Raw genomic sequence first — 57,671 nt, 5'->3', positions numbered from 1 at the left:
AATACGAACCCAACCGCCGAAGCACACTAATTCTTGACAGCCCCACCCGGCTGGCAGACGCCCCGCGTGACAATATTCGCCGACTGGCCGCTGAATCGCACATGACCAAATCGCCCAGTCGAGCGCTCCGTAATCCAACGCATCGCAGATGAGCGTCCGCTTCCCTTCGCCATCCTCTCGAGTTCTCCTGATACAACTACCGTCCCTTGGAGTCACCATGTTCAACCGAATTAACGCTACGCCGAAGACCTACGCTTGGGGGTCCACCACGGCTCTTCCGAGGCTTCTCGGCATCGCGCCCGACGGGTCATCGCAGGCGGAGCTCTGGATGGGGCCCACCCAGACAGCACCACCTACATCCTTGATTCTCATGCCGGCCAGCCGGCCACGCTGAACGAGTGGAGCGCAACACAGCCGGAGGCAGCACTGGGCGAAGGGACCCGGCTGCCGTTCCTGTTCAAAATTCTCGCCGCCGTAAAGCCGCTCTCCCTGCAGGCACACCCTTCCCTCGAACGCGCCCGAGAGGGCTACGCCGAAGAGAATCGACGAGGGGTACCGAGAGAAGCCCCAGATCGCAACTACAAAGATGAATGGCACAAGCCCGAGCTCATCGTGGCCTTAGCCGATGGGTTTCAAGCACTCTGCGGATTCCGCGCTATTGACCAGTCTTTGAAGCTCCTACAACACCTTGCAGCCCTCGCAGACGCGAGGCCGTCAATCCTCATTGAGGGGTTCCGGGACCAGCTCGAAAACGTCGGGATCGAAGTGACGGTCAGGGATGTCCTGACACGTCAGCCCGCTGCTCTAGTTAGGGCGCTCGTCGTCGCCTCACGATCGAACGATAGCCAAGTCTGGGCAGCCGAGGCCCAGCTCTTGCTAAACCTCGACAAGTACTATCCCGGGGACCAAGGGATCGCGATCGCGGCCCTACTCAATTTCGTGACCCTTCGAAAAAATGAGGCACTCTTCCTGCCCGCTGGAAACATCCTCGCCTACGTTGCAGGCCTGGGCGTTGAGATTATGGCCGCCAGCGATAACGTCGTTCGGGGTGGGCTCACGAGCAAGAATATCGATGTCCCAGAGCTCTTGCGGGTGCTGGATTTCCGGCCTACACGCGTCCTGTACGTCGAGCCGGTTACCCGTGCCGTAGAGACAAGGATTGGCAACGTAGACATCATGCGGATCACCTTACGCTCCGACCGACCGAGCGGATGTGTCGCGGCTTGATCCCTCAAAAGCGCTCTTGATCAGCATCAGGGCGACTGATGCGCTGCTGCCCGCTGGTCGCGAGCGGTCTCCGGAAAGTGACGGACGTCGGCCACCCGTCCGCTATCGTTGCGACATGCTCCCTATCTGTGATTGAAGACCGGGCTGACTTCTTCAGCTAGCAGGTCCTCATTCACTGCGCGCAAAAGCCGCGCCATTTCTCACGGAGCTCAACCATGCACGCAACGACTGTGTCCGCGACCTACGCGGATGTTCTCAGACTCAAACACGTCCCTTTTGTTTTCTCGAGCGCCCTGACCGGGCGCTTCGCTTATCCTCTGGTCGGTCTGCCTCTCCTCTTCGCTATAGAAGAAGCGACCCAGTCCTTTTCCGCTGCCGGTATCGCGGTCGGTGCCTACGGGGCTGGTGCCGGTTTCCTCGCACCAGCCAGAGCCCGCCTCATCGATCGACTCGGTCGCCGCCGAGTCCTCCTCCTGCTCAGCAGCGTCTTCGGGTTGAGCCTGATCGCTCTCGCACTGCTCACGAGGTCGGGTGCACCAGTCTGGTTATGCGTGACCGTGGCCGGCATTCTCGGCGCGTTCGCTCCACCCTTGGGCCCGACGATGCGCGTCGCCTGGGCGTCGTTGACCCCGACTACAGTCCTCCTGAAAAAGGCTTTGAGTCTGGACGCAGTCCTCGAGGAGTTGCTCTACCTCGCCGGCCCGGCCTTGTCCGGCCTGCTCTTGGTCATCATCCAGCCAAGTACCGCCCTACTCATCCCCGCCGCACTGATCCTGGTCGGGACAGCACTGATGATGTCTTCTCCCGCGATGGCCGCGACCCCGGTCGACGCGTTAAGCACGAACGCAGCCGGCACTGCGCCCCTGCTCACGGAGCCGCGGTTCATCGCGCTGCTCCTGCCCGTGCTGGCAGCCGGCCTTGTGGTCGGCACCGTCTATGTTGCGGTCCCGGCCATGATTGCCACCCTCGGTAATGCCGCAGCGGTGGGGGTTGTCCTCGCCCTGTTCGCGGCCGGCAGTGCCGTGGGAGGCCTTGCCTATGGCGCTCTTCAGATCACGGTGTCCTCGCAGCGCCAACTCGTGATCCTGGCGACGTTGTTGATCATGGCCTCCGCCGGTGCTGGCCTCGCGACGTCGACGATCTCCCTGGGACTGGTTATCGCGGCGGCTGGGCTCTTCCTTTCCCCGGTCATGATCGTGGCGTATTTTGCGGCCAATGATTTTGGTGGGGCGACCCGCCAGACCGAGTCAACAACGTGGGTGAACACCGCACACAACGTCGGTGCCGCGGCCGGGAGCGCGCTCAGCGGCTTCCTCGTCGAAAGCTGGAACGTGAGTTCGACCTTCCTCACCACAGCTGCGGCAGCCGCAGTCTTCGTCGCTCTCAGCGCCAGCATCTCTGCGAGATGCTGGCGACGTCCCTCCGCCTAATTGGCTGATTGCAGGACCCTTTCCGGGCGAAGGCGGATGCAGCGGCACTGTTCGGTGCGACGATGAATGCTTATTTCGGACGGTTCGAGCTCTGGTCGCGCCGTGGTACACAAAGGCCACTAAATGGCTCGACTGCGCACTTCTGGAACAATCATGAAATGACCGCCACCCTTCAGCGAATCCTCGCCAGCGAATTCCCATCATGGCTGGACCGCAGCTGCACCGAGTACATCGGAGACTTGGTTGTCCAGGGCGCATCGCCAGAACAAGCTCGGCTCATGGCCGTTGCGAGCATGCTTCGCTCATTTCCGGACGGTGCTCAGAGCCCTGGCAATGAGATCTTCCACGTCATGAGTGAGGCGGGCGAGCCTGTGGGATATCTCTGGATCGGCCAGGATGTCAGCGCCGACCCGGGTGCGTGGTGGGTCTGGGACATTGTCATCAATGCCGACCAACGCGGCCAGGGATTCGGGAGGGCCGCGATGCTCCTCGGCCAAGAGTATGCCCGCACACAAGGCGCGCATACTCTCGGCCTGAGCGTCTTCGCATTCAACACCGGCGCCCGCGGTCTCTACGAATCACTCGGCTACGAAACAACTTCGGTGAAGATGCTGAAGAAGCTCGACTGAGCCTTCCCAAAGCGCAACCTTCTCCGGGCGTGCGTTCTTGGGCTATTGCGGCATCGTGAGGCTGAGCCATCGTTCTTCGATGGCATAGCCGATATCTTCATTCATCCGGATGCTGCCGACGTTGATTTGAGCACCACCCGTGCCGAAGACCCTGACGCCGTCGTTGGCCAACGCCGTGATCGATGCGGCCTTGACGGCAACGGCGAGCCGTCTGCGGCGGCAGGAGCGGTGAACGGAAGTGAATTCGGTTTCTGCGCGCGCGGTAGTCAGCCGTATGGTGCTGACGGCCACGAGTTGCCCGTCGTTGATGGCGCCGAATAGGCGGCACCCGGATCTCCACAGTTCGCGTACGTCGGACTCGTCGCGATGCGGTGCAGCTGTCGCTGGCGTGTACGGGTAGTCGGCGTGGTTCAAGGCTTCGAGCGCTGTGACCTGAGTCGCCCAGCTGGCGTCGAGTTCCTCGATCAGGAATCCATGGTCCGTTGCCGCGACGAAGGCCGCGTTCAGCACCGTCAGGTCGGGTGGATCGCTCAGGCGCAGGCGGGCACCCCATGATTCGCCGACAACGACGTACCCCGCCTCGGTCAGGTGCTGCAGGCGTGGACCGTTGAATTGGACTACCTGGATATCCGCGTTCACGAGGCCCACGGGCGTGTGATCATTTCGACAAGTCGGTCGCGATCGCGTCGGTATTGAGCGGCATGCTTCAGGAAATCATTGCGACCCGTGTCGGTCGCACGTTGATCCGTGAAAACGGCAAGATCCTCCAGGCGGTCCGCTGCCGCCCGAAGAACGGCAGCCTGGTCGAACTTATAGCCGTAGGAGCGAATGAGCGCATCGAGTCGGCCAGGGCGAGCATCCCAGTCCGGAGCGTCAGGGTCTGTGTACTCGCCGAGCGGGACGAGCCGATATGCGAGGTACGCGAGATCCCAAATCCGAGGCCCGGGGGAGGCCATGTCGACGTCGATAAGTCCCGTGATGTGCCCGTTTTGGAAGACCAGGTTGTACGGTGCGACGTCATTCAGGCACACCACCTCGATTGGCTCGTGCGCAGGCAGCTGCCACGTTGCGGCCGTGTGCGCGAGTGGCGCGCTGGCGTCATGCACCCGTCGAAGCAAAGCGCCAGCCTCGTGCAAGATCGTCGGCGACCACATCCAGCTTGGCATTGGGTAGTTGCCGACCACTCCCGGAAGGTAAGAAAGCACTTCGCGGCCCTCGTCGTCCAGGCCAAGAGGCTCAGGCACTTCCGTCACGCCCGCCGCGCGGAGTGTGCTCAAAAGCTGATGTACCGCGGGAGTCCAAGGTCCGGCGGGGCGGTGAACAGTGTCGCCTACCCGCACGACCGTGCTCGAGTTTCCCCCGGCCAGAACCTCTTCATCCATCCCCCCAACCTAAGGGCTGAATGCGGAACCTTCGCCGGGACGTGTTTCCCTGGGGACGGTTCAGCTGGTGGGCTGTCCTGCTCGCCAGTTGCGTGCATGGGTCAGTATCTGCTGGATGACGGCACTCTTGGCATCGGCGTAGTGGTTCATGTCGCTCCATGTGTTCGCCGCGAGCATCCGCTTCGTGGATTCGTAGAGTGCATGGTCTGCCGCGCTGACCCGGAGCCAGTCGCGGAGGTCGAGGTAGTCGATCTGCTCAGCGGCCTCTGGCGGAAGAACGTGCACATGGAAGTCCAACTCCGCAGTGCGGAGCATCCGGTGACCGTATTCTCGGACACGGAGCCGCAACCCGATGGATTCCAATGGCACAAGGTAGGCCTCCTCGTCGTCAATGTCGGCCACGACAACCAGCATGTCGATCACCGGTTTCGCCGCCAGTCCAGAGACTGAGGTCGAACCAATGTGTTCGACCGACAGCGCAGCCGGGCCCAAGGAGTCCTGGATCTTTTGAGCCATGGAAGCTGCCTTCGAGGGCCATGTGTCGTCGTAATCGACGATGAGGATCGCGCGTTGCTCACGACCACCGATCAAGATGGTGTCTAGTTCCGTGTCTCTTGCCGCCTGGTCCATCCTGCGAGTCTGGCACGACAGACTCGGCCGTCGGGGCCTGACTGAAGTTCGTCAGCAGCGGAACCCTGAACGGTTGGTCTAACGGTTTCCCGTGCCGATTCGGGCAGAATGATCGCATGTCGAGAAACGAGCCTCCGTTGCGCTCGGTGACCCAGGATCCCGACGCGCCCTTTCTGCTTCGGGATGTGTGGCCCGCGACGCTGGCCCCGATCGCGCAGCTCCTCGATGATGGTCTCGAACTGGGTCTGGTAACCGTATTCGTCGGCGACAACGGGGTCGGCAAATCGACTCTCGTTGAGGCTATCGCGGGTGCCTACGGCATGGGACCGGAAGGAGGATCGACCGGCTCCAGACACACCACTCGCAGGTCGGAGTCCACCCTCGCCGACCACCTGCGGTTGAACCGGGGTCTCGGCGCTGGCCGGGGCGGCTTCTTTCTCCGCGCCGAAACGATGCACGGGTTCTTCACCTATCTGGAGGACAACCCCGGCGGAAACGACCCCGTATTCCACGAGCGCTCGCATGGCGAGTCGTTCCTCGACCTTGTGGCTGCCCGGTCTCGTTACCCGGGCTTGTGGATCCTTGATGAGCCGGAATCAGCGCTCTCGTTCACCGGATCGCTCGCTCTGCTCAGCGATCTCCGCGACATCGTTGCCGCAGGTGGATCTCAGGTGATTCTGTCCACTCATTCACCGATTCTGGCCTCAATCCCTGGTGCGGATATCTACGAGGTCGGGCCGTGGGGATACCGTCGCTGCGTCTGGGACGACCTCGACCTGGTTCGGAATTGGCGATCGTTCCTGGACGATCCAGAACGGTATTTCAGGCACCTTCACTGACCTCGACGCTTACGACACTCGTCGTCACGCCGCGGCTGGATTCACTGTCCTTACGCGGGACCGTACGGCGGACCTCCATGGATGCGCACCAATTCGCCGAGGTACCAAAGTTTCGGGGGAGTGGCAGTCGGGAACGCTCACCGGCACAGCAGGCTCGGGCGATCAGCCGATAGCGTCGGCTTCGCCCTTCGGAAGTAACGGCCAGGGGGACCACTGTCCTGCGGGCGGCAGCGCGGTTCGTGCGGACTTGACCCGGTCCTCGGGCAGGTCCGCGGTGCGGCTGCGCCCGGATCGCATCCCGACCCCTGGCTCCTCGAGCCGACATTCAATCCAGTCGCCCGCCCGGGACCGAATCGTTCNTCAGAATAACCGCCTGACACGACAGTGCGCACGGTCCATTCGAGCTCCTCCGCCAGACTCAGGACATCGTCGTCACAGGCATCACAGCCGCACGCGGGGAAGTGGAAGTCGTGGAGCAAACCCGCGTGAAGGTAGACGCCTGGGAACCGCGTGAGGACAAATGTCAGCGGGGCCGCTGTCGGGTCGCGAGGCACGACCCGCAGTGCGCGAACAACGTCATTTGGCAGGAGGAGAAGATCGTCAGCCACGTTCGGGGTTTGGTCCACGGCGACGTCGAAGGTGGTCTGCGGCCATTCGATGAGAGCGTCGGCGACTTTGTGCGTCGGCGCGAATCGCTGCGGATTACTAGCGCGGGAATACGAGTCTCCTGGTGGAGACGCTCCTCCCCATCGATTTCCATAATCAATCGGGTGGCCCTGCTCATTCCGGTAGATGTCCACCGGGAACGTGGGGCGTCGATACTCTGTCATGTTCACAAACTATCTGTCAGCGTTCTGTTCACCGAGTAATCCGTCGGCCCGCAGATCGGGCGTCTCTTGACGCACCGTTGTCGTGAACCGGGGACTGCCTTGGTGCTCGCGCCCAAGGCTGGCAGGGGAACGTTGGCCGCGAACGGTGAAGGCAATGTTGAACGGGGTCCGCGGTTGTTGCAGGCTCCAAGATGGACATTGCAGAGTTCACTATATGTCGACGCTAACGCGGTGAGTTTGTGTTACGTGGTGGAGGCGCCGACTCCGTCTACGAAGTAACTGACGGAAGCGCTCAGGAGCTCCGATTCCGCGAGATCGTTGCCCAGCACCGGGTGCACGGCAAGCCCGAACAACATCGCCAGCAGCGAGATCGCGGCGAGTGTCGGGTCACACTCGGCGCGAACCCGGCCAAGGTTCTGCTCCGCGGCGAGATACTGGGCGATATCGTTTGGCGGCCCTTCCAGTGGCATCTGTGCCCGTTCTCCGAGCGGCGGGGCGAGGGTCGGGTCGGCGATCATCGCCTGCTCCAGCGGCAGCAGGTCCTCCTGAAGCTGGGCAAGGTTTCGGATGACCTCGAGCAGGTTGCCCAGTACCGTGCCCTGTCCGGCGAGGGAGGGCAGCGTCTCCGTTGCGGCGACGATGGGTGCGTTGCGGTCCAGCACTGCGGCGTAGAAGAGTGACCGTTTGTCGGCGAAATGCCGATAGAGGGTGCCCTCGGCGACACCAGCCGCCACCGCTATCGAGCGAGTCCTGACGTTCGCGTAGCCGACCTCTCGAACGAGGGCCGTGGTCGCGTCGATGAGGCGTTTTCGGGTGCTGTCTCCGCGGATGGTCATAGGTCTATCCAATCGGACTATTCGGTTATCGGTCTGCGAATGAAGATCACAAGCCCGATGATGAGGCCGACCGCCGCGTAGATGCAGCCGATCAGAACGGCGCCCGCAAAAGACAGGTCATCGGTTCCACCCTGCGCCAGTGCGGTGAGAGTCGTTCCGGGCAGCCACTGGCCGGCGTCACTCGACGCGGTCTTGATGATCGTCTCGATGAGGAGAACCCACCCGACCCCCACCGAGATGGCGATCGCCGAGGAACGGCTCAGCAGGGCGAGCACGAGTCCGATGATTCCCCAGACCACGCTGGCGCTGAACGAAGTCAACCAGGCGCGTGCGATCTCGCTGGCCAGGTCATCCATCCAGAGTTCAGTCGAGATTTCCGCGGCTTCCGCCGAGGGGAGCGCGGCCGCCAGGTTGACGGCGACCGCCACCGTCGTTGCCAGGGCCGTCCAGATCAGCAGGGCGCCGATCTTTCCGAGCAGCAGCCTCCAGCGGTGTGGCTGGGCGGCGGCAAGCAGGCGGATCAGGCCCGTGCTGTAGTCCGAGGCCGTTGCAATGGCCCAGAACGACAGCGTGATCACTCCGAACATGCTGGCCGCCGAGGAGACTCCCGCGACGATTCCCGATGAACTCTCCAGAGTCGCCATGCTCGGGAAAGCGACTCCCGGACCTCCGCCGGGAGGTGCAGACCCGTTCGCTGCGATTGTGTAGATCACCGTGTTGATCAGCACGGCGAAGACCGCCATGAGGCCCAGCCACCCGAGCCAGATTCCCCGTCGGTTGAGGCGGGTGAGTTCGCTTCGTAGCTCACGCATTGGTGGCAGCTTTCTTTCGGGCGCCCTGAGAGGCAGCTACTGGGTTGCGGGTCGGTGCCGCCGTCATCTTGAGAAACACGTCCTCGAGGGATTCGTCGATCGGGGTCAGCCGGCTGAGCGTGATGCCGGCCTCGTGTGCAGCGCGGTTGAGCGCCGCCGCGTCGGCGGTGGAGCCGTGCACGACGAGCGAGTCATCCTCGAGCGACCACCCCGCCGCGGCGAGAGCAACGCGCAGCCGGTCGACATCAGCGGGATGCTCCGGGGCAACCTCGATGCGCGCGCCGGCCTTGTCGAGCAGCTCGCCCATCGGTCCCGAGAACATCAGCTCGCCGAAACGGATGATGACGAGATAATCGCATGCCGCCTGGATCTCGGCGAGCAGATGGGATGAGACCACCACCGTGCGTCCCTCAGCCGCCAGAGTCTTGAGCAACTGCCGAATCTCCACGATCCCAGCCGGGTCCAGGCCGTTGGTGGGCTCATCGAGGATCAGCAGGGCGGGGTCAGGCAGCAGCGCCGCGGCGATGCCGAGCCGCTGCTTCATCCCGAGGGAGAAGCGGCGAACGGATTCGTTTTCCCGACCCTCGAGACCCACGATGCGAGTGACCTCGGCGACCCGTGTCGCGGGCAAGCCGCGCAGACGAGCCAGCGACAGGAGATTCTTGCGAGCCGAGAGCCCCGGAACGAACGACGGTGCCTCGATGAGCGCTCCGACGTCGCCCGCGTAGCGGGCCGGTTTCGTGGTCGGGTGGCCGAGCACGGTGGCCCGGCCCGACGTGGGAGGAATGAGCCCAAGCAGGATGCGGATCAGAGTCGACTTGCCGGATCCGTTGGGGCCGAGGAGGCCGACCACACCGCCCCGGGGAAGAGTCACGGTGACCCGGTCAAGTGCAGTCAGGCTGCCGAACTGGCGCAGCAGGCCGTCGGTGGTGATGGAGGCTGCGGACGTATCCGTTTCAATAAGTGATGTGAGCACTCACTCACATTAGCCCGCACAATCGCAGAGGGCAACGCTCAGTGCCGCGCTTGTCTCGCGAAAGACGATCCGGCTGCGGGCCGCTTGCGCGCCGACGGGCCGAGCTCCGTCGGCGCTTACTCAGTCAGTAGCCGTTCCAAAGTTTGTAACGCTTGGCTAAAGAACACCGGATTGGTGTGTTCGTAGTAGTGCAGGCCACCAATCGCCATCTCGAAAGCCCAGCCGCGTCCGCGCTCCTGGGCCGCAACGTCGAGCCCCATTGCGGTGACGAATGTACTGCGTGCCGGTTCCTCGAAGAGAACCCACGCAGGTTGGAGATCTGCAGCCGGATCGCCAATTGCCGGCATTCCAACATCCACCATGCCCGTGAGCACACCGTTGTTCATGAGGAAATTGCCAGGCATCGGGTCGCCATGGATGCGCAGCGGAGGGTCGATATGTGGTCGGGCCGAAAGCGCCCGCTCCCACACGGCAGTCGCCCTCACCCGATCGATGAGATGGGCTGATCGGTCAATCGACTCCCGCACCCAGGTCGTGTCGGCGAGCGGGCTTCCCCCTCGACCCACGCCATTCCACGGCCGACCGTCCGACCGCACCGACTGAATCGAACCGATAACAGTTGCGAGGTCAGTCGCGAGACGAACATCCCGAGACACTGTTAATCGGTCGAGTGATCTTCCCGGCAACCATGTCCAGAGGGACCAGACACCCGCGTACCCTTCAAACGGTTCACCGACACCAATCAGCTGTGGCACGGCAATGTCGAGAAGGTCGGTGAGAATGACCGCGTGCTCCTGTTCACCGCGAGCATTCTCTCGTGCGACATCCGAATCGGTCGGCACAAGCGGCAGTCGGGCGACGACGTGCTCACCGACTCGAAACGGTGCGACAACGGTGCCGGCTGACTCGACACTCTCTACGGGCAACCCAGCAAAATCGCTGAACTGCGCCGCGATCGCAGAGGCCACTTCGTCCGCGGCAAGCTCCACTTGACCCTCATGCATCACATAGTCCATCCTCACATGCACGGCGCCCGTAGGCCGGACCCTCACGGGACAGACAATGAGCTGTGCATGCGAATGCGGAATTTGTGCAGCCGAGTATGGGAATCGACACAAAACGGCCAGGGAGCTTCTGCTGAAGGGACCGTCCCGTTTGCGCCGACCGGGAGAATTCGCAGTCAGGCGCGTCTAAAGGAGCGCCCGTCCCGTGAATAGCGTCGGGAACCTCACGCTCTCCGCCTCCACATCTGAATGACGTTGTCCGCAGCCTCTGCCTCGACCACCACCCGCTCCCGTTCTCGCTCCGCAGCCTGGCGGGCCCGGACTTTCCCTGCCACGTCTAGCAGGTCCCACATCTGTTCACCGGTCACTGAGACTCCGCGGGCGCCGGTGCGCCGGGTTCGGCCGCGGATGAGGGCGTAGTGGGTGCGGAACACGGGTGCCCCGATCGCTGCTTGGGCGTCGTGGAAGAACACCACGTTGGATACGGGGCCGCTGCCGTCGTCGAGGGAGAGGAAGACGACGCGTTTGCCGCTTCGCATTGGGGGTGTGTGGGTGGCGCGGCGGACCCCGGCGACGAGGACTTCGGTGCCGCCCGGCAGGTTGACGAGGTTCGAGGCAGGTGTGACTCCGAGTTCTTTGAAGAGGGGGTAGAACCGGGTCATCTGGTGGTGGCTGACGGCGAGGCCGAGGTCTCGGAGTTCTACATCAGTTTGGGTGCGCCCGCGGAGGTCGAGGGCGGTGACCGATCGGTAGAAGTCAGGGAGCGGCAGTTCGATGTCGAAGGCGAGCTGTTCGGGGCCGACGGGGAGGGCCTGACCGCCAGGCCTTGGATGTGGGCGAGCAGGTCGCCGCGGCGGGACCGGTCGTAGCCAATGAACAAGTCGAGGGCGCCCGGTACCGCTCGTGGTCGCCCGGTGATTCATCGTCGTTCGCCACGAAGGCACTAAGCTAACTGCGGTTTGAGTAGCAATGGGGATGCCTACATGTACACAGTTCACGCGGTTCGCTTGACGGCTGCGGTCGTTCTCGCACTTGGTCTCACGGGTTGTGGGTCCAGCGAGCAATCGGTCATGCCGGACGTCGTGGGTACACAGCTCGATGCCGCGAAGAGCGACATCGAGCGTGCGGGCTTTGGCGGTGAGGTCGAGGTTCTTGGAGGCGGCATATTCGGAATCGTCAACGAGCCGAACTGGCAAGTGTGCGAGCAGCTACCACCGGCGGGCGAGTCTGTAACTGACACTCCGAGACTAACGGTCGATCGTTCCTGCGAAACGGCCGCGGAGCCGACGGAAGCGCCGACGGAAGCGCCGACGGAAGGGGACGCGCCTTCGGCCGAGCCCGTGCCTGCCGACCCGATGGTCACAGATATCACCGTCGATGAGTTGCTCAATAAACTTAACTCCAGCGAGATGGGTGGAATCAAGGTCGGGGATCAGTTCCGGGTGACTGGCGAGTTGTTCATGTCCGACCTGTGGATGAGCTCCCCGGCCACAGGAGAGTACTTCGTCCTGCTGAAAGCCCAAGATGGAGCCGACGACCTGATGGTGTTCGTCAAGGAGTCCGATGCAGTCGGATGGCAGGACGGCACAAAGGTCGAGATGATCGTAGCGAATGTTGAGGTCACGATCAACGGCGAGACGACGGATGGCTGGCTGAGGGCCCAGTCCGCGAAGACAATCTCGTAGCTACCTTCTACCGTCGAGCGCGCGCCCTGGGACTACTCCCAGATCAGTCTGATGGCGGATCTCGAGGCCAAGCACGGGTGCGCGCGTAGTGTGGCCGTCATGGACGACGACCTGGGTGTGCCGAACTGCGAACGCTGCTTGGTGCCCATGGTGATCGAGGGCACCGATGACGGCCCGTACTGGTGCTGCCCCGAGTGCCGCATCGTTCGGCTTGCTTGACAACCCTCTCCCTGATGGCGCTCAGAAGGGAACAGGACGATTCCATTGCTGACAAGGCCGGGGAGAGCGAGTTTCAACTGCATGTGCGGCAGATACGTGGTCCTAATACGACAGACGAGCTGCTGAGCCTCTTCGACGCCACCGGTGACAGCGCCGCTGACTGGAAGCCCTCGTACAGTGTCGCGCCCACGGACTTGGCACCTATCGTGCGCGAATAGACCCGTGACGAATCAGTGAAGGGGGACGTCCGATGTGCCCGGCCCCTGGCTGCGCGGCCCCCAGGCGCGGCTGGGCGGCGCGGCCACGGCCATCCTCGACCGCGCCCTCGAACGCGGCGGCATCACCATGCGCGGCTACGACCGCGTGCTGCGTGTAGCCAGCCGATGACTCCCCGTGTCTCTCGGAACCGGGCCGGAGCAAGGTACTACGAGATTTGTTCCTGCGGCTATGTCTGGCTTGACTCTGCCTTCGCCTCTCTAGCTTTCCAAACCGAACCTTCGAGCGACTGACCCGTGTGTTGTCGCTTCGTCATCGACGTCCTCCACGCGCAGCATTAGAAGGAAGGCGTTCGATGCTCGGCGTTCTATGAGGGCGAGAATCTCACACAAATCGGGTACGCATACCTCGTGCTCAAGGAAGCTGAACACCTCCGTTTCAGGATTCCAAGACATGAAATTCCTGCCCTTACACGGCTCGGTCCGAGTCATCCACATGGAGAATCCCAGTTTCGGGTCCGCAAGATACGATTCCTCGATCCGCTCGTCGAGGTGCATCATGCTGTTGCGAATTCCCTTCAATGCGGCGAGCTTGTCTTCATTAAGGCCGAGCAGGAGTTGGAGATCCTCCCCACGTCGCGGGTACGCCTTGCGTATGGCCCTCCCTGTATCGACAGGCCAGACGAAGGCCGCAACTGTACCCGCTGTACTAACCATGAGTTGCGCGTTATCTCGTTGATGTCGGCCTCCGGCAAGGTAGGCCACCGCAGCTCGCCTGGCAATTTGAGCCTGTGTGCCGAGTGTGTGAAGCATGAGCGTTAGGAGCTCCGCGGGCGCGCCGATTTGAGCCAGGTCGACTTTATATTCCCCCATATTGACGATCACATCGAGAGCCTATCGGGCGAGGTAGTCGCCGAGAACACGCAGTCTGCTTGCGCTCTGACGTTACGTCTTAAGTGCGTGCAGCTGGTGCTGCGCGTGCGCTAGAACTCGTATTGGCCGAGGCTAAGTGGGGGATAGCATGGCCGCGTGCTGGACCCCCTCGAAACACCAAACTGCCCTGCTGGCCGGCGTCAGATGGAGGCGGTAGAACGCGGCAAGACTACGTTGTGGCAATGTCTAGAGTGCCGTCTGGTCAAGTTCTAGACCCTTCTTTCTAGGGGGCAGAAGTTGCACCGGGTCGGGGTTTTTCCACCAACGTGTGGGTTGCGTGGCGCTAGGCTTCCCGCATGGAGTTCATGCAAAGGCTGCTGAAAAGCGTCTGGAGGCATGAGGCCCGGCGCTTCGACTAATGGAGGAAGAATGAGCAATCCAGAAAACACGCCGAACGCTGGACCGAATGTGGTGCGGGCGGCTCCGCCGTATGACCCGGGCCGAAACCCGTATGAAGTCACCCTCGGTATCTCTTCAGGCCTTGCGTTCATCATCGGGCTAGTCATTTCTGGGGTGGCAGCAGGCAAATCCATCACATTCATGGGCGAAGTGAACACGACGGCGCTCGCTTGGGCAACTTTCGGCAACCAACTCTCGACGGTGGGCGTAGTCGTACTACTGGGCATGGCCTTCTACTTCATGACGCGCTGGAACAAAGAGCACGGAGTGTAGATGACACACGGACACGGGAGACTCGATGGGATTGTTCAGCAGGAAATTGTCTATTGCCACGTTGCCCGGGGGCACCGGGCTTGACGTTCAGATTTGGGATACGGACAACGTCCAACGTCTCCGAAGTGGGAACCAGTATTTATGGCTAGAACGCGAACCGGGCAATAAGGCCGACCGCCATGCGATACGCGTCAATGGGGATACGGGCTGGCTCGGCTACCTACACGCCGACGACGCGAAGAAATACGCGAAAATTCTTGACACCATTCCCGTCCCCATCCGAGTGACGGCGAAAGTGAAATCGGGTGAAGCCGCAATTGGCATACCCAGCCCCCGCGACCTCACGAAGTGGATCAACCAACAACGGTTTACCTGAATCGAAGGTTGGGACGGTCCCACCGGTCAGACCCCAGATTGCGGCAGCCTGACCGGTCGTGATGCTTTTACGCTGCCTGCACGAGCGGACGATGTTCTGGCGACAGTGGTGGATCGAATCAGGACAGACGACACCGTCGGGGCCATCAACTCAGAGATCGACTGGCTGAGCAACAACTGTTCCGCCGAATACGGCGTCTTCGCTGACTATGCGTCGATGCGGGGGAGTGCGGAGCAGTCCGGCCTAGACTCCTGCGACTCCTTGACCCAGTACATCGGACGAGAGGCCATCGCCCTTCTGAGCGAAGACGGCCTCTGCTCGGACGGCACTACCGGGTCGCCGGTCGAGGCCTCCGAGACGAGATTTTTCATCCGCGGGGGAGGGGTCCCGAGACGGTCCGGGGACCGGGCATCGACTACCGCGAGCACCGCTGTGGCCCGCGCGGCATCGCGCTCAGTCCGGGGCTGGTAAATGAGCTGGCGGGCGTTCATCATCCGACCGTTACCCCTGAACGAGGCCTTACAACGATCGTCGTCGCTGGATAGCCTTCGTGAGAAGTCATGAGCGTTTGGGCAGCCGAAAACTAGAGGCTCCGCCCGGACACGAATATTTGGGGGAATGATGACTGGTTCACAGGTAGATCGACGCTGGTCTCGCGGGAGGCGGCTCATCGCACTGGCCGCGGCTTTGGCTGTCATATCGACGGCTATTCCAGGGATTGTTGAGCCGGCTTTCGCGGCTGAATGCACGGTGACGGGAACAGACCGTGATGACATTCTTCAGGGTACCGAAGCTGACGACGTCATCTGTGGCGGCGGCGGAGCAGACACCATTTACGGTGGCGCGGGAAATGACCGGCTCTATGGCGGCAACGGCGCCGACATCATCTTCGGCGGCGATGGTGACGACTCCATCGACGGTGAGAACGAGAACGATTCCCTCTACGGGCAGGACGGCAACGACGTCATCACTGGCCGGAATGGAGCTGACAGGCTTGATGGCGGGAACGGCGATGACAGCATCGACGGCGGCAACGACTCCGATGTTCTCCAGGGTGGTGCTGGCAGCGACAGCGTCGTCGGTGGCTCGGGAACCGACGTCATAGACGGTGGTCCGGGCGCCGACAACCTTGCTGGCGGTGACGGAGCGGACACAACGTACGGCGGGTTTGAAAACGACACGGTCGTCGGCGGTCGTGGCGACGATGCGCTGTATGGCGGTCCGGGTGACGACACGTTGGATGGTGCGTCCGGCAAGAACACGTGCGACGGAGGGACCGGAGCAAACACCTTCGCGTCGTGCTCCAGGACCCTGGACCCGGCGGGACCAGACCCGGAAGGCGAGTGGTTCGATACCGACACCGACGGCCTAATCGACGCAATCGAACTCCGCGCGAATACGGACCCGCTGGTCGCTGACACAGATGGTGACGGCCTTGCGGATGGGGCAGAACTGATGACAGTCACCGATCCGCTGAAAGCGGACACTGACGGCAACGGTATCGCGGACCCGAACGATGACCCCGACGCCGATCAGCTCACCACCGCCGACGAAATCGCACGCGGCACCAAGCCGGGGGACCCGGACACAGATCGCGACACTCTCACCGACGGTCGAGAGGTCACTCTTGGCAGCGATCCGCTGAAGCCTGACAGCGACGACGATGGCCTCTCCGACTCCGACGAAATCGAGCTTGGCAGCGATTTGCTCGTCGCGGACAGTGACGGAGACGGCGTACTAGACGGCGACGACTCCTTCACCAAGGAGTTCGCGGTCCCTGACTCCTCTGCGGTATTTCAGGCGAACGGCCTGGGACAGGCTCTCCTCGCAGTCGCCCTGACTGTTCCTCGTGACGACCGGCTACTTGACGTACCCGGTCAACGTGCCCCACCCGTGGAAGTCAACGCCCCGTTGCCATTGGAATCGGGCACGCTGCGCATCCCGTTCGACAAATCGAAGGTAGGCGCCGAGGCTGACCTTGCGGTGCTCCACTTCGATGAGACTACGCAGACCTTCGACAAGCCAGCCAACCAATCGATCGACTTCGGAACTGGCGTGGCGACCGTCACTACGTCAGCATTCTCACCGTTTGTGCTCGTGGACGTTTCCGACTTCGAAGCGATCTGGGCCAACGAGATTACCACGCCGCGCGACGGCACTGCCCTGACCAACATTGACGTTGTTCTCACCCTCGACTCATCAGGGTCCATGACCTCTAACGACCCGCGTGGAGTTCGGAAAACGGCAGCCAAGCTGTTCGTCGACGCACTCATCGGCGGCGACCAGGCAGCCGTGGTCGACTTCGACAGCCGTGCCATCCTGCGACAGCCACTCACGACCGACTTCGCGGCCGTGAAATCCGCGATCGACCGTGTGGATTCCAGCGGCGGAACCAACCTCTCGGCCGGCATGAACGCGGCCTTGAACGAACTGGACGCTCGAGGCAACCCCGACCACGAACGCGTGATCGTCTTCCTCACTGACGGCGAAGGCAGTTACTCTGCCACGTACACGGCGCGGGCGGTAAGTAGCAGCACCGTCGTTTACACAGTCGGTTTGGGGTCGGGGACCAACACCGCACTGCTGGGCCAGATCGCATCTGCAACTGGCGGTGAGTTCTATCAGGTTGAGAACGCCAGCGACCTGCCTGAGGCCTTCGACCTTATTGGTGGGGATATCGGAGCACCCGATGCCGATTCAGATGGCCTAGCGGACACGACCGAGGTAGACGGCTGGCGTGATGGTAGCGGCCGGGTCTTCCGGACGGACCCCGCCATCGCGGACACCGATGCTGATGGCCTCAGCGACGGCGAGGAAGCAGGCACACTGCTCAGCGGCGGAGCCTTCGGCAAAGGCACCTACTACGGGGCCTTCTCGGATCCCACCAAGCAGGACACTGACGGAGACTCACTGGGGGACCTCGACGAGGTCGCCGAAGGGCTCTCCGCCTGGAAAGCCGATCTCGACAATGACAAGCTCAATGACGCGGAGGAAACCCAGGCGCACAATAGCGAGGCCTTCGCAGACGATACAGACGTCGACGGTTACTCAGACCCATGGGAGATTGCCCACCAGGACGAGGGATTTGATCCTCTACTCTTCGACCCGACCATCACCGTGCTGGACTATGTCAGTGATTTCACGCGCGGCGCTCTGTGCGGCGACATCGAGATTGGACCCTTCTGCACCGCCACAACGATCGCCTTCCTCGTCGGCAACATAGCGAGCGGCGTCATCGCCATCGGCGACGTCCGCGATGCCATAGCCGGAATAGTGAAGCTCGATTTCCTCTCGGCGGCATTTAGCGCCGCCGCGCTAATCCCGTTCGTCGGTGATGCGGCAGCCGGCATCAAGAAATACGACAACTTCATCAAGGCCGCCGACGAAATTCCCTCGGGCGCTGCTCTTCGGTCCGCAATGAAGGATGTGAGCACGCCCACCTCAGCCAAGATGGATTTGCTGCGGAAGGTGTCGCCGCGAGCGGTCGATCGACTGAAAGGCGCCGACATCCCCGATTTAACCATCGTCCGGTTCGCAACCCGAGCGATCAGTGCGAAACACTTCGACGACATGGTGTCGGCCGCAAGCGACATCAGGAAAGCACCGAGCACCTTCCGTTATGAGCGGGATGCCGAGAAGTTCCTGCGGGACCAAACGCCCGGCGCATTGCCGACACAAATCCTCAGCGAAGCCAACGACCGGAAGATCAAACGGTTCTACGATGTAGTCGTAGCGAACCTCGGTTTCGCCGATGAGATCAAGCACGGGCGCGCAAGTGGAATTGGACGCGCGGCGATTCAGGCCACCAAGGACGCGGCTATGGTTGCAGACCCCAATAGCCCGGTCAACAAAGTCACTTGGCAATTCTTCACCAGTTCTAACAACACGATCGGACCGGATCAGCGTCTCTTGGATCTGCTGGGAGAGCTCAACCTGCCGTTCGTCCTGTGGGTAGCCTGATTCTATGCTGATCCTAATGACCGCTTCAGGGGCGGAGATAGCGCATGCACACGATGCCTATGTGAACGGAGTGCGCGATGCCCAACTGCGCATTCGGGAGCATCTTCGCGAGACCGGCGGCCCGATTGCCGATGGGTCCTTGGACAGCCTGGTCGAAGTAGGCTCATGGTTCTTCGCGCAGTTGCCCGAGAGGAGTGAGACATCATCCTCGGAATGGATACCTCCATGGTGGAATCCCGCTGACCCGCCCGCTGAGGCAGAGGGTGGAAATGTGTCGCCTTTCACTCGGCAACAGCTACGGCTCATCGACGAGATGCATGCGTATGTCGCCGAAGTACTCATGAGACATGTTCCCGGGGCGGAATGGATTGTGTTCAAGGGGAGCAGGAAGAACATCCGGTACGGAACGACTGTCCTGAGAGTGAGCGGTCGCCGGCAGTTCTATCCGTTATCCCTTGTTTACAACTCGGCCATCAATGTTGTGCTGCTGGACAAGCCCGTGAGCTCGACGATTTTCTACGACGAGGTGAGACGAGCCATCGATGATGTGGAGTGACGGAACTGAGCCCGCGCTACAGATGGTGCGAAAGCCGTTGCTCAAAGAGCTCTTAGTGGTTGCTTGAAGGAATGAGCGCGGAGGTCTACTCCGATAGGGGGCATGGATTTCCACATGATGGGCGCGGAAGCCGCTGCGGCCCGTGCTTCGCTCTGCTGGATCATTTAGGCCAAGCCTGTGCACGCGTAGTGTGTCCGACATGGACGACGACCTGGGTGTGCCGAACTGCGAACGATGCCTGGTGCCTATGCCGATCGAGGGCACAGATGAAGGCCCCTACTGGTGCTGTCCCGAGTGCCGCATCGTTCGGCTCGCATGACGTCCCTTCAGCGATCGCGCTCAGAAGATGACGGGAAGATGCCGTTGCTGACGAGGCCGGGGGAGAGCTAGTTTCAACTGCATGTGCGGTAGATACGTGGTTCCCAATACGACAGAGGAGCTGCTGAGCCTTTTCGACGCCACCGGCGCCAATGCGGCTGACTGGCAGCCCTCGTACAGTGTCGCCCCCACGGACCCGGCACCCATCGTGCGCGAATGGATCCACGACGAAACACTGAACCGGGACGTGGACCTGGCATCGTGGGGATTGAAGCCGGGCTGGGCGAAGCCGGGTGGCCCGGCCCCCATCAACGCGCGCCTGGAATCGGTGGCCAGTAACGGCATGTTCCGCAGCGCGTTCGCAAGGCAACGGTGCCTGGTGCCCATGGCCGGCTACTACGAGTGGCAGCAGATGGACGACGGCAAGCAGCCCTACTTCCTCCACGGAGATGGCGATGTGCTGGCCGCGGCCGGCCTCTACGCGGCTCGCCAGGAGGACGAAGTGTGGAAGATCTCGTTTACGATCATCACGCGCGCAGCACGGGACGCGTCCGGAGAGATCCACGACCGCATGCCCGTTTTCTTGACCCCGGACGTGTGGGGCCAGTGGCTGAGCCCGGAGAAGATCAGCGACAAGGAAGAGGCGCTCTCAATGTTGGACCGCAGCTCCGTTGCGGTCGCCAAGACCGTGACGGCGTACCCGGTGTCCGGGGTGGTGAACAACGTCCGCACCCTAGATAGCGAGGATCCGCGATTGATCGAACCGATTACTCTGGCCTCGTAGGCAGCGGGCTCGCCCGTTTCGCGTGACGACATGTGTGTCGAGTCCCCTGCGACCTACCCATGCGTTGCGGGCGGCCGAGATGGCCTTCCGGCCCGATGCGTCCAGTGACTGAGCACGGAATCGCAATCTCTGTGCAACGTCGACGCCGAGTCTGAGTGCGCGAGAGCCGTCCAATCCCTTCAGGCACGGAGCGGGTGTTCGGCTCCCTGTATGCCTGAAAGAGGGTGTGACAGCTTGATCAGTTACTGGCGCCTGTCGCTTCAATTCGGGAGCGACCTCGCCTAGCTAGTCGATTGCTCGAATGGTCCAGGAAGCGCGTGTGGAGTCTGCTGGCTCAAGGACCTTCAGGTTCACTCCGGAGTTGAAGGCATCGGGCGGGCAGGTCATTGGTTCGACGGCTAGTCCAATCCTGTCAATCGAGGGTATGGGTTTGTCGGCTGTATGCATGTGCACCCAGGGGCATTCACTGCCCCAGCTCAGTGCCACTCCACTGCCCGCGTTCGTCGTCACTCGAACTGTCGCTGTGTTTTCCTCGTCCCGGTCGAGGCCTGTGAAGGCGTGGTCGATGAACGTGTCATCGATAGCCCGTGGCGTGCGGAAGTCAAAGGTTGCAAGATCGACGGCATCGACGGCACGAAGGCGCAGGGGAATGAGACGGTCTGGAGTCACTGTCAACACTTGCCGGGCCGGGAGTCCGAGCGTCCAGTCGTTGACGCGGCCCTCGCCGGCGACGAGGTAGGGGTGCGCGGCAACACCAAAAGGAGCGGCAGTCGGCCCGGTATTCACTGCTACCACTGTCGTTCGAAGGCCCCCGGCGTCAAGCGCAAACTCCACCTCCATCGTCACCTGGTGGGGGTACCCAAGTTGCGCCTCGACGGTTGCCTCTAGGACGAGCCGATCGGACGTCTGCCTGACCACAGTGAAGTTCAGCCAGGCCACGAGCCCATGGATCGCGTGTCTCCTCAATGGCTCGGTGATGCTGAGCTGTTGCTCGACGCCACCGAATGTGTACTTTCCATCCACGACTCGGTTCGGCCACGGTGCCAGGATGGCGCCGCGAAAGAAGGGTCGCACCTCATTGGCGTCGAACGGCACGATGAGGTTACGTCCGTGATATTGAAGCGATCGAAGGCTCGCGCCGATGCTCGCGATCGAGGCGGTGTAGCCGTGAGCCTCGAGAACGAATTGGGTTCCTGACAGTGGCCTCAGGGACATGGAGTGCGGCGGCCGCAAATGTCGGATACCCGACGAGCTGCCACCCCGGGGAGGATGCGAGCCAGCCTGTTCACGTGCTCTGAAGGTGTTTGGGAGGCTCGAATCGTCGATGTTGTCCCCTTTGTCGTGAAGTGTTGTCATTGGTTAGAGAGGACGTGCGCCCTCTCGAGCTCGAAGCCGGTTCGTGAACGGCGCCGTCGAAACTCAGCGGCGGCTCGGCCGCTGGCTCCCTGGTCTCGCTGCACCTCATCAGCACCGACGGCGCCCCCAAAGCTTCGTTTTGGTCAGCCCGGGGCGAGCCGGGGAGTGGGACGCCCTCGTACCGCTTACCTCGCGGCGCGATTCCCTCGAGCCACCCGCTGTGGGTCGAGTGGCTCAACGATTGCGGCGGCATCCAGTGAACCGTGGCCGGAGGCACTTGCAGTAGTGAATGCGGACAGGGAGGCCGCGGCCATGGGGGTTGGGACGTGCCACTCGGCGGCGGCGTTGACCGAGAGTCGCAAGTCTTTGGCAGCCATGTCGACTGCGAACCTTGGGGCGAGGTCGTCCTCGACCATCCAATCAAGACGGAGGTCTGCCTGAACAGACCAGCCCCCGGTCGTGCGCAGTGCCTCCGTGAACATGTCAGCGGGAATCCCTGCGCGTCGGGCGAGGACATACCCTTCCGCGAGGACTGCGAGGTTGCTCATCCCGACAAGGTTGGAGACGAGCTTGAAGATCGTAGCTCCTTCGACGGACCCCATGTCGTAGACATTGTTCGATAGCACCTTCAACAGTGGAGAGAGGCGCTCGATGTCCTCGGGAGTACCGCCAACGAAGGCGGGAATCTCGCCCTTCTCGGCATGGGCCGGCGTCTTGCCCACCGTGCAGGCAACGAAGGACGCGGACGTGGAGGATGCGATCATGTCGCTGATTCGACGAGAAGTCGTGGGGTCGATCGTTGAAAGATCGACCGCAATGGAACCGGCGGCGAGATTCGGGGCCTGCTCAACCCAAAACTTCTCCACCAGCTCGGGCGTTGGTAGCGATGTAAACACCACAGCGGACCCGGTGACAGCATCCGTCGCGGAGAGAGCAGCGACGGCACCGGCCCCGCGAGCACGGTCAATCGCCGGGCCGGACAGGTCGAACACGCGCATGGCCCATCCAGCCGTGGCGAGGTTTCGGGCGATGGCTCCACCCATGGCTCCCAGGCCCACGAAACCGATGCTGTCGCTGGGGACGATGGGGCTCATCGTTGTGGGCAACTGAATCTGACTGGGCATCCTTGCTCCTCCATAAAAGCAGCGCGAATACTGGGCTGCCACAAGATGCGGCACCGAGCTGCGCTGCCTGTTCGACTATAGCCCTTGTTTGGGACCGTGCGCACAACATTGTGTTGTTTATCTACCAGAAATTCGGTGGTGAGTCACGATTGCAATCAAGTTAACGAAGAAGTATCGCTTTGCCGCATTGGGACAACTGGAGCACTAGTTTGTGAGAAGATTGTGAAATTCCTCCGGTTTGATTTAAAGTTGTTAGTCCAATCGAAAGGAAGTCAGCGAAATGAGCGCTCAACCCATGCGCTATACGGGGGCACCCGAGCGCCGTGCGGCAATCGTTGAAGGCCTTCGCGCGACTGGTTTCGCCTCAATTGCAGTGCTTTCACAACGCCTCAGTGTCTCGGAGATGACCGTCCGGCGTGATGTCCGGCGGCTTCAAGAGGACGGGGAAGCGGTCGCTGTGCATGGTGGCGTTCGGCTTCGACGTGCTGAAACGGATGACGACCCGAATGCTCCGGGATACAACGGACGAGAGAGCGCCCGGAATGCTGCCAAACGAACGGTTGGCCAATCCGCAGCCGCGTGTGTGCTGCCCGATGACGTGATTGCCATTGATGCCGGCACGACGACGATCGAGCTCGCACGAGCTCTCTCCTCAGATTTCCATGGGACGGTCATCACCCACTCGCTCCCAGTAGTCAACCGCCTCCTCGACCAGCCGCCCGTGACTGTGATCGCGCTGGGTGGTGACTTGCACCGTGCAAGTCGCGCCCTCGTCGGTTCGGCAACCGTCGAAATGGCGCACCGCTACCGTGTCCGAACCTTTTATCTGGCTGCCGCAGCAGTGGACGAGCGTGGCGTTTATGCCTCCGCGGATGTCGAAAGGCTCGTCAAACTGGAACTCATGGATATCGCTGACCGTGTCGTGCTGTTGATTGACCACGGCAAGTTCTCGGCTCGCGGGCCGGTCTTTCTCTGCGACTGGGGCCGGCTGTCCGCTGTGGTGACGGATCGCCAACCTCCCGCTGGTATTGCTGAGCGACTCCAGGCGGACGGCATCGAGATCGTTCTGCCCAATGAGTCAGAGCGCACTAACGCTGCAACATTCTGAATCGACACTTCGACACTTCGCCACTGAAGGTCCCCATTTGATCGAGGGGTTCTCGGTCCCCTCCGCGCAGGAATGCTCTGTCTCGCGCATGAAGTGTGCACTTTTTGCGCTGACTTCTGGTCGAAAGCCTTGTCCAACGATCAGAAACGCACGAATGTAACATTCTTCACAAATTCGTGCTCCAGTGCTTTGGCCCACCACTGGGCCTCATTCAGGGACAAACGCCGCAACTGCATGCCCGTGGCGGAGCTCAGCGCGCATGCTTCCGTGTCGCCATTCGCGAGTTTGTTGTGAAACCAACAGATCTTTGTGTTTGTATTCCCACAAACTGGGGTAGAGTCAACAACTGGCGCAGCGAGTCACCCAGAATCAGTGGCGACCCGGTCCTCGCGCTACTTTTGGGAGGAGCAAGGATGCCCAGTCTGTTTCAGGTTGTCTGCGTCGGAGTCGTGACCATCGACGCCCTGGCGCTCGTGGACCGATACCCGGCCGCGGACGAACGCGTTGTCGGTGACCAGATCGCCATTGTGGGGGGTGGGCCGGCAGCTAACGCCGCCGTTGTGCTCGCACGCCAAGGCATTTCGGTGGCCTTTGTCGGCCGCGTGGGTGCCGACCCGGAGGGTGAGCAGGCGGTGCGGCTGCTCGAGATGGAGGGCGTCGACGTCTCAGCTGTCCTGCGCGATCCAGGCGCTCCGACTCAAACGTCGTGTGTCGTGGTTGCAAAAGAATCCAAGACGCGTGCAATTTCCACTCTGACGGTTCCGCCACTGCCGTCGCTCGCTGACATGGGCTCCAGGGCGGTTGAGCTCGTCACGGCGGCCGAGTGGGTTCATGTCGATCACCTCGGGTTCGGCCCCGTCGCCGAACTGTTCGGCACGATGAGTCCCCCGAGTCGTCCACGCCTCGCGGTCGACGCCGGCAACCCGATTGCAGGGCTTGATATCTCCCTGCTTGACCTTTACGTCCCCACAGCCGCGTCGCTGGCTGCGCAGTATGGCCAGTTGGAAACTGCCGAGGGCGTCGAAAAGGCTGCCGGTCTTGCGCTCGCTGAGGGAGCCCGGGCGGTCGTTGCGACGAGCGGTTCCGATGGATCGACGGCCTGGTGGTCGGCGGAATTCGCGAAAGGCACCAACCCGGGCCCGGTGCACGTGCCGGCATCGGGCGGAATCGAGATCATGTCCACCTTGGGTGCCGGTGACGTGTTCCACGGCGCCTTGCTCTCTGCCATCTGCCGCGGCTTGGACTGGCCTGAGGCACTTCGGCAGGCCAATGACACCGCGGCGCTGTCCTGCCGCGCCCTCGACGGACGCAGCGCCGTGCCGACCCTTGATGAACTCTTCCAGCTTTACGTCGGGCAACCAGAGCGCGGCGTGCTCACCCACAACTCGAACTCATAGGAGACCAGAAAATGACCCCCACACCGACCCTCACGACCCCCACCGCCACGCTGCAGGACATCGCACGCCCCTCAGGTGGATTCGCGATGCTCGCCGTTGACCAGCGGGAGGCGCTCCGCAACATGTTCGCGGCCGCCGGCGCCGCAACACCGGTCAGCGACCAGACCCTCACGGATTTCAAGGTGCAGGCAACCCGGATCATCAGCCCGTACGCATCGGGTGTCCTCGTTGACCGGCAGTTCTCGTATGACGCCGTGCTCGCCGCCGACGCCGTCGACCCGTCGTGTGGGCTCATTGTTGCCGCGGATGACTTCCTGCCCGGCAACGGAATCCCTGTCGACAGCGTGCAGATCGACCGCGCCATCGACCCCGCGGCCCTTCGGGCAGCTGGCGTGAAGGCGCTCAAGCTGCTCGTTCTGTGGCGCTCCGACGAGCCGGCCGAGCAGCGGGTGGCGATGGTCTCCGAGTTCGGCGCGATGTGCCGCGACGCGGGACTCTTGAGCATCATCGAGCCGGTCGTGCGGCCTCCCCGCCGTGGCGCAGACTTCGACAAGGAAGCCGCGATCATCGCTGCCGCCACCGAGCTCGGCGACACCGGAGCCGCCCTTTACAAGGGCGAGATGCCCTACGGGGCACAGGCCGAGGACAAGACGCTCTTCGACGCATGCCGTCGGCTTGACGGTGAGCTGAACATGCCGTGGGTCATCCTCTCCTCGGGAGTCGACGCGGACATCTTCGGGAAGGCCGTGCGGATCGCCGTCTCGGCAGGTGCCTCCGGGTTCCTGTCCGGCCGCGCCGTCTGGGCATCCGTCGTGGGGGCCACGGACCCCGCCACCATGCTGCGGGATGTCTCGGTGCCGCGGCTCAAGCGACTCGGCGAGATCGTCGACGAAGCTCTGGCGGCCCGCTGATGACCACCACGGAGCAGATCAGCACCCAGGTCACCCAGGAAGACGTGATGAATCCACTCCTGAACTGGATCGGGATGCCGGCACACAACCGCTGGCTCGAGACCGAACTGGACCGGATCCTCGAGTTCGGGCGCAACGGTAAGGTTTCCAACGGTTTCGGCTGGATCAGTAACACCGGCGGCATCCGTGAGGAGATGGGCACTCATCTGTGGATCACCGCGCGGATGGTTCACACCTACGCGGCGGCGGCCGTCCTGGGCCGCCCGGGGGCACGAAGCCTGGCCGCCCACGGCATCGAGTGCCTGACCAACGGCATCCTTCGTGACCGCGTGAACGGCGGCTGGTTCGCCTCGGTGGCGAACGAGGGCGACCAGGTCGTCGACCGCAAGAAGGAGGCCTACGCGCACATGTTCGTCGCGCTGGGTGCGGCGAGCGCGACCGCCGCCGGCATTCCCGGCGCGCGGGAGCTGCTCGACCTGGCTATCGACGTCGTCAACACCCACTTCTGGTCCGACACGGAGAACATGTGTCTGGACAACTGGGACGAGGCCTTCACCGAGTGCGACGACTACCGCGGCGGCAACGCCAACATGCACGCCGTCGAAGCGTTCTTGATCCTCCATGACGTCACTCACGACGACGTGTGGCTGGACCGCTCGATTTCCATTGCGTCGTTGCTCATCCACAAGGTGGCCCGAAGCAACCACTACCGAGTCAATGAGCACTTCGACCAGCAATGGAATCCGATGCTCGACTACAACAAGGACGCGCCCGGCGATCGGTTCCGCGCCTTCGGCGGCACACCGGGTCACTGGGTCGAGTGGGGCCGCCTCCTGGTGCAGCTTCGCGCCACGATGCTGGCCGAGGGCAAGACCCCGCCGGTCTGGCTCGTTGAGGACGCCGAGGGGCTGTTCAACAGTGCCGTCCGTGACGCCTGGTCGACCGATGGCGGCCCCGGCTTCGTCTACTCGGTCGATTGGGAGGGCAAGCCGGTGATCCGCTCGCGGATCCGGTGGGTCATCGTCGAGGCGATCGGCTCGGCCTACGCCCTGCACCAGGTGACCGGCGACGCCAGGTACGCCAGTTACTACCAGGAGTTCTGGGACTACTGCCGCGACTACCTGATCGACTACGAGACCGGATCCTGGTGGCAGGAGCTGAACGAGAAGAACGAGGTCTCTAGCCTGGTCTGGAACGGCAAGCAGGACATCTACCACCTGCTGCACTGCCTGCTGGTCCCCCGCCTGCCACTCACACCCGGTCTGGTCCCCGCGCTTGCTAAGGGGTTGCTCGACCAGATCTAGAACCGCGCATCCGCCACCCAACAACGCACAACCAAAGCTCGAAAGCATCATCGCGCCACCACTTGGCGCGTGCGAAACCCAACTTCGTCGTGGCCCCACCCGGGGCCACGGCGGTCATCAAAGAAGAGGACAAAAAAATGGGAGTTTCCACACAGACGGGCGAGGCCACTAGAACGGGCCTGCAGCCGGTCCTCAGCCTCAGGGAGAAGCTCGGCTACGGGTCCGGCGACGTCGGATTCAATTTCCTGTTCGATATGGGGCAGCTGTACCTGCTGAAGTTCTTCACCGACGCGCTCGGTATCAATCCCGCTATCGCGGGCACCATCTTCCTGGTCGCCAAGATCTGGGACGCCTTCGCCGACGTCGCGGTGGGCACCTGGGTGGACAACCGCACCAAGCTCGGCAAACGCGGTAAGTACCGCTCGTTCATCTTCTACGCGACCATCCCGCTTGCGCTGATGCTGATCGCGTCGTTCCAGATTCCCGACTTCTCCCTGACCGGACGCACCATCTGGGCCTTCGCCGTCTACATGCTGTTCGGCACCGTCTACTCGATCGCGAACATTCCCTACGGCGCCTTGGTGCCGGCGATGACCCGCAACCTGCAGGAGCGCTCAGTGCTGTCCTCGCTCCGCCAGGGTGGAGGCACGCTCGGCCTGCTGATCTCGACGGTGGTGTTCTGGCCGATCGTGAACGCTTTCGAGGACCAGGCCCAGGGCTACACCGTGGCCGTGACGGTGTTCGCCATCGCCGGCGCCGTGATGATCTACGTGATGTACAACAACGTGCAGGAGCGTTTCGTCGGCAGCCCACAAACTGTGCAGACCGCCGCTCCCAAGGTGCCGCTGTCGAAGCAGTACCGCCTGCTCTTCTCGAACCGCCCGCTGATGGGTCTGTGCCTGGCCAACCTGGCCATCTTCTCCGCCTTCAACGTGCGCATTGCGGTGCAGGTGTACTTCACCGAGTACAACCTGGGTGACACCTGGGCACTCTCGTTCATCGGCCTGTTCGCGATCGCCTGGGTCTTCCCCGGCGTCGCGGTGACCCCCTGGCTGACCCGGCGCATCGGCAAGCGCCAGACTTACATCCTGGGCTGTTCCATCTGGTTCGTCGCCGACTTCCTCGCCTTCTTCGTGGTGCATGACACGTTGTCGCTGGTGATCTTGTCCAGCTTCACCTTCTTCGGCAGTGCGCTGCCGAACAGCCTCAACTGGGCCATGGTGTCCGACACTGTGGAATACGGGGAGTGGAAGTCCGGCATCCGCAGCGAAGCCCTCACCTATTCGGCGTTCACCTGGTTCCGCAAGCTGTCCCAGGCCATCGCCGGCTTCATTCCCGGCGTGGTGCTGGCCCTCGTCGCCTACGCCCCCAACGTGGCACAACAGTCCGAACGTGCCCTGTTCGGCATCCGTGCATTGATGTTCCTCTACCCGATGGCCATGTCGATCTTCGCGATCATCGCCATCTGGTTCGTCTACAAGATGTCCGACGAGCGCTGCGTGGAAATTCAGGAGGAATTGGGTGTTCGACACGCCGAGCGGGATGCCGGCGACGGATCCGACTCCCCTGATCTGACCGGAACCCTGGTGACCAAGTAATGATCGACACCAAGACCGAACCGTACATTCTCAAGTACGTCGGCGGCGTCACCGAGACCGAGCATGGCGTCGACTTCCTCGTGACCGGCATGGCGGCGAAAGCCCTGCCGGGCATACCCGGGTGGATGACCGGCGAATCTTCGGAGGAGCAAGGCATCGAGACCACGATGCCGAACCTGCCCAAGGACCTGCAGCTTCCAGGCCTGGACCAGATCGAGTACCGGTGCCGGGTGCTGGCCCTCGGGCCGGAGACCGTGAGAGTGGCGATCGCCCCGGCCGAGCACCAGATGTGGCGTGAAGCCGAGGTGTGGCCCGGCATCATGGTCGCCGCGACCAACGGCGACCAGAGCACGCAGCTTCGGGACACCGGCGACGCGCTGGAGATTCGACTGTCCGGTGCCACGCTGCGGATCGGCAAGGCTCCCCTCACCCTGGCGCTATTCCGCGACGGGACCCAGCTGCTGCGCACCGGGGAACGGCTCCGTCAGGTGGCCGGCTTCCCGATGGCGCCGCCCGTGATCGTGCACAACGGCAGCATCAACCTCAACCTGGAGATGGGCGTCGGCGAGAAGATCTTCGGCTTCGGCGAGCAGTTCTCCCGGTTCGAGAAGAGCGGCCAAGAGCTTGTTCTGGAGGTCAATGACGCGCTCGGCACCGGCACCGGGCTGGCCTACAAGCCGGTGCCGGTGTGGCACTCCACCGCGGGCTATTCCGCCTTCGTCAACACCGGCGCGACCCTCACCGCCGACGTAGGCCACCGGCGGCCCAGCGTGCTCGGGATCACGCTGGAGGATGCCGGCCTCGACCTGATCCTGTTCGCCGCGGCATCCGTCGAACAGCGGTTGGTCGACTACACGGCGTTGACCGGCCGGGCCAAACGGCCGCCGCTCTGGGCGTTCGGATATTGGATGGGACGGTGCCGTTATCACAGCGACACGGAGATGCTCGCCGTCGGCAACACCATGCGGCAACACCAGGTGCCAGGTGACGTTCTCCACCTCGACCCAGACTGGCTGGTCGTTGACCGGCTCAACACCGACTTCATCTGGAACAGCGACCGTTTCGGCGATCGCGGCGCCTTCGTCGACGGCCTCGGCTCGCTGGGATTCCGGCTGTCGATGTGGGAGCTGCCCTATCTGGATCCGGCCTCGCCGCTGTTTAGAGAAGCCGACGACGGCGGCCACCTGCTGCGGATGCCGGACGGCCGACTGGCCGAGATCCAGGGCACTCCGACCCCCGATGGTCGAATGCGCGCCCTATTCGACGTCACCAACCTGGCCACCGCGCAGTGGATCCTGGACAAGCAAAAGCCCTTCTTCGACGACGGTGTGGCCGTCATCAAGACCGACTTCGGCGAAGGCTGCCCCTCAGGCGCCGCCGCCGCCGACGGAACGCCCGGCAATTACATCCACAACCTCTACCCGCTGCGCTACAACGGTCTGTTCTCCGACACCATCGGCACCCTCACCGGTCGCGCACCGCTGGTGTGGGGGCGCAGCGGCTGGGCCGGCTCGCAACGCTACCCTGGCCAGTGGGGCGGGGACGCCGAGTCCACAGTGGTGGGGATGCAGGCCACACTGCGAGGCGGCCTGTCGTATGCTACCTGCGCGCCGGGCTACTGGAGCCATGACATCGGCGGCTTCTACGGCCCGGAGCTCACACCCGGCCTGTACATCCGCTGGACCCAGTTCGGCGCCTTCTCCCCCCTGATGAGGGCGCACGGTCTACGGCCCCGGGAGCCCTGGGAGTTCGGGCCGGACGCGCTTGACGTCTGCCGCGATTGGATCCGACTGCGCTATTCCCTGCTGCCCTACCTGTGGCAGGTGGGCGCCGAGGTCGAGACCGACGGGCTTCCGTTCATCCGCCCACTGTGCTTCCACTACCCCGACGACCAGGTCGCGCTGTCGATCGACGACGAGTACCTGCTCGGCGGCGACCTCCTGGCCGCGCCGGTGATGGACGACGGAATGGAGCCGGTCACCAGGAGGATCTACCTGCCGGCCGGAACCTGGTACGACTTCTTCACAGACGAGCGCTTCGAAGGCCCGACGTTCATCGAGCGTCAGGTGTCGATCGAAGAGATGCCGGTCTTCGTGCGCTCCGGCGGCGTCGTGCCACGCGTGCCGGTCACCCCGGATACCCGCAACACCGACGACCTTCGCGGCCAGCCGTGGACCGTGCACGTGTGGGGCGACGTGGCACAGGAGGCAATCGACAGCCTCGAGGGGTTCGACGGCCCGGCACCCATCGCCGAGATCGTCCGCCATGGGTGATCCCCGCCGCCCGCGCGACCTTCCGCCTCGGTGCCCGAAAGCAGCCGAGGCGGGGGGCGCCCGGGCGCCGCGGGGCAACCCCGGCCCAGCCGCACAGGACGTCTGATGGATATGCTCACTCTCGTCGGTGTCAGTGTCGTCTTGTTTTTCGGTTCCTTCATTCAGCGGGTCACCGGGATGGGTTTGGCCCTGGTCGCCGCCCCCTTCCTGGTATTGCTTTTGGGCAGTGTGACCGGAGTCCAAACCCTGCAGATGGTCGGACTCGGAGTGTGTCTGGTCAGTGCGATCACGCTGTGGTCCGACGTGAACTTCCGTGTCGCGGCGCTGTTGCTGGTGACTTCCGCGATCGGGCTCGTCCCCGGGACATGGATCGCAAAGTCGCTGCCGGCCAGCTGGCTCGGTATCCTCATCGGTACCGTGACTCTCGCTGCTCTGGCCGCGACGGTATTCCTGCGCAGAAGCAGGGTCTTCGTGGGAGCACGGGGCACCGGAATCGCCGGCGCCCTCTCCGGCTTCATGAACGTGACCGCAGGCGTGGGCGGCCCGCCAATCGCTATCTACGCCAACTCCACCGACTGGGAGTACAAAGAGTATCTGGCCACTGTTCAGCTTTACTTCGCCGGCCTCAACGCTCTGTCCCTGCTCGCACGGGGAGTGCCCGACCTCCCGACGGCAGGATGGGCGGTCGCGGCCGGCTCCGCGGTGGCAGGTGTCGTGATCGGAAACCTCCTCAGTTCAACCATCAACGAGTCGATCGCGAAAAAGGCCGTCCTGGCCATCGCCGGCATCGGCTCCCTGGCCACAGTGCTCCAGGGCGTATTGACTCTCTAGCATGACCAACGAAAGCCAGCACGATTTTCGAATGTCAAAGACATGATCCGCCCAATCGCTGTGATGGTCACTGGCCCGAGCTCAAGGATCGCCCGCGTGATGTTTTCCGCCTAATTCGGCGTGGCGAGAGAGAGTCAGGCTCTCCGCCGCCACATCTGGATGACGTTGTCCGCAGCCTCTGCCTCGACCACCACCCGCTCCCGTTCTCGCTCCGCAGCCTGGCGGGCCCGGACTTTCCCTGCCACGTCGAGCAGGTCCCACATCTGATCACCGGTCACTGAGACCCCGCGGGCGCCGGTGCGCCGGGTTCGGCCGCGGATCAGCGCGTAGTGGGTGCGGAACACGGGCGCCCCGATCTGCGCTTGTGCGTCGTGGAAGAACACCACATTGGATACCGGCCCGCTTCCGTCGTCGAGGGAGAGGAAGACGACGCGTTTGCCGCTTCGCATCGGGGGAGTGTGGGTGGCGCGGCGGACCCCGGCGACGAGGACTTCGGTGCCGCCGGGCAGGTTCACGAGCTCCGACGAGGGGGTGACTCCGAGTTCTTTGAAGAGGGGGTAGAACCGGGTCATTTGGTGCTGGCTGACGGCGAGGCCGAGGTCTCTGAGTTCCACGTCTGTTTGGGTGCGGCCGCGGAGATCGAGGGCGGTCACGAACGGGGAGAAGTCAGGCAGCGGCAGCTCAATGTCGAAAGCTAGCTGGTTGGGTCCGACGGGGAGGGCGCGGCCGCCGAGGCCCTGGATGTGGGCGAGCAGGTCGCCGCGGCGGGCCCGGTTGTAGCCGATGAACGAGTCGAGGGCTCCGACCCGGGCCAGGGCTTCGAAAGTGCGGCGGCGCGGCCGCACCCGGTCCCGGAAGTCCTGCAACGACGAGAACGGTTGATGTTCCGCGATCCGCTGCCGCCCGAGCGCACTGGATCCGGCGAGTTCGGGCAGGGCGAGGCGGATAGCGAGGCGCCCGTCGTCCAGCTGTTCCACCCGGTAGTCCAACGCGGATCTTTTGACGTCGAGGCCGAGGATGGGGACGCCGAGGTTCCGGGCTTCGGCGACAATCAGGTCTTTGGGCCACATGCCGGGGTCGTGGGTGAGGAGCCCGGCGAAGAACGTGGCCGGGTGATGGGTTTTCAGCCAGGCGCTCTCATAGGTGGTCCGGGCGAACGCGGCCCCGTGCGCTTTGGCGAACCCGAAGCTTCCGAAGCCGGAGAGCACCTTCCACGCCCGGTCGACGACGGGGGCCGTGAACCCGCGGGTGGCGGCCTGCTTTCGCACGTACGCTTCGATCTCGGCGAGGTCACCGGATTTCCCGAGGTGCCGGCGGAACACGTCGGCTTTGCCCATCCCGCAGCCGGTGAGCTCGTCGAAGAGTCGCATCACCTGTTCGTGGAAGACGACGACGCCGTTGGTTTCGGCGAGGAAGGGTTTGAATCGCGGGTGCATGTGGTCGGGCGCGACTTCCCCGTGCCGTGCCTTCAAATATTGCAGGGGCATGTTTGCTTGCATGGGTCCGGGGCGGAACAGGCTGATCTCGACGGTCAGGTCGTTGAACACTTCTGGTTGGAGTTTCCCGATCAGTTCCATCTGTCCGGGGGATTCCAATTGGAAAACGCCGAGGGTGCGGGTGGTGCGGAGCATTTCGTAGGTGGGGGGTAAAAAACCACCCCTTTGAACCGAGATGATGCTGAAATATTTGTCACTATCTGCCCGAGAATGACTCGTGTCGGATGGCGCGCGTCCGCGGCCAGGGGTGTGACTGAGGACCGCCTGGAAGGACACGGTTCCGGCGACCCAGCAGCCGAGACCGGTGAGCGCGGTCGGCCACCGGAAAATTGCACGGCCGCAAGAAGCCGCGGCGTGCGAACCGCGCCCACTAGTCTGACATTCTGGAGGATGCACTACCGGATTGGTTGCGCGGGCCCGAGGACGGAGCGAAGGTCCTGTACAAGGCCGCGTTAAGACTTTTTCTCACACAGGACGAGGCAGCGCGCGAGACGGCGTCGAATGAACTCCGACGTCTCGCGGTCGAACTCGAGGACCATCCAGTCGCCGTGGTGCACGAACTCGGCGTCCTCTTAGTACGTGGCCGGCATTTTGATTGAACGGAAGAGCGCGAAGGTAGTCCAGGCGTGGTCCCAGGGCCTGACCCGGAACGTGGCGACCAGTCCCCCCTGTCCTGTTACGTGGCGACCAGTCCCCCCTGTCCTGTTACGTGGCGACCAGTCCCCCCTGTCCTGTTACGTGGCGAGCCGCTTGACGAAATCGATCAAAAGGATATTTCTTCCGCTCGCTCCTTCGCTCCCCAGGCGTAGCTCGCCGGGATGAGATTCTCGGCAGCCTCTGCTGGCTGATCGGGGATACCGTCGCCGCCGTACATTGCGAACCGACCGACTCCCCAGTCCGAGGCCGCATCACAACGGCATCCGCCACCAATCGCTCACGGCATCGCACCGAGGTCAGCGCCGTGGACCGAGAATGAGCGCTACAGGCGTTGTGTTCGGGAGAGGACTGTCTGGACGATGACCACAATGGCGAGGAATAGGCCGCTCACTACCGACTGAACAGACGAACTGAGTGAGCCCACCTGGTTGATGAGGTTCTGGATGACGCTCAGCAGAAGCACCCCCACGACTGTGCTGATGAGGTTGCCTCGCCCTCCAGTTAGCAAAGTTCCGCCGATGACGACCGCCGCGATCGCACTGAGTTCAAGTCCCGCGCCCACGGTTGGCACACCTGATGAGGAGTAGGCAGCGTTGAGGGCTCCGGCCAGGCCCGCACACAGGCCGCTGACGACGTAGACGCTGAATTTTACACGCGCGACTGCAATACCCATGAGTGCGGCAGCGCTTTCCGACCCACCCACCGCGAGGATTGACTGGCCTCCGCGCGACCGCGTCAGAAGGACTGTTCCAACGATGATGACGACGATAGCGATGATCACCGGCCACCTGACTCCGAGCAGCGTCTCTTGGCCGATTGCTTTAAAAGAGGGGTCACTCACGATTGGAGTGTTCGACCCGGCGTTAGTCGACGCGAAGACGATACCGCGCACGCCGAGCAGGCCGGCGAGCGTGACGATGAACGGCGCCATCCCTACGTAGGCGACCAGGAAACCCTGGATCATGCCGATCACGCCGCAAGCTGCCAGTGGCAGCAGGAGTGCTACAACCGGCCCGAACGTGGAACCGTAGGCTGCCAGCACGCCGCCGAGGGCGAAAACAGACCCTACAGAAAGGTCGATGCCGCCTGTGAGGATTACGAACGTCATTCCGGCGGCAACGATGACCAGGAACGACGACTGGGTCGCGATGTTCGAAACGTTGCTGACGGATGCGAAGGTCGGGAAGGCGATGGTACCGATGACGACGAGGAGCGCCAGCACTACTGTGGCGCCATATTTCTGTGCTCCCAAGGCGAGTGTCTCGCGATCAAAACGCTTCGTCGTTGGAAGTCCTGCTTCGGGGACGATGACGCTCATCGGACAGCCAACTTTCCGCGCTGAATGTAAACCGCAATCAGAATGATGACGGCCTGGGTGATTTGTGAGTATGCATCCGGCACGTTGTTCTTGATCAACGTTGCCGCAATGAGCTGCAGCAGGAGGGCGCCCGCTACCGTGCCGACTACCTTGACCTTGCCGCCGGTTAGCGGCGTGCCTCCGATGACGACTGCAGTGATGGCCGATAGCTCGATGAGGTTGCCGAGTGTTGAGGGCACGGATGCCCCGAGCCTGGCGGTTGCGATGATTCCCGCGACTGCCGCGAGTGCGGCTGCGAGGATATATGTGGTCATTAGGATTCTCTTGACCGGGAGGCCCGCTAGTTCAGCTGCGCGCCTGCTCCCTCCCACGGCCACCAGCTGCTTGCCAAAAGTGGTGCGGTTCACCAGGACGGCGACAACGACCACGAGGATCATGGCGACCAGCACGCTGTACGGCACTCCAACGATTGAGTTTCGGCCGAGCGAGAGGATCGTTGGGTTGGTTACGGACTTCAGTTGTTCATTGGCCACCACCAGGGCGATTCCTCTGCCGGCGACCATGAGCGCCAGAGTGGCAACGATGGGTTGCACGCCAATGAACGCGATCATCGCTCCGTTGGCCACGCCAATCAGGCAGCCAGCGAATATTGCCATTGCGGCGGCGGGAATGAGGCCGTAGCCGATATAGAGCGGGATGACTGCTGCCGCGAGGGCCATGACGGCTCCGCCGGAGAGGTCGATGCCTTGCGTCCCAATGACTAACGCCATCCCCAACGCCACGATCAGGACGGGAACCATCTGGATGAACTGCGTCCTGAAGTTATCTACACTGATGAAGTTCGACGTGAACGCTGTGTTGTACATGAGCAGTAGCACGATGGCGATGTACACCCCGTACTGCTGGAGATGTGCCAACGACCGGTTCTGGCGTTGTGCTGTGGGTGCTACCGCTGCTTGTGTCATGGGAGTTCTTTCGTGACGGTGATGGGCTCGCCGACCAACGCCGAGAGCAGATGATGCTCAGTGACTTCGTCTCCAATGAGTTCGGTCTCGACCGAACCATCGCGGAGCACGATGACACGGGCCGATCCTTCGACGACCTCTTCGACCTCGGAGGACACCATGACGATGGCAAGGCCTTCGTCTGCCAGCTCATTGATGAGTGCTTGCACCTCGGCTTTCGCGCCCACGTCGATCCCGCGGGTGGGCTCGTCGAGCAGAAGGACTCGCGGGTTCATTGCGAGCCATCGGGCGATCATCACCTTTTGCTGGTTGCCGCCTGACAGTTCAGAGACGAGTTGGCTCGAGCTTGTTGCCTTGATACGCAACCGCTTCATGAAGACGTCGACGATTGCGTCCTGGCGTGTCCGTGAAGTGAAGCCTCCGACAGAGAGCCGGGGAAGCGCAGCTAGGACGATGTTGTCCCGAATGGACAGGTTCGGGATGATCCCTTCGGCCTTGCGGTCCTCCGGGAGCATCACGATGCCCGCTCGGATGGCGGCCGAAACTGACCCGTTCTTCACAAGGCGTCCACCGACATGGACGTGACCGTTGTCGACCTTCATGACACCGGCGAGAGCCTTCAGAGTCTCCGATCGGCCGGACCCCAGAAGGCCACCGAGCCCGACGACCTCACCGGGGCGGATCTCGAGGCTGATTCCGCTGATCTGATGCTTGCGGGTGAGGTTTGTTGCGATGAGTGTTGGTGCCTGGGAGCTCGTGCGGGCGGACCCGAACGCGGTAAGGGACTCGCGTTTCGTTTTCTCTACGGAGCGACCGAGCATGATTGACACGAGTTCGACGCGGGGCAGGTCTGCGAGCAGACCAGAGTGAACGGACTTGCCGTCCCTGAGTACGGTGACCGAGTCACACACGCGGTAGATCTCATCCATCCGGTGGCTCACGTACACGATGGCGATGCCTTGGGCGCGCAGCAACCCGATGACGCGGAACAAAGTCTCCACTTCGCGAGCCTCTAGCGAGGACGTTGGCTCATCCATGATGACGACACGCGCATCGATGCTTACCGCGCGAGCCAGTGCGACCATCTGCTGCATGCCGAGGGCGAGGCGGTGGAGCGGCCGCCGGACATCAACGTGAATGTCGTACGTGTCGAGGAGCGTGCGGGCGTCTTCGTTCAACTGCTTGAAATCGATCAGTCCCCAACGGTCGCGGGGTTCCCGCCCGAGGAAGATGTTCTGCGCAACAGACAGGAGAGGAATGAGGTTGACCTCCTGATAGATCGTGCTGATGCCCGATCGTTGGGCATCCAGGGGGCGCGCGAACGTGGTGGTGGTGCCCCCGAGATGAAGTTCGCCGGCGTCCGGCTGATAGACACCGGTCAGCACCTTGATGAGGGTTGATTTTCCGGCTCCGTTCTCGCCCATCAGTGCGAGACTTTCACCGGGGTGAAGAGTGAAGTCGACATTGTCGAGGGCTGTGATTCCAGCGAATCGCTTGGTTACGCCGCGGGCTTCCAGGACCGTCGCATCGCAGGGGGTGCCAGTTGGTGTGATCACGCACGAGGCCTTTCTGTCGGGAGGGTGCGGGGCCGGCCGCGCACGTCGCAACTGACCCCGCGTTTATCGCTCGAGTTAGTAAGCGAGATCAACCTTTTCGGCTGCGTTCGACGGGTCGTACTCGCCGTCTTCGATGACGATGCTCTGGCTGACTGCCTCACCTGACAGGAAGCTCTTCAGTGTGGCGAATGCGAGCGGGCCGAAGCGGGGGTTGGACTCGACCACACCGTTGTAGGCTCCTGCAGCTACCTGTTCGACGGCATTTCGTGTTCCGTCGATGGAGTAGATCTGGATGTCCTTACCGGGGGTCTTGCCCGCGGCGATGATGGCGGCCTGGGCGCCGAGTCCCATCTCGTCGTTGTGTGCATAGATGACCGTGATCTCAGGGTTCGCCTGCAGAAGCTGTTCAGTTACCGACTGTCCCTTGTCGCGTGAGAAGTCGGCAGTCTGCTGGGCGACGATCTCCATGTCGGGCGCCTCTGCGGCCATCTGGTCCACGAACCCCTTGAGACGGTCCGTTGTCACGCCATTGCCCGACGAGCCCAGGAGGATCGCGATGCTGCCTTCGCCGCCTGTGCCCGCGATGAGCTGGTCAGCGGCACGCTTGCCCTGCTCGACGAAGTCAGATCCGAGGAACGTGACATAGTCGCTGCAGCCCTCCGCGTTTAGCAGACGGTCGATGGTGATGACGGGAATGTTCTTCTCGCGCGCCACCGACAGTGCTGGCTCGAGCCCGTCGGAGTTGAGCGGGGCCACGATCAGGGCCTGTGCGCCCTGCGAAATCATGTCCTGGATGTCGGAGATCTGCTTGGACAGCGTCGACTGCGCGTTCGTGACGATGAGTTTCTTTACTCCGAGCTTTGCAGCCTCGTCCTTGATGGACTGCGTCTCGGCGATGCGGAAGGGGTTGTCTTCCTTTTCTGACTGCGAGAAACCGACGACAGCGTCGGCGAGCTCGAACTTGTCCCCCTTGTAGTCCGCGAGGGCACAGGTCGGGCCATCTGAGGATTTGACGACCTGGTCAGCGCCACCGGAAGTGGCGGCTTTGCTTTCGCCGGTGTTGGTGCAGCCGGTGAGTGCGAGGGTGAGGACGGCGGCACAGGCGACTGTGCTGAAAAGCGCCTTTCGTAACGGTGTAGCGGTCATTCCATTCCCACTTTCATTGTGTGATTCCGGATACCGTCCGGGCGGAGTTTCGGGGTGTGAACGCTGGCTCGGTCAGCTTCGGACGGATTCAAGTGCGTCAAAGTCGAGGTTGACCCCATGACCGGGGCGTTCTGGAGCGACGGCGAACCCGTCGTCGATGACCATCGGTTCGTGCAGGAACGCGTCGAGTCCGAAGCCGTGGGCTTCCATGAAGGTTCGATTGGGTGCTGCGGCGAGTGCGTGAACCGTGAGGTCGTGGACTCCGTGGGAGGTCACGGACAGGTTGTGCGCTTCCGCGAGGCTGCAAACCTTACGGAAGACGGTGTAACCTCCACAGTTGGCCACGTCAGGTTCAGGAAGCGTGACAGCGCCTGCCGTGATGTGCTGCTGGAACTCGTAGAGGGAGTGAAGGTTCTCCCCAGCCGCGATTGCGTGGTGTCCTTCTCGCACAATCCGAGCGTTACCGGCGACGTCGTCTGGGATGGTTGGTTCCTCAATCCAGATGAGCCCGAACTCCTGCATGGCCCGGGCGGCTCTAATCGCCTCGTCGACGCCCCATTTCATGTTGGCATCGACCATCAGGGGGAAGTCATCCCCGAGATGCTCCCGCATGCTCGTGACTCGGGCCAAATCGGTGCGTAGTAGCGGCCGCCCGACTTTCATCTTGATAGCGCGGAAACCCTCGGCGATATACCGGTCAGCTTGTGCAAGCAACTGTTCGATTGGGAACTCCAGGTCGATGCCGCCGGCGTAGACGGGGACCTTCGGGTCGAATCCGCCGAACAGTCGCCACAGTGGCTGGTTCTGTCGACGCCCGTGCATGTCCCACAGTGCAATGTCGACTGCGGAGATCGCTGAGGTCGCGTGGCCACCTCGGCCCGCATAGTGCAGCATCCACCACATGTCCTGCCACAGTTTTTCTCTGTGGTCAGTATCCTTGCCGATCAGGTGCGGTGTGAGGTAACGCTCGATCATTACCGCGACTGCAGCACCACCGTGGTTCACGGTGTACGTGTATCCGCAGCCCTCCACCCCGTCACTGTCAGTGATCCGAACCGTGATCAATTCGAAGTCCACCATGGTCCCGTGGGTGCTATCAGTCAGCTGTTGCGCCAGCGGAATGCGGTACAAGTCAGTTCGAATTTGCTCGATTTGAGGCAAGGAGGTCTCCCTGTTTCGGTACGGTCGGCGGGTGAAAAAATTAGATTCTGAGCTCGGGATAGGTTGCGGACGTGATAGTCACGGAGAGGGTCGTGCACGTGCAGTGGAGCCTCGTTCGACCGCCACGGCGTCGTGCTCGAGTACGACATCGGCCACGGCCTTGCCCTCGAGTTGGTCGACGAGCGTGTCGACAGCGAGCCTCCCAAGCTCATCGAGAGGCATCGCCATCGCCGATAGGGATGGCACCAGGTAGTTGGCCAGCGGGAGATCGTCGTTGGAGAGGACTGAAACATCTTCGGGAACTTGAATGCCCAAGTCACGGAGCGCTTTGAGTGCTCCGACCGACTGGGAGAACGTACCGGCGTACAGTGCGGTGATCTCCGGGTGCTCGCGCATCAGGAGTTCTGCCGAACGATAGCCGCCCGACTCCAGGAAGTCATCCCGCACCACCATCGGCTTCTCGGCGCCCAGATCGCTGGCCGCTTGGTCGAAGCCGCGCTCACGTTCGACCGCCGGTGAGAGCGTGTCGGTACCGGAGATATGCCCAATCTTGCGGTGGCCCCGCTCGAAAAGAAACCTGTACGCGTTCGCACTTGCGCTTGATTGGTTGATGCTCACGTTCCGTCCAGAATCGGGGACGGTGCGATTCACGAACACATGCGGCACTGTTCTCAGGCGCCCATCGGCTAGGAGAGGGTGACCCTCCCTCGATGAGGCGATGAGGAGCCCATCGACGCGTCCGGCGCTCACCAGGTCGGTGTAGTCGGACTGTGACTGCGAATCCTCACGGTCTTCAGCGAGGAGCACGACATACCCGCGTTCGCGCGCACGTTGGTACGCGCCCCGAGCTATCCGAGCGTAAACCGGGGTCGTGAGATCGGGAATCAGTAACGCCAGTGCCTTTGAGCGCGAACCCGCCAGAGCTTTCGCTCCAGCGTGCGGTTCGTAGGCCAGATTTGCGGCGAGTGCGAGGATCCGGTCTCTCGTCTCGTCGCGGACTGCGAGAGTCGGGTCTCCGCTGAGCACTCGCGAAACCACTGATTTCGTCACATTTGCGGCATCCGCGACGTCAATCAGGCGCACTCGCTGCTCTTTCGGGCTTTTCTCGGACATTGCACGCACTTTCCTCATGTCGTTGCGTTCGTCGGTCTGGCGGTTGAAACTATCGGTCAGCGGGAGGGCTTCGCGTAATCGAGGTAGACAGTCTTCCGACGCAGGTATCGCTCGAATCCGTGGGCACCGTCGTCGCCGCCGAGCCCGGAGAGCTTCCACCCGGTGTGAAACCCCTGCACCTGTTCGGGCCCGGTCTGGTTGAGATAAACCTCCCCGAACTCAAGATCGTCGGTCGCAGCCAGAGCGGTTCGCATACTCTCCGTGTACACATAGGCCGTAAGGCCATACTCTGTGGAATTCGCCCACTCGATCACCTGGTCGTAGTCATCGAAGGGGATGATCGGCAGCACGGGGCCGAAGACTTCCTGCTGGACGATGTCCATGTCGTTCGTGACGTTGGTAAGTACCGTCGGAGCGAACCAGAATCCGTCGCTGTCCTCCATACCTTCTGGTTTTCCACCACCAATTTCAAGGTGTGCACCAGCAGACACGGCGCCGTCCACGAACGACTTCACTTTGTCCCACTCCGCCTGAGAAACCTTCGGTCCCATTTGGCTCGTGTCATCGAGCGGATCGCCGACCTTCAGGTCCCTCACCTTCGCGACGAACCGGCGCACGAACTCGTCGTAGACACCGCGCTGCACGTAAGTGCGCTCATTGCACGTGCACACCTGCCCACAGTTCCAGAACCGAGCTTCGAAGGCTTGCTGCACCGCTAGCTCTAGGTCGGCGTCGTCAAATACGATAACCGGCGCCTTGCCGCCGAGTTCCAGCGACACCGGGATAACCTTTTCGGCAGTCGCGGCGAGAATCTGTCGTCCGGCCCGGGTCGAGCCGGTCACGGTCACCATTCCGACGGATGGGTGGCGGACAATTGCGTCGCCGATGACTCGACCAGGGCCGGTGATGACGCTGATGAGGCCGTCTGGCACGCCGGCCAACTGGCACACCCGTGCCATCGCAATGGCTGAAAGGGGCGTTTCTTCACTCGGCTTCAGCACAATCGCGTTTCCGGCCATCAGCGCTGGTGCTACTTTCCGCGCGAAGATGGCGGCCGGGAAGTTCCAGGGGATGATGGCCGCAACGATCCCAATCGGTTCTTCTCGCACGATCAACTGGCGGCCGTGAGCTGAGGGAGCCACAAGTTCACCTACGTTTCGGTACTTCTGACTAATTGCAAAATCAAAGAATGCCTTCACGCCGCCGATCTCGCCTCGCGCCTCGGTGATCGTCTTTCCCTGTTCGGCGACCACGATCTGCGCAAGCTCCTCGTGGTGTTCCGACACAATTCGAACGACAGACTCCAGCACTGCGCCGCGTTCGGCGTAGGTTTTACGCGCCCAGTTCTTCTGCGCATGGCGAGCGACCGACAGCGTCTCTTCGAGATGTGCAGCTGTTCCTTCCGGAACGGTGGCGATCTGCTTTCCTGTCGACGGGTTCGTCACCGGTCGTGCGGCTTCGGTCCGCGTCCATTGGCCTCCGATCAGCATTGCGGGTGAGCTGGAGAGGAGGGAATCTTCACTGAAGAGAGTGCTGGTCATCATTGGCCTTTGTCGATAGTTGTTCAGGGTCTGAGCGGGGCGGGGCGGCGCGACGCGGCGCGTTAGCTCATGACAATTCCGCCCTCTACGTTGTACGTCTGGCCAGTGATGTAGTCGGAGCCGGACCCGGCCAGGAAAATGGCCAATGGGACGACATCTGAGGGGACCGAAGTGCGACCGAGCGGAATTCCGGCTGCCGCGTCGCGGAATGTTTCTCCTTCGGACTTACCGGTGATCTCGCCGAACTGCTTGTCGACCTCTTTCCAGTACGGTGTGTCAACGATTCCGGGTGCCATTGCATTCACGTTGACTCCGTAAGGAGCCATGGCCATGGCAACAGACTGAGTGATTGAGATGACGGTGGCTTTCGATGCACAGTATGCGGCGACGAGAGCCTCGCCGCGGCGCCCCGCGATGGAAGCCATGTTGATGATCTTTCCGCTCTTCTGGGCACGCATCGGTTCGCACGCTGCCTGCGTCAGGAAAAACAATCCGCGTACGTTCACGCTGAAGATGCGGTCCCACTCCGCCGCAGTCGTCTCCCAAACGGGCTTGATGAGTCCGATGCCTGCGTTGTTGACCAGGATGTCAAGCGAACCGTGTTCAGCGACGATGGCGTCCACAATTTCCTTGGATTGGACCTCGTCAGCCACATTCAGCGATCGGGCAGATGCTGACCCGCCTGCAGCCGTGATCTTGGCGACGACTGCCTGTGCGCCTTCCACGTTGAGATCAGCGATCACGACGTGGGCGCCTTCGGCTGCGTAGCCGAGGGCCATGGCCTTTCCCATACCTGATGCAGCCCCGGTGATCAATGCAACCTTGCCGTCGAGTTTCGTCAATGTCTTCTCCTTTGAAGTGGCTGGGGTTTGAACCGGCTCTGTGAGCCTTCCAAAGAAAGCTAGCACTAGAAAACCGGTTTTCTTTTGGTATACATTACGGCGAGAAGCTTTTTTGTCAAATCATTTCGCTCAGATTGGACAGCATGAAGATAGTCATCACGGACTGCGACCATCCGCAGACAGCCGAAGAAACAGCTGTGGCTCGGGCGCACGGCGTCGAACTGGTTCTCGCCCAATGCCGCACCGAGGACGATGTGATTGCCGCCGGCACGGACGCGGACGGCCTGGTTGTTCAATATGCGCCCATCACGGAAACCGTGCTTGCGGCACTGCCCCAGCTGAAAGCCATTGGCCGATACGGGGTCGGATACGACACCGTGGACGTGCCGGCAGCCACAAGGCACGGTGTGGCGGTGTGCAACGTTCCGGACTATGGAACCGAGGATGTCAGCGATCACGCGATCGCTCTGGCGGTCAGCCTGGAACGCGGCATCGTACGTTTCGACAGGCAGGTGCGTCACGGCAATAGCCGGATTGATGACCTTCGACCGCTTCACCGCATCAGCACCAGGGTTTTCGGAGTCGTTGGCCTCGGTCTCATCGGATCCGCCACCGCCCGCAAGGCCCGTGGACTGGGCTACACCGTTATTGCGCATGATCCCGCACTTCCCGTTGATGCAGTCAGCAGTGAGGGCATCCCACTCGTTGGCTTGGACGAGCTGTACGCCACCGCCAACGTCGTGTCCGTACACGTGCCACTAAACGACGCCACCCGGCACCTCATAGATTCTCAGGCGCTCGGGAAGTTCTTGCCCGGAGCGATTCTCATCAACACCTGCCGGGGCGGCGTCGTCGACACGGATGCGGTCGTGGATGCACTGGCGAGCGGTCGGCTGAAGGGCGCGGGGCTGGATGTTTTCGAGGAAGAACCCGTGCCGGCGAACAGCCCCTTGCTGCACGCGGAAAATGCCGTGCTCACCCCCCACGTCGCGTGGTACAGCGAGGAGTCCTATAGCGAGTTGAAGACTCGCACCATCGAAAATGTCATTGAGGTGTGCGCCGGTCGCACCCCCCGCAACATCCTCAACAGGGAAGTCTTGGTATGACCAACTCATCATCATCAGCCGCAAAGAATGAAATGAAAGCTGCCGTGTGGATCGGCCCCGACTCCCTCCACGTGCGCACAGTCCCGATGCCGACCGTGCCCAAGGGCCACGCCCTGGTGAGAATCGAACTCACCGGGCTATGCGGCACGGACTTCAGTATCCTTCATGGAACCCATCCGCGGGCCGCCGCGCCCGCGATTCTCGGGCATGAGATCACCGGAATAGTGGAAACAGCAAGCGAGGGTAGCCCGGCTGTCGGCACTCGCGTTGCCGTGGAACCGCTGGTCACCTGTGGGTCCTGTGGCCCATGTAAAGCCGGGAACTCACACGTCTGCACGAAACTGAGGCTGCATGGAATCGACTCGCCAGGTTCACTCGCGGAATATGTCGCCCTTCCCGTGGAATCACTGATTCCGATTGACGCGCGTGTCCCCTTGCGTGAGGCGGCGTTGGCGGAACCACTTGCAGTGGCCGTGCACGCGGTGCACCGATCCGGGCTCGCGGGCGGTGAAACAGTGATGGTATTCGGTGCCGGGCCGATCGGTATCCTGACGGCCCTGGTGGCACGCAACGCGGGAGCCGGGCAGATCCTGATCTCGGAACCGAGCGAGGAGCGACGGCTCGTCGCTGCAGACCTGGGCTTCGAGACAGTGCCGGGCAACGCTAACCCCGTAGAGTGCATCCTTCAGTCAACGGAAGGCGCGGGCGCCGACATCGTTTTCGACTCCGCAGCCCACCCCTCGGTGGCCGCTAACTTGGGCAAGAGCGTGCGTGTGCTCGGAACGATCGTCCTGGTCGGGGTCTACAAGAAGCCCGCTGAGGTCGATCTCCAGGCACTGACATTTGCCGAGAACACAGTCGTTGGTGTGCGTGTCTACACCCGCGCTGACTTCGAAGAAGCCGTTGCGCTGATCGAATCGGGGGTGCTTGGACTGGAACGCATCCCTGTCGAGGTGTTTCCACTCGATCACGTCGCGGAGGCCTTCGAGCGGGCCATGGCGGCATCGGGCTGCCTAAAGGTATACGTCAGTTCACAAGAGGCGGTGGCATCATGAGCGCATTCGACCTGACCGGTAAGACCGCCGTGGTGACCGGAGCCTCTCGGGGCATCGGATTGGCAATTGCATCAGGCCTTGTTGGTGCCGGTTCTGATGTCATCGCCCTGCAGCGTGGCGACATTCCAGAGTCTCTGCTGAGCCTGGCTGCCGCGACGGGGCGCCGTGTCACGCGAATCAGCGTGGACCTGTCGGAGAGCGAGTCAATCGCCGAAGCGATCCGCGTCGTCCTCGCCTCAAACCACGTCGACATTCTGGTCAATAACGCCGGCACTCAGGTGCGGCACGACGCAGTGGTGTTCCCCCTCGACGACTTCGACGCAGTGATGAACGTCAACCTCCGCGCAGTCTTTCAACTGTGCACAGGATTCGGCGCCGCCATGCTGGAGCGGGGCGAAGGAAAAGTCATCAACCTAGCTTCGCTCCTCTCTTTTCAAGGCGGACTGCGTGTTCCCGCATATGCGGCGTCCAAAGGAGCCGTCGCCCAATTGACCAAGGCACTGTGCAACGAATGGGCGGCTCGCGGAGTCAACGTCAATGCGATCGCTCCGGGCTACTTCGCCACAGAAATGAATTCCGCCCTCCTGGCAGATGAAGAACGTAGCGGGCAGATCTCAGCGCGAATTCCGGCCGGTCGGTGGGGAGCTGCCGACGATATCGCCGGTGCGGCGATTTTCCTCGCCTCACGCGCATCGGATTACGTCCACGGTGTGGTCATTCCGGTCGACGGCGGATGGATGGCACGTTAGTGAATATTCAGAGGCCCGCCGTTTCCACCCTGCTCGCCGCGACACCGGTTCTGGCCGTGCTCAGGGCAAGTCATGCACGTGAGTTCGCGCCCGTGATCGAAGCACTCGCCACAGGCGGTGTGCGGTCGATTGAGCTGACGCTCAGTACCGAGGGTGTGGTCGAAGAACTACCTGCACTGCTCGCCCGCTTCGGCGGAGACGTTGAAATCGGTGTTGGCACGATCGTGGACGTCGCCCAGGCGGTGGAGTGTCTAGATCTAGGCGCGCAATTCATTGTGACTCCTACGACGAATCCTGACGTCGTGCGCACTTGCGTCGACCGGGGTGTTCCTGTATTTCCCGGTGGAATGACTCCGTCAGAGTTGTTTTCGGGCTGGCAGGCAGGCGCCACGGCAGTGAAAGTGTTCCCAGCTTCAAGAGTGGGGATTGGATATCTCAGCCTGATTTGGGGACCCTTCCCGCGGATGGAGATCGTCCCTTCCGGCGGTGTAACCCTAGAGGAGGCGCCTGCGTGGATCGCGGCCGGGGCCTGTGCCGTGAGTCTAGGCAGCCCTCTTCTAGGGGATGCGTTCTCGGGTGGCGACCTCGGCGCACTCGAGGAGCGAGCCAGGACATTGACCGCAAGCGTCCTCGAGGCCGTCGCTGCACGCTCGTCGGTGCGAGCATGACGCGAGACATTGACGTTGTCACCCTCGGCGAAACCATGGCGCTCATCAAGGCGAACGCCACGGGTTCTCTCGCGCATCAATCGGCCCTTGGCTTGTCCGTTGGTGGCGCAGAGAGCAATTGCGCTATTGCTTTGCGCCGTCTCGGCACGTCTGTGACTTGGATCGGTCGTGTCGGCGCTGACAGCCTAGGAGAGCGAGTACTCCGGGAATTACGCGCCGAGGGGGTCGTCGTGCACGGCATCATCGACCCGATTGCCCCAACGGGTCTCATGATCAAGGAACGACGAACCGCAGATTCGATCAAGGTCGTGTACTACCGCTCGGGCAGCGCAGGTTCACGGCTCTCCCCCTCGGACGTCGATACGGTGGCGATCTCATCGGCAAAAATTCTGCACGTCACCGGCATCACCGCCGGGCTCTCCGCATCAGCGGCTGACGCAGTTGATTTCGCCGTCTCATGCGCGAAGGAGGCCGGCACCCTGGTCTCATTCGATTACAACTACCGTTCGGCTCTGTGGGCACCTCCGGCAGCGGCAGCGGCCTTCCGCCGCCTCACCGAGCAGGCGGACCTGGTATTCGCCGGCGATGATGAAGCCGCGCTTGTCGTAGGCCCGGGAACTCCACGCGACCAGGCATCAGCTCTCGCTGAACTCGGACCGCGACATGCCGTAATCAAGCTCGGAGCACGCGGATCCGTCGCCCTTATCCATGGGGAGTACTTCGAACAGCCGGCCATCCCGGTGCGCGCGGTTGACACTGTGGGCGCGGGTGACGCCTTTGTCGCAGGCTATCTTTCTGACCTACTGCGCGGGGTGACCCCGGAGGAACGGCTGCTGACAGCCGCGACCGTCGGAGCTTTCGCGTGCACGGTCGAAGGTGACTGGGAAGGCAACCCAGTCAGGGACGAGCTGGGCCTGTTACACGCCGTGGAGAATGTGCGTCGGTAGGGAGAGAAATGTCGGCGCGGCTCGTGACCGTGCAGGCGCATTGGGGTCCTTGGGCACCGTCCAAACAGACGTGCACGTGCGTTGCCCATAGAGGGTGTCCGCGGCCGGGGCCCATGCCCACTATTGAGGTCCGCCATCCCTGGGTAGCGGAGCTAGTCCTACGAGTCATCGACTGACTGTTGACGGTGCGGGAAGAGGCTTGGCTCGCCGTCCGTCCAGGACAATTCCTTTACAGCTCCACGTCGTCAGGCGGCATCGACGTCGGCACGATCGGGGCGGTTGTGTCCTTGCGGCGATGGAGGTGTCCTTGGTCGGGATCGCAGTTGCGGAAGGGCCCGTTACTTGTGTCCAAGATGACGGCGGTATGGCGGTCCCAGTGGTTGATCCACCACGATGACACGGCGCCGGCGTCGCCGTCCATGACGCTGGCGTCAGCTTGCATGCTGGCCTGCCAGAGGGCCTTAAACCGGGCAACGACCTCCGGGTGCAGCCACCACTGGGCGCACCACGGAGTCGGTTTGGTGCCGACGACCTCGACGGTGGCGAGGTGACGGGTGAGCCAGTCGAGGAACATTTGGCGTACGTGGACCGCGGCCTCTGAGGTCTGACGAGTTGTCGTCGTCATACCCAGCCACGGGCCGCAACCTCCGCTGCAGCGGTGTCGTCCGGCACGGCGATAGGCGTCGGTGCGAGATTCGGTGTCCTGGTCGGGATGCGGTTGATCGTGGTGGTGAGGGTTTTGTCGCGGAACCAGGGGACGGTATTGACCATGATGGGTCGGCATTTAGAGCTGAAGACGATGGCACGCCATTCGAGGAGGGAGCCGAGGGTGGCGATGTTGAGGGTGCTGACCTTGCGTTGGCGGGCCGATTGCTGCGACTCCGATCACGTGTAAGAGCATGCGAAAGGGGCCTCCTCACGTGCCGCGTGGAACCCGCTGCGGCCAGGTATCGCGTCCTGCTGGCGCATCTGATGATCGAACACGGGTGCGCGTAGTGTGTCCGACATGGACGACGAGCTGGGTGTGCCGAACTGCGAACGATGCCTGGTGCCCATGGTGATCGAGGGCACAGATGAAGGCCCCTACTGGTGCTGCCCCGAGTGCCGCATCGTTCGGTTCGCTTGATGGCCCTCTCCCTGACAGCGCGCCCTCGGGCATGGGCTCGGACCGCTGCATCGAGGAATTCGCGGAGAGCGACTTTGATCTGGGCCTTGTGCACGAGAGACGAATCCAGCGCTGTTCAGCAACCGGTATCAAGTGGACGAGAATGATCGTGTGACCGCCCCTCTTAGAACCGACCTTTGGTCGGTGACTCTGCCCGCTGTGCACGCTGCGCGGGCACGAGCACACCAATATCTAAAGACTGGAAAGTATGTACCTCGCAGGGACGTAATCACGTCAGAGACGAATAGTCACGGCTGGTCGACTGCCACGCGCCGAGAGCACATCGGGATTTCGAAGTCGGCACCGGTCAACTGGGGCTACATGTTTGGTGTCAGCGTTGGGACGTTTGCCCAGATCGCTTTGGACGAGGTGCCCGAGTTGATCAGTGCCTGCAATGTCGTTAGCGAAATAGCGATGTCCGACGTGAAATTCGAGCAGAGCATCAGCTTGTTGGCGAGCGGTGAGCAAGACTCGGTCAAACGCATAGAGCAGGTCAAATTCGAATACGTGCGATTTGTGATGCACCTCATAGCCCGGGCCGAAGCAACGGGCGCTGAGTCGGACGAGGACCTACTATCGATCTACCTCGCTCTAGAAAGGGCGCGATTCGCTGACGAACTAATTGGCGACCTGATCGTGCCTATTGCTCTAACCGCCCTAAAAACCAACGAAACATTTCAGATCACGGAGGACATCTGGATCGAGCCAATCGACGCTGATATGCAACGAGCACGTGCTGAGCCGATCCTTTCGGGAGACCGCGTATCTGCACTCGTCGTCGCGGCGGCGACGCACGCAGTAGTAGTCAGGAACGTCAAGTTCGATAATCGGGACTACTTCGACAGGCGTTTCAGACGCAACGAGATCGACCTAAACAGGGTAGATCGGGTGATTCAGTGTCTGCATATTGCGACAGCACGAGACACAGGGTACGCGCAGGCCTATGTGAGGCCCGTGGACTGGGCCGACGAGTGGGAGCACGATCTGCCGGCGATTTGGAAGATCGCGAAATACCACCGCTACCCAGACGAGTTTGACGCGGGTGGATGGAACGAAGACAAGGTCGCTGTGAGTCAGGCGCTCTTGGACGAAATTCCTGTGATGTTCACGGCTTTGGAGAGTTCTCCTGCAAACGTGCAGCTAGCTGCGCGAAGAGCCATGCGCGCTGTCCTGCGAGATGACGACGAGGACAAGACACTCGACGCCACGATTGGCATGGAGGCCTTACTGCTCAGCAATAATGATCGCGAGGAAATGACGCACCGGATGGCGCAACGCGCTGCCGCGGCATTAACGGCGGACTACCCGCCGCAGATCGTCTATGGACTGGTCAAGAAGGTCTATGAGCATCGGTCGAAGATCGTGCACGGGCGAGTCCGAAAGACCAGCATGATCAGGATCGAAGAGGTGCCGTACCCAGCTCAGGACATCGCCGCACTACTGCTTCGTCTGCTTCTGGGAAACTTGCTGCGTTCCGAGAATCCCTGGACACCGGAGCAGCTCGATTTGAAGCTCCTGCAAGCGCTGAACCATACCGCCCCCACTGCGCTCGACTCCGCAGTTACAGAATAGGAACGAATTGGGCAAAGCCAGCCGGAACAAGCGCGAACGCAGTCTGGAGCGCGCTGTGAGCGCCATCACCGAGTCTCGAGTCCCTATCGACCTTCTCCGCCGCGCGGTGGAGGAGATCGGGCAGTTGTATGGGACGATCCAGGACTGCGCTGGTGCTGCGGCCCTCCTTCAAGAGACCGGGAGGTTGCTCGGATACGAGCTCACGGCACGGCCTGTTTCACTGCTCGCGACTCACGCTGCATCAAGGACACAAATCGTTATGGGTCGGCGAGCGACTGAGCGAGTAGTGGAGGCTGGCCCCATCGAGATCGAAGATCATCTACATGGAGGCAGGGACACCGGTCACATGGTCGTGACATGCGACGATCCACCGATGCTCATGGATGCCAATCTCTTCGGTCAACTGGCGCCCCACGGGATCAAGGTTCGGCCCTTATGCCTTGACGTCTCGAGCGCTCATCCGAAAGACGGAATGTGGCTCACTGAGCACGACGGCCTGAACATGGTTTACATCAGCGACGACACTGATCAAGGTTTGGTGCCTAGGTTCCAAGCGAATCTGCAGGAGTGCAAGCCGTACGCACGACGCCTGGCAGGCGCCCTGCGGGCGAGCGAAGGGGTCCGGTAAGCGAAGGTGACTCAGCGGCGGCGGCACACGAACCGGAGCACGGAATTGTGCCAGCCGCCCTGTCAGTGACGGACCCTCGGGCCGCGAGGTGAATGCTGTTGTCGGCCAGGTACGAAGGCTGCAGGTTGAACGGTACGGCCTTGGCGACGAGATCGGGCGTTTGACGGTATCCGGAACAGCTTCGCCACCGTTGCCGCGCGCGTTGTTTCAAGGCCCGTCAAGTTGCGCGGCTCCGAACGGCAAACCAGCGCGCACTGGTGGATGGCTGCACGCGTGGGTCGAGAAAGTGTCCATTCCCAGGGGCCTCGCCAGTGCCCGCCGTGCGATCCGAATTCTGAACTCCTGCCTGCCGCTCCCAACGATTCAAACGGCATGAGAAGGTAAATTGCGTTTGGATACGCGACGGCCCAACGCTCGTCGCCCGCACCCCGCTTCGCAGCGGTCGAGAAGAGGCTTCGTGGACTACGAGTTCGCCCCGTCCCATGTCCAAGTCGTCGCCGCGCTCATCGACAGAGTTGCGGACGCCGGGGATGACCTTATGAAAGTTTGGGAACGTCTCTGGCTCGACGAGGAATACAAACACTTGAATGAGGAGCTGCGGGTGGAGGTCGACTTCATCTTTGGGTACGAGCTCCAAGAGAAATTCGAAAGTGCTGGTGAGGTTGAACTCGTCGAATCTCGCCTTTCCTTCACTGCCACCCGGCCTATGTCGGGAACTCCGGCAAGCGCATGGACTCTGTGGTCCGAGGTGAGTTCAACCCTGGAGAACCCAGGCATCTGTGCTCACCTTGCCGATGTCCTCCTCACCGCCCGGGTGAAGACGACCCCTGAGCACGCGGCCTCGACGATCGGCCTGTACTTGAAGGCTGTCGAGTTTGGCGATTTTTCCGCTCACCAGGCCGCGCTTTCACTTGGGCGAGCTAACAATATTGCTCGCTCTCGTGGAATGGCGGATGAAGGTCCCGTGCGCGTGGCAATGCACCGTTGGAGCGAGACTTTCGGCAACGACATAGCGACGATCGGCCCAGCGCTAAGTCTCCTGGCCGCGCTTTCGGTTCCCCCACGGGATGGAGTGTTCGCAGCCGGCGAGCGTGAGTCGGTACGCAGTCAGCTCTTTGCACTCGGAGATTCGCCAATGAGCCTCGTTGACGAGCTTGCTAAGACAATCGCGCGGCTCGCAGAGAACGCCACGGAGCTGGAAATCAGCAGGCGCTGGCACGTGAAGCAATACTTGGCGTTCGCCGACTCTGCTGAGCGGGGGATGGTGAAGATGCAATACGCGCAAACAGCAGCCGACCTCGCAAAGTCTTACGGTCTGCCCGAGCTGAAGGATGCTGCAGTGTTGATCATGCAGACCGTGGACCATGACTCGATGGGATGGAAGACCGCGGGGTTCAATCTGCCGATGTCCAAGAATTTTTTTCGGGCACATCTTCGGAGATACCGTCGTGCACGAAACTGGGAACACGGGCTGATGGTATTCCTCGCCGGAAGTTCTCCGGCGGGAGATCATGAGGCGAACGTCAGGACGGCCGAGCGTGCCGCTTCGGGCTCTATAAGAGCACTTGTCACTCGGACGGTCTACGGTTCGCATGGTCTTCCGGAGCGCACTAACGCCGATTTCATGATGGAAGAGATTGTTAGGACTGAGACAATCGCGCTCAACATCTCTTCGATCCTTCTCGCGCTCGAACTGGCGCATATTCGCGACCGTTTTTCCCCACCGCGGGCTGATCGAATTGCGAACTGGATGGTGGACAGTTTCTCGGCTGATCCGCCGCTTGCCAAGCATTTCGAGGAGGCGGTTGCGCTTCATTGGGCTAGTAAGTTTTCCGATTCGGCCCGCCTGTCCATTCCACTTATTGAAAGAGCTGCGCGTGAACTACTCCTCAGGCTCGACGAACCCCTTTATCGAACTCAGCGTGGCGAATCCCCGGGCCGGTTTCCTGCGATGGATTTCTACGTCGACGCACTCGCAAAACGGGATCTGGACCCCGACTGGGATCGAGCACTCCGAGTGACACTCCTGTCGCCTGGTATGAACCTCCGTAACCTTTCTGCTCACGGATTCACGCTGAGTTTCTCTGAATACCAATCAGCTCTGTTGCTTCGCCTCGCGGGGCTCTTCTGCGCGATGCCCATCGGTATGGATCAGTCCGGCCTCAAGTCGCCACCCACCGTGGCCCGACGGCAACTCCGACGACGCCTTGGCTGGGTGTGGTCGTGAGAGGAACCCGAGGCGACGCTGGTCTCCCGTCTTTCTGATGCGACCAGCCTCACCAGCCAAAACAGCTCACCTGCCGCCGCTCAGCCGGCTGCACCTCCTTCGGTCGAACAACCACCTCAGGCGACCGCTCACCTGGGTACTGATCGGCGTTGGCGCGGATCGTCAAACACATCCATCGCCTGAGAAGTACGTGGGGGATTGTAAACGAGCAACTCACGCCCTCCGCCTCCACATCTGAATGACGTTGTCCGCGGCCACCGCCTCGACTACAACCCGTTCCTGTTCCCGCTCCACGGCCTGGCGTGCCCGGACTTTCCCTGCCACGTCCAGCAGGTCCCACATTTGCTCGCCGGTCACCGACACTCCGCGGGCGCCGGTGCGTCGGGTGCGGCCGCGGATCAGGACGTAGTGGGTGCGGAACACGGCCCCGATCGCAGCCTGCGCGTCGTGGAAGAACACCACATTGGAGACCAACCCGCTGCCCTCGTCGAGGGAGAGGAAGACGACGCGTTTGCCGCTTCGCATCGGGGGAGTGTGGGTGGCGCGGCGGACCCCGGCGACGAGGACCTCGCTGCCGCCCGGCAGGTTGACGAGTTCCGAGGCGGGGGTGACTCCGAGTTCTTTGAAGGCCAAGTGGCGCGAGGTCGCCGCCATCCGCGACTGTGCAGGGGAGGTGGAGCAGAGAGCCCTTGCCGACGTAGACGACGACAAGCGCACATCAACGCTCAAGTGGTTGCAATGGGCTTGGGACTACGCGGACCGCATCGACCTGCTCCAGCGACCGGTTCGTGTGCCTTCACCGCCCAAGCCGTGCTGGACGTACCCATTCCGAGCCCGGGGTTGCCAGAGGCGGGCCGATCCTGACCGCCAGGCATTCGCACCGCTGATCACCTGGTCACGAATTCAGACGACGAAGTCCGTGCTCGAGCGCATCAGTCTTCCGGCGATCGAATTAGACGGTAGCGTGACCAACACGAGGACCTCTCCGATCAAGAGCGGTAAGTCGCGTCTGGCTGAGCATGCGCGGAAGGGTTTGATGGCCGTGACTTGGGGTGCTACGTGGACATAACCTTTGGAAATCAAGTGCTGCTTGCAGCAACGACACTGATGGCCTCCCTCGGGGGCTACTTCTTGGCAGGGCGCAACGAAAGTCGCCGTGATCGGAGACAAGCCGAGCAGGATAGGGCGAGAGCTGACCGCGAGCAGTCAGCGGCATCCAATGAGCGGAAGAACCGGTTTCAGCTGGATACGCTGCTGGAGCTCCAGGATGCAGTGCAGCTAGAGGCGCGACTGACGGGGCGGGCGATGCACTTCGATCACATGCAAGCGCGGGAGTCGAATTACACCCAACTGCCAAACGACTGGTCCGACGAGATGCACTCCAATGGAGTGAACGTCAATCGCTTGGTGAGTCGCGTTCTAAGCGACGACCTTCGCGATGGAGTTTCTAGGTTCACCGCCGCCTGCTCGGCACACACCTTTCTGCCCAAGGAATTTGAAGAGCTTCGCGGCGAGGAACTTGAAGACCATTCATTCCGGAAAATGGCGGCGTTCGGTCACCAAGTAAACGACGTGATGGACATGCTTGGATCTGCAATCAGACTGGAGCTCACCCGCTAATCCATGCGCAGACTGTGCTCGTGGTAGCACGCTGGTGGATCGCACTCATCCCGGCCGCGACCGCCGTTCTCGGTGGGCTCAGAGCCATGCCCGTACCGATGAGTAACGCCCAGTTCATTGAGCAGGGAACGCGACTACTCGCGTGGCTGAGCCGTCACCTCGATGCGTGACAGGCCGCCAACGACTCACCCAGTAAGGGGAAGCCCTAGGGGAGATGCCCACCGAACGAGATCGCGGCAGTGCGGACGCGCTGGATGGCAGTTGCCCAAAGAGCTTTGTAGAGGGGCTGCGTGTGGGATTGGGGTCGCGGTCCACCATGTGGGGTGTGGCGCCTGTGCTTCTGCGCTGGTGCGCTGGTGCGTTACTCGCCCACACCTGTGCGCAACTGCTCCAACTCAGCGCGCAGCAGGGCCATCTGCTGCTCGTAGGCGGCGAGCACGTCAGTGACGCGCTGCTCGGCGTAGGAACGCTCCCTCGCTGCCTCGGCCGTGGCACTGTCGCGTTCGCTGCTGACCGTGGCCAGGCGCCCGGTCAGCACGAGCGCTTCCGCCCGGGCGCTCTCGCGCTCCGTCCGGGCCTGATCGAGCAGGTCCCGGGTGCTCGCAGCATCCGTCTCGGCCCGCTCGGCGCGTCCGATCGCGGCGGCGGCCTGCGCGATCGCGTCGCGCGCGGCTGCCAGGGCCTCGTCCTTGGCCGTTGTGGCCGCAGTGGCGAGCTCCCGGGCTTCGGTGAGCTGTGCGGTCGCGGCCGCGTTCTCGATGGTCAGAGCGGCCACCGTGTCTGTGAGGGCGGTGATCTCGGCGGTCGCCCGTACGTTGTCCTCGACCGCAGTGACCAGGTCGCTCTCGAGGGTGGCGGCACGCTGCTCGAGCGCGGCCAGGGTCGTGCGGAGCTCGTCGACCAAGGCAGCTGATTCCTCGGCTGCCGCGTCGGCTTCGGAGCGCTCGGCCTCGGCCTTGCGGGTAGCGGTCTCGGCCCGGTTGGCACGGGCGGCCGCCGTGGCGACCTGCTCGGCCGCGTCAGAGGTGACGGCTTCGATCTGTGCTTCGGCCGCGTCCGGGTCCGCGACGGTGCGGAGCTCGTCGACAAGGACGACCAACTGCTGCTGCAGGTGCTCGACCATCCCGGCGACCTGGGACCGCAGCACGCTCGCCCGCTGCCGGGCCGCATCGACGGGGAGCTTGTCGTCCTCGACGGTGCGCTCGACCCGACCGGACTCGGCGTGGCGGGCCCGCCACGCAGCGGCGCGGTTGTGAGCGGGGTCGGTGCAATAACCGGCGGGCCGGCCAACGCCAGGTGTGGCGTCCACCGGCTCGCCGCAGCCAGGGAAACGACAGGTGCGCACGTCGGTGGCTTCGGGGATGCTCATGTCTATAACGTATCGAAAGAAACGCAATACGCAATACGCAATACGCAATACGCAATACGCAATACGCAATACGCAACACGCAACACGCAACACTCAAAACGCAAAACGCAAAACGCAAAACGCAAAACGATAACGGATTAGCGCCGTCGCCGACGAAGGTCACGGAACTAGCCGTGGACGGGGTACCTGCGTCAGGGGTCATGAAAGTGCCCGCATCCATTCGCGAGAAGAAATGCCTAAGGGAAGTCGCCGTGGAATGCAAGCCGATAGAGTCTTCGGCATGAGAGTCGCCCAGGCAATCGCGAGAGTTGTTATGGTGGTTTGTCTTGTCACCGGGTGCAGCCCGAAGCCTGGACCAATCGCAACGACGGAAGCTCCGAATGTTGCTGTTTGCAAGGATTTTGCGATGACCGATGAAGAACTCGTCACTGTGCTCCGCGACTGGACTAGCTGTTGTTCCCACACAGGTTGTGAGCGTGGCGTGAGCTAAAAAGGTGAGGACCTCCGGTATCGATTGGGTTACCACACTCAACACGATGCAACGGAGGCCCTCAT

The 57,671-nt window shown here is 62.3% G+C and carries 54 protein-coding genes (1 of these 54 running past the window's edge); 29 read left to right on the top strand and 25 right to left on the bottom strand.

Annotation, left to right across the window (positions count from 1 at the left end; translation table 11 throughout):
• The 4 genes from E3N86_RS04835 to E3N86_RS04820 form a co-directional block, all read left to right on the top strand.
• Positions 1 to 152: the end of a carboxylesterase/lipase family protein gene (locus E3N86_RS04835; protein ID WP_166785012.1), read on the top strand. 1,420 nt of this gene lie to the left of the window's left edge; only the last 152 of its 1,572 coding nucleotides appear in the window; its start codon lies beyond the left edge, outside the window; the stop codon is at positions 150 to 152.
• Between the two features lie 103 nt (positions 153 to 255).
• Positions 256 to 1,227 carry a mannose-6-phosphate isomerase, class I gene (manA, locus tag E3N86_RS04830; protein WP_134511463.1) on the top strand — a complete coding sequence of 324 codons (972 nt, stop codon included), beginning with the start codon at positions 256 to 258 and terminating at the stop codon, positions 1,225 to 1,227.
• Positions 1,228 to 1,442: 215 nt separating this feature from the next.
• Positions 1,443 to 2,657: an MFS transporter gene (locus tag E3N86_RS04825; RefSeq protein ID WP_134511462.1), complete on the top strand. Its 1,215-nt coding sequence runs from the start codon at positions 1,443 to 1,445 to the stop codon at positions 2,655 to 2,657.
• A gap of 158 nt (positions 2,658 to 2,815) precedes the next feature.
• On the top strand, positions 2,816 to 3,286 hold the full coding sequence (locus E3N86_RS04820) for an N-acetyltransferase (RefSeq protein ID WP_134511461.1): 471 nt from the start codon (positions 2,816 to 2,818) through the stop codon (positions 3,284 to 3,286).
• Between the two features lie 42 nt (positions 3,287 to 3,328).
• Here the strand turns inward: E3N86_RS04820 and E3N86_RS04815 are convergent, their stop codons facing one another.
• From E3N86_RS04815 to E3N86_RS04805, 3 genes are all read right to left on the bottom strand, one after another.
• On the bottom strand, positions 3,329 to 3,934 hold the full coding sequence (locus tag E3N86_RS04815; protein ID WP_134511460.1) for a GNAT family N-acetyltransferase: 606 nt from the start codon (positions 3,932 to 3,934) through the stop codon (positions 3,329 to 3,331).
• Positions 3,922 to 4,530, bottom strand: a complete 609-nt coding sequence (locus tag E3N86_RS04810) for a phosphotransferase (protein WP_241985950.1) — start codon at positions 4,528 to 4,530, stop codon at positions 3,922 to 3,924. The genes E3N86_RS04815 and E3N86_RS04810 overlap by 13 nt, the downstream gene beginning before the upstream one ends.
• A gap of 198 nt (positions 4,531 to 4,728) precedes the next feature.
• Positions 4,729 to 5,298 carry a GrpB family protein gene (locus E3N86_RS04805; RefSeq protein ID WP_134511458.1) on the bottom strand — a complete coding sequence of 190 codons (570 nt, stop codon included), beginning with the start codon at positions 5,296 to 5,298 and terminating at the stop codon, positions 4,729 to 4,731.
• Between the two features lie 116 nt (positions 5,299 to 5,414).
• Between E3N86_RS04805 and E3N86_RS04800 the strand changes: the two genes are divergently transcribed.
• A complete protein-coding gene (locus tag E3N86_RS04800; RefSeq protein WP_134511457.1) occupies positions 5,415 to 6,137 on the top strand; it encodes an AAA family ATPase in 723 nt (240 codons plus the stop codon).
• A 137-nt stretch (positions 6,138 to 6,274) separates the two neighbouring features.
• On the opposite strand, the gene E3N86_RS17780 is transcribed toward E3N86_RS04800, so the two are convergent.
• The 6 genes from E3N86_RS17780 to E3N86_RS04775 form a co-directional block, all read right to left on the bottom strand.
• Entirely contained in the window at positions 6,275 to 6,967 is a 693-nt protein-coding gene (locus tag E3N86_RS17780) for a DUF6226 family protein (protein WP_370295321.1), read from the bottom strand.
• 242 nt (positions 6,968 to 7,209) lie between these two features.
• The gene (locus E3N86_RS04795; protein WP_134511456.1) at positions 7,210 to 7,803 is read right to left on the bottom strand and encodes a TetR/AcrR family transcriptional regulator; all 594 of its coding nucleotides are present in this window, start codon (positions 7,801 to 7,803) and stop codon (positions 7,210 to 7,212) included.
• 17 nt (positions 7,804 to 7,820) lie between these two features.
• Positions 7,821 to 8,615, bottom strand: a complete 795-nt coding sequence (locus E3N86_RS04790; protein WP_134511455.1) for a hypothetical protein — start codon at positions 8,613 to 8,615, stop codon at positions 7,821 to 7,823.
• Positions 8,608 to 9,591, bottom strand: coding sequence for an ABC transporter ATP-binding protein (locus E3N86_RS04785; protein ID WP_134511454.1), 984 nt, complete (start codon positions 9,589 to 9,591; stop codon positions 8,608 to 8,610). The genes E3N86_RS04790 and E3N86_RS04785 overlap by 8 nt, the downstream gene beginning before the upstream one ends.
• Before the next feature lie 116 nt (positions 9,592 to 9,707).
• Positions 9,708 to 10,607, bottom strand: coding sequence for a phosphotransferase (locus E3N86_RS04780; RefSeq protein ID WP_134511453.1), 900 nt, complete (start codon positions 10,605 to 10,607; stop codon positions 9,708 to 9,710).
• 212 nt (positions 10,608 to 10,819) lie between these two features.
• Positions 10,820 to 11,518, bottom strand: a complete 699-nt coding sequence (locus E3N86_RS04775; protein WP_134511452.1) for a hypothetical protein — start codon at positions 11,516 to 11,518, stop codon at positions 10,820 to 10,822.
• A 147-nt stretch (positions 11,519 to 11,665) separates the two neighbouring features.
• Between E3N86_RS04775 and E3N86_RS04770 the strand changes: the two genes are divergently transcribed.
• From E3N86_RS04770 to E3N86_RS04760, 3 genes are all read left to right on the top strand, one after another.
• Positions 11,666 to 12,280: a PASTA domain-containing protein gene (locus E3N86_RS04770; protein WP_166785011.1), complete on the top strand. Its 615-nt coding sequence runs from the start codon at positions 11,666 to 11,668 to the stop codon at positions 12,278 to 12,280.
• A gap of 215 nt (positions 12,281 to 12,495) precedes the next feature.
• The gene (locus E3N86_RS04765) at positions 12,496 to 12,717 is read left to right on the top strand and encodes a hypothetical protein (protein ID WP_134511450.1); all 222 of its coding nucleotides are present in this window, start codon (positions 12,496 to 12,498) and stop codon (positions 12,715 to 12,717) included.
• Between the two features lie 34 nt (positions 12,718 to 12,751).
• Positions 12,752 to 12,886 (top strand): hypothetical protein, encoded by a 135-nt coding sequence (locus E3N86_RS04760; protein ID WP_134511449.1) that lies wholly within the window; start codon positions 12,752 to 12,754, stop codon positions 12,884 to 12,886.
• A gap of 89 nt (positions 12,887 to 12,975) precedes the next feature.
• On the opposite strand, the gene E3N86_RS04755 is transcribed toward E3N86_RS04760, so the two are convergent.
• A complete protein-coding gene (locus E3N86_RS04755; protein ID WP_134511448.1) occupies positions 12,976 to 13,599 on the bottom strand; it encodes a hypothetical protein in 624 nt (207 codons plus the stop codon).
• Between the two features lie 417 nt (positions 13,600 to 14,016).
• Here E3N86_RS04755 and E3N86_RS04750 point away from each other — a divergent pair, with 417 nt between their 5' ends.
• The 5 genes from E3N86_RS04750 to E3N86_RS04730 all read left to right on the top strand — a co-directional run bounded on the left by E3N86_RS04750 (position 14,017) and on the right by E3N86_RS04730 (position 20,313).
• Complete coding sequence (locus tag E3N86_RS04750; RefSeq protein WP_134511447.1) at positions 14,017 to 14,319, top strand: hypothetical protein; 303 nt, start codon at positions 14,017 to 14,019, stop codon at positions 14,317 to 14,319.
• A gap of 25 nt (positions 14,320 to 14,344) precedes the next feature.
• The gene (locus E3N86_RS04745; protein WP_134511446.1) at positions 14,345 to 14,695 is read left to right on the top strand and encodes an HIRAN domain-containing protein; all 351 of its coding nucleotides are present in this window, start codon (positions 14,345 to 14,347) and stop codon (positions 14,693 to 14,695) included.
• Positions 14,696 to 15,313: 618 nt separating this feature from the next.
• Positions 15,314 to 18,655 carry a VWA domain-containing protein gene (locus tag E3N86_RS04740; protein WP_134511445.1) on the top strand — a complete coding sequence of 1,114 codons (3,342 nt, stop codon included), beginning with the start codon at positions 15,314 to 15,316 and terminating at the stop codon, positions 18,653 to 18,655.
• A gap of 4 nt (positions 18,656 to 18,659) precedes the next feature.
• Positions 18,660 to 19,211: a hypothetical protein gene (locus tag E3N86_RS04735; protein ID WP_134511444.1), complete on the top strand. Its 552-nt coding sequence runs from the start codon at positions 18,660 to 18,662 to the stop codon at positions 19,209 to 19,211.
• Positions 19,212 to 19,611: 400 nt separating this feature from the next.
• Positions 19,612 to 20,313: an SOS response-associated peptidase gene (locus E3N86_RS04730; RefSeq protein WP_134511443.1), complete on the top strand. Its 702-nt coding sequence runs from the start codon at positions 19,612 to 19,614 to the stop codon at positions 20,311 to 20,313.
• Positions 20,314 to 20,598: 285 nt separating this feature from the next.
• Here E3N86_RS04730 and E3N86_RS04725 read toward each other — a convergent pair whose 3' ends face one another.
• Together E3N86_RS04725 and E3N86_RS04720 are read right to left on the bottom strand one after the other, a co-directional pair.
• Complete coding sequence (locus tag E3N86_RS04725) at positions 20,599 to 21,528, bottom strand: aldose 1-epimerase family protein (protein ID WP_134511490.1); 930 nt, start codon at positions 21,526 to 21,528, stop codon at positions 20,599 to 20,601.
• 326 nt (positions 21,529 to 21,854) lie between these two features.
• Entirely contained in the window at positions 21,855 to 22,793 is a 939-nt protein-coding gene (locus tag E3N86_RS04720; protein ID WP_198412877.1) for an NAD(P)-dependent oxidoreductase, read from the bottom strand.
• 280 nt (positions 22,794 to 23,073) lie between these two features.
• Between E3N86_RS04720 and E3N86_RS04715 the strand changes: the two genes are divergently transcribed.
• From E3N86_RS04715 to E3N86_RS04685, 7 genes are all read left to right on the top strand, one after another.
• Positions 23,074 to 23,901, top strand: a complete 828-nt coding sequence (locus tag E3N86_RS04715) for a DeoR/GlpR family DNA-binding transcription regulator (RefSeq protein ID WP_134511442.1) — start codon at positions 23,074 to 23,076, stop codon at positions 23,899 to 23,901.
• 413 nt (positions 23,902 to 24,314) lie between these two features.
• A complete protein-coding gene (locus E3N86_RS04710) occupies positions 24,315 to 25,298 on the top strand; it encodes a carbohydrate kinase family protein (RefSeq protein ID WP_134511441.1) in 984 nt (327 codons plus the stop codon).
• An 11-nt stretch (positions 25,299 to 25,309) separates the two neighbouring features.
• Entirely contained in the window at positions 25,310 to 26,209 is a 900-nt protein-coding gene (locus E3N86_RS04705) for an aldolase (protein WP_134511440.1), read from the top strand.
• Positions 26,209 to 27,513 (top strand): AGE family epimerase/isomerase, encoded by a 1,305-nt coding sequence (locus tag E3N86_RS04700; protein ID WP_304990861.1) that lies wholly within the window; start codon positions 26,209 to 26,211, stop codon positions 27,511 to 27,513. The genes E3N86_RS04705 and E3N86_RS04700 overlap by 1 nt, the downstream gene beginning before the upstream one ends.
• Positions 27,514 to 27,650: 137 nt before the next feature.
• Entirely contained in the window at positions 27,651 to 29,111 is a 1,461-nt protein-coding gene (locus E3N86_RS04695) for an MFS transporter (protein ID WP_134511439.1), read from the top strand.
• Positions 29,111 to 31,384, top strand: coding sequence for a glycoside hydrolase family 31 protein (locus tag E3N86_RS04690; protein WP_134511438.1), 2,274 nt, complete (start codon positions 29,111 to 29,113; stop codon positions 31,382 to 31,384). Before E3N86_RS04695 ends, E3N86_RS04690 begins: the two co-directional genes overlap by 1 nt.
• 105 nt (positions 31,385 to 31,489) lie before the next feature.
• Entirely contained in the window at positions 31,490 to 32,215 is a 726-nt protein-coding gene (locus tag E3N86_RS04685) for a sulfite exporter TauE/SafE family protein (RefSeq protein ID WP_134511437.1), read from the top strand.
• 134 nt (positions 32,216 to 32,349) lie between these two features.
• On the opposite strand, the gene E3N86_RS04680 is transcribed toward E3N86_RS04685, so the two are convergent.
• The 9 genes from E3N86_RS04680 to E3N86_RS04640 all read right to left on the bottom strand — a co-directional run bounded on the left by E3N86_RS04680 (position 32,350) and on the right by E3N86_RS04640 (position 44,010).
• A complete protein-coding gene (locus E3N86_RS04680) occupies positions 32,350 to 33,846 on the bottom strand; it encodes a hypothetical protein (protein WP_134511436.1) in 1,497 nt (498 codons plus the stop codon).
• A gap of 844 nt (positions 33,847 to 34,690) precedes the next feature.
• On the bottom strand, positions 34,691 to 35,620 hold the full coding sequence (locus E3N86_RS04675) for an ABC transporter permease (RefSeq protein WP_241985949.1): 930 nt from the start codon (positions 35,618 to 35,620) through the stop codon (positions 34,691 to 34,693).
• 62 nt (positions 35,621 to 35,682) lie between these two features.
• Positions 35,683 to 36,579: an ABC transporter permease gene (locus E3N86_RS04670; RefSeq protein ID WP_206751006.1), complete on the bottom strand. Its 897-nt coding sequence runs from the start codon at positions 36,577 to 36,579 to the stop codon at positions 35,683 to 35,685.
• Positions 36,580 to 36,647: 68 nt separating this feature from the next.
• Positions 36,648 to 38,207: a sugar ABC transporter ATP-binding protein gene (locus E3N86_RS04665; protein ID WP_134511433.1), complete on the bottom strand. Its 1,560-nt coding sequence runs from the start codon at positions 38,205 to 38,207 to the stop codon at positions 36,648 to 36,650.
• 75 nt (positions 38,208 to 38,282) lie between these two features.
• On the bottom strand, positions 38,283 to 39,353 hold the full coding sequence (locus E3N86_RS04660) for an ABC transporter substrate-binding protein (RefSeq protein WP_104101764.1): 1,071 nt from the start codon (positions 39,351 to 39,353) through the stop codon (positions 38,283 to 38,285).
• Between the two features lie 72 nt (positions 39,354 to 39,425).
• On the bottom strand, positions 39,426 to 40,433 hold the full coding sequence (locus tag E3N86_RS04655) for a mandelate racemase/muconate lactonizing enzyme family protein (protein WP_134511432.1): 1,008 nt from the start codon (positions 40,431 to 40,433) through the stop codon (positions 39,426 to 39,428).
• Between the two features lie 159 nt (positions 40,434 to 40,592).
• Positions 40,593 to 41,627: a LacI family DNA-binding transcriptional regulator gene (locus tag E3N86_RS04650; RefSeq protein ID WP_166785009.1), complete on the bottom strand. Its 1,035-nt coding sequence runs from the start codon at positions 41,625 to 41,627 to the stop codon at positions 40,593 to 40,595.
• 56 nt (positions 41,628 to 41,683) lie between these two features.
• Positions 41,684 to 43,171: an aldehyde dehydrogenase family protein gene (locus E3N86_RS04645; RefSeq protein ID WP_198412876.1), complete on the bottom strand. Its 1,488-nt coding sequence runs from the start codon at positions 43,169 to 43,171 to the stop codon at positions 41,684 to 41,686.
• Between the two features lie 59 nt (positions 43,172 to 43,230).
• A complete protein-coding gene (locus tag E3N86_RS04640; RefSeq protein WP_198412875.1) occupies positions 43,231 to 44,010 on the bottom strand; it encodes a glucose 1-dehydrogenase in 780 nt (259 codons plus the stop codon).
• A gap of 143 nt (positions 44,011 to 44,153) precedes the next feature.
• Here E3N86_RS04640 and E3N86_RS04635 point away from each other — a divergent pair, with 143 nt between their 5' ends.
• The 5 genes from E3N86_RS04635 to E3N86_RS04615 are packed head-to-tail and all read left to right on the top strand — an operon-like array spanning position 44,154 to position 48,535.
• Positions 44,154 to 45,116 carry a C-terminal binding protein gene (locus E3N86_RS04635; RefSeq protein WP_134511429.1) on the top strand — a complete coding sequence of 321 codons (963 nt, stop codon included), beginning with the start codon at positions 44,154 to 44,156 and terminating at the stop codon, positions 45,114 to 45,116.
• Entirely contained in the window at positions 45,113 to 46,171 is a 1,059-nt protein-coding gene (locus E3N86_RS04630; protein WP_166785008.1) for a zinc-binding dehydrogenase, read from the top strand. Before E3N86_RS04635 ends, E3N86_RS04630 begins: the two co-directional genes overlap by 4 nt.
• Positions 46,168 to 46,920, top strand: a complete 753-nt coding sequence (locus E3N86_RS04625) for an SDR family oxidoreductase (protein WP_304990860.1) — start codon at positions 46,168 to 46,170, stop codon at positions 46,918 to 46,920. The genes E3N86_RS04630 and E3N86_RS04625 overlap by 4 nt, the downstream gene beginning before the upstream one ends.
• Positions 46,920 to 47,588, top strand: a complete 669-nt coding sequence (locus E3N86_RS04620; RefSeq protein WP_241985947.1) for a bifunctional 4-hydroxy-2-oxoglutarate aldolase/2-dehydro-3-deoxy-phosphogluconate aldolase — start codon at positions 46,920 to 46,922, stop codon at positions 47,586 to 47,588. Before E3N86_RS04625 ends, E3N86_RS04620 begins: the two co-directional genes overlap by 1 nt.
• The gene (locus E3N86_RS04615; RefSeq protein WP_198412874.1) at positions 47,585 to 48,535 is read left to right on the top strand and encodes a sugar kinase; all 951 of its coding nucleotides are present in this window, start codon (positions 47,585 to 47,587) and stop codon (positions 48,533 to 48,535) included. The genes E3N86_RS04620 and E3N86_RS04615 overlap by 4 nt, the downstream gene beginning before the upstream one ends.
• A gap of 229 nt (positions 48,536 to 48,764) precedes the next feature.
• Here E3N86_RS04615 and E3N86_RS04610 read toward each other — a convergent pair whose 3' ends face one another.
• Positions 48,765 to 49,160 carry a DUF4913 domain-containing protein gene (locus tag E3N86_RS04610; RefSeq protein ID WP_166785007.1) on the bottom strand — a complete coding sequence of 132 codons (396 nt, stop codon included), beginning with the start codon at positions 49,158 to 49,160 and terminating at the stop codon, positions 48,765 to 48,767.
• Positions 49,157 to 49,306, bottom strand: coding sequence for a hypothetical protein (locus E3N86_RS16735; RefSeq protein ID WP_166785006.1), 150 nt, complete (start codon positions 49,304 to 49,306; stop codon positions 49,157 to 49,159). Before E3N86_RS16735 ends, E3N86_RS04610 begins: the two co-directional genes overlap by 4 nt.
• Positions 49,307 to 50,021: 715 nt before the next feature.
• Between E3N86_RS16735 and E3N86_RS04605 the strand changes: the two genes are divergently transcribed.
• Positions 50,022 to 51,272: a HEPN domain-containing protein gene (locus E3N86_RS04605; RefSeq protein WP_134511425.1), complete on the top strand. Its 1,251-nt coding sequence runs from the start codon at positions 50,022 to 50,024 to the stop codon at positions 51,270 to 51,272.
• A 1,085-nt stretch (positions 51,273 to 52,357) separates the two neighbouring features.
• The gene (locus E3N86_RS04600; protein WP_134511424.1) at positions 52,358 to 54,127 is read left to right on the top strand and encodes a hypothetical protein; all 1,770 of its coding nucleotides are present in this window, start codon (positions 52,358 to 52,360) and stop codon (positions 54,125 to 54,127) included.
• Positions 54,128 to 54,340: 213 nt separating this feature from the next.
• On the opposite strand, the gene E3N86_RS04595 is transcribed toward E3N86_RS04600, so the two are convergent.
• Entirely contained in the window at positions 54,341 to 54,781 is a 441-nt protein-coding gene (locus tag E3N86_RS04595) for a hypothetical protein (protein WP_134511423.1), read from the bottom strand.
• 405 nt (positions 54,782 to 55,186) lie between these two features.
• Here E3N86_RS04595 and E3N86_RS04590 point away from each other — a divergent pair, with 405 nt between their 5' ends.
• Both E3N86_RS04590 and E3N86_RS16730 read left to right on the top strand, forming a co-directional pair.
• The gene (locus E3N86_RS04590; protein WP_134420030.1) at positions 55,187 to 55,747 is read left to right on the top strand and encodes a hypothetical protein; all 561 of its coding nucleotides are present in this window, start codon (positions 55,187 to 55,189) and stop codon (positions 55,745 to 55,747) included.
• 20 nt (positions 55,748 to 55,767) lie between these two features.
• Positions 55,768 to 55,917, top strand: coding sequence for a hypothetical protein (locus E3N86_RS16730; protein WP_166785005.1), 150 nt, complete (start codon positions 55,768 to 55,770; stop codon positions 55,915 to 55,917).
• A 191-nt stretch (positions 55,918 to 56,108) separates the two neighbouring features.
• Here the strand turns inward: E3N86_RS16730 and E3N86_RS04585 are convergent, their stop codons facing one another.
• The gene (locus tag E3N86_RS04585; protein WP_134511421.1) at positions 56,109 to 57,116 is read right to left on the bottom strand and encodes a hypothetical protein; all 1,008 of its coding nucleotides are present in this window, start codon (positions 57,114 to 57,116) and stop codon (positions 56,109 to 56,111) included.
• Positions 57,117 to 57,671 lie beyond the last annotated feature (555 nt).

It is taken from the genome of Cryobacterium sp. Hz7 (assembly GCF_004402815.1).
Lineage (GTDB): Bacteria > Actinomycetota > Actinomycetes > Actinomycetales > Microbacteriaceae > Cryobacterium > Cryobacterium sandaracinum.
The sequence above is the reverse complement of the archived record's forward strand: the minus strand, read 5'-3'. Positions and strand labels throughout refer to the sequence as shown.

Bases quoted from the DNA above. Each gene is read 5' to 3' on its own strand.
- E3N86_RS04825 (WP_134511462.1), top strand. From the start codon at position 1,443: ATGCACGCAACGACTGTGTCCGCGACCTACGCGGATGTTCTCAGACTC.
- E3N86_RS04820 (WP_134511461.1), top strand. From the start codon at position 2,816: ATGACCGCCACCCTTCAGCGAATCCTCGCCAGCGAATTCCCATCATGG.
- E3N86_RS04805 (WP_134511458.1), bottom strand. From the start codon at position 5,298: ATGGACCAGGCGGCAAGAGACACGGAACTAGACACCATCTTGATCGGT.
- E3N86_RS04800 (WP_134511457.1), top strand. From the start codon at position 5,415: ATGTCGAGAAACGAGCCTCCGTTGCGCTCGGTGACCCAGGATCCCGAC.
- E3N86_RS04795 (WP_134511456.1), bottom strand. From the start codon at position 7,803: ATGACCATCCGCGGAGACAGCACCCGAAAACGCCTCATCGACGCGACC.
- E3N86_RS04790 (WP_134511455.1), bottom strand. From the start codon at position 8,615: ATGCGTGAGCTACGAAGCGAACTCACCCGCCTCAACCGACGGGGAATC.
- E3N86_RS04780 (WP_134511453.1), bottom strand. From the start codon at position 10,607: ATGGACTATGTGATGCATGAGGGTCAAGTGGAGCTTGCCGCGGACGAA.
- E3N86_RS04775 (WP_134511452.1), bottom strand. From the start codon at position 11,518: ATGAATCACCGGGCGACCACGAGCGGTACCGGGCGCCCTCGACTTGTT.
- E3N86_RS04770 (WP_166785011.1), top strand. From the start codon at position 11,666: ATGCCGGACGTCGTGGGTACACAGCTCGATGCCGCGAAGAGCGACATC.
- E3N86_RS04750 (WP_134511447.1), top strand. From the start codon at position 14,017: ATGAGCAATCCAGAAAACACGCCGAACGCTGGACCGAATGTGGTGCGG.
- E3N86_RS04745 (WP_134511446.1), top strand. From the start codon at position 14,345: ATGGGATTGTTCAGCAGGAAATTGTCTATTGCCACGTTGCCCGGGGGC.
- E3N86_RS04740 (WP_134511445.1), top strand. From the start codon at position 15,314: ATGATGACTGGTTCACAGGTAGATCGACGCTGGTCTCGCGGGAGGCGG.
- E3N86_RS04735 (WP_134511444.1), top strand. From the start codon at position 18,660: ATGCTGATCCTAATGACCGCTTCAGGGGCGGAGATAGCGCATGCACAC.
- E3N86_RS04730 (WP_134511443.1), top strand. From the start codon at position 19,612: ATGTGCGGTAGATACGTGGTTCCCAATACGACAGAGGAGCTGCTGAGC.
- E3N86_RS04725 (WP_134511490.1), bottom strand. From the start codon at position 21,528: ATGTCCCTGAGGCCACTGTCAGGAACCCAATTCGTTCTCGAGGCTCAC.
- E3N86_RS04720 (WP_198412877.1), bottom strand. From the start codon at position 22,793: ATGCCCAGTCAGATTCAGTTGCCCACAACGATGAGCCCCATCGTCCCC.
- E3N86_RS04715 (WP_134511442.1), top strand. From the start codon at position 23,074: ATGAGCGCTCAACCCATGCGCTATACGGGGGCACCCGAGCGCCGTGCG.
- E3N86_RS04710 (WP_134511441.1), top strand. From the start codon at position 24,315: ATGCCCAGTCTGTTTCAGGTTGTCTGCGTCGGAGTCGTGACCATCGAC.
- E3N86_RS04705 (WP_134511440.1), top strand. From the start codon at position 25,310: ATGACCCCCACACCGACCCTCACGACCCCCACCGCCACGCTGCAGGAC.
- E3N86_RS04700 (WP_304990861.1), top strand. From the start codon at position 26,209: ATGACCACCACGGAGCAGATCAGCACCCAGGTCACCCAGGAAGACGTG.
- E3N86_RS04695 (WP_134511439.1), top strand. From the start codon at position 27,651: ATGGGAGTTTCCACACAGACGGGCGAGGCCACTAGAACGGGCCTGCAG.
- E3N86_RS04690 (WP_134511438.1), top strand. From the start codon at position 29,111: ATGATCGACACCAAGACCGAACCGTACATTCTCAAGTACGTCGGCGGC.
- E3N86_RS04685 (WP_134511437.1), top strand. From the start codon at position 31,490: ATGGATATGCTCACTCTCGTCGGTGTCAGTGTCGTCTTGTTTTTCGGT.
- E3N86_RS04680 (WP_134511436.1), bottom strand. From the start codon at position 33,846: ATGCTCCGCACCACCCGCACCCTCGGCGTTTTCCAATTGGAATCCCCC.
- E3N86_RS04660 (WP_104101764.1), bottom strand. From the start codon at position 39,353: ATGACCGCTACACCGTTACGAAAGGCGCTTTTCAGCACAGTCGCCTGT.
- E3N86_RS04655 (WP_134511432.1), bottom strand. From the start codon at position 40,433: ATGGTGGACTTCGAATTGATCACGGTTCGGATCACTGACAGTGACGGG.
- E3N86_RS04650 (WP_166785009.1), bottom strand. From the start codon at position 41,627: ATGTCCGAGAAAAGCCCGAAAGAGCAGCGAGTGCGCCTGATTGACGTC.
- E3N86_RS04645 (WP_198412876.1), bottom strand. From the start codon at position 43,171: ATGATGACCAGCACTCTCTTCAGTGAAGATTCCCTCCTCTCCAGCTCA.
- E3N86_RS04635 (WP_134511429.1), top strand. From the start codon at position 44,154: ATGAAGATAGTCATCACGGACTGCGACCATCCGCAGACAGCCGAAGAA.
- E3N86_RS04630 (WP_166785008.1), top strand. From the start codon at position 45,113: ATGACCAACTCATCATCATCAGCCGCAAAGAATGAAATGAAAGCTGCC.
- E3N86_RS04625 (WP_304990860.1), top strand. From the start codon at position 46,168: ATGAGCGCATTCGACCTGACCGGTAAGACCGCCGTGGTGACCGGAGCC.
- E3N86_RS04615 (WP_198412874.1), top strand. From the start codon at position 47,585: ATGACGCGAGACATTGACGTTGTCACCCTCGGCGAAACCATGGCGCTC.
- E3N86_RS04610 (WP_166785007.1), bottom strand. From the start codon at position 49,160: ATGACGACGACAACTCGTCAGACCTCAGAGGCCGCGGTCCACGTACGC.
- E3N86_RS16735 (WP_166785006.1), bottom strand. From the start codon at position 49,306: ATGGTCAATACCGTCCCCTGGTTCCGCGACAAAACCCTCACCACCACG.
- E3N86_RS04605 (WP_134511425.1), top strand. From the start codon at position 50,022: ATGTTTGGTGTCAGCGTTGGGACGTTTGCCCAGATCGCTTTGGACGAG.
- E3N86_RS04595 (WP_134511423.1), bottom strand. From the start codon at position 54,781: ATGGCGGCGACCTCGCGCCACTTGGCCTTCAAAGAACTCGGAGTCACC.
- E3N86_RS04585 (WP_134511421.1), bottom strand. From the start codon at position 57,116: ATGAGCATCCCCGAAGCCACCGACGTGCGCACCTGTCGTTTCCCTGGC.